Annotated in this window: 40 protein-coding genes and 7 tRNA genes; 37 read left to right on the top strand and 10 right to left on the bottom strand. The window is 59.5% G+C overall.

The window, feature by feature from the left end; translation table 11 throughout:
• The first annotated feature begins 115 nt into the window (after positions 1 to 115).
• From PA598K_RS02955 to PA598K_RS02815, 29 genes are all read left to right on the top strand, one after another.
• Positions 116 to 192: transfer RNA gene (locus PA598K_RS02955), tRNA-Met, on the top strand.
• Positions 193 to 201: 9 nt separating this feature from the next.
• Positions 202 to 277 (top strand) — tRNA-Val (locus PA598K_RS02950).
• 19 nt (positions 278 to 296) lie between these two features.
• A tRNA-Asp gene (locus tag PA598K_RS02945) sits at positions 297 to 373 on the top strand.
• A 15-nt stretch (positions 374 to 388) separates the two neighbouring features.
• Positions 389 to 464 (top strand) — tRNA-Phe (locus PA598K_RS02940).
• A gap of 9 nt (positions 465 to 473) precedes the next feature.
• Positions 474 to 558: transfer RNA gene (locus PA598K_RS02935), tRNA-Tyr, on the top strand.
• Positions 559 to 572: 14 nt separating this feature from the next.
• Positions 573 to 645, top strand: a tRNA-Lys gene (locus PA598K_RS02930).
• An 88-nt stretch (positions 646 to 733) separates the two neighbouring features.
• A complete protein-coding gene (locus tag PA598K_RS02925) occupies positions 734 to 3,886 on the top strand; it encodes a hybrid sensor histidine kinase/response regulator (RefSeq protein WP_260405237.1) in 3,153 nt (1,050 codons plus the stop codon).
• Between the two features lie 73 nt (positions 3,887 to 3,959).
• Entirely contained in the window at positions 3,960 to 5,084 is a 1,125-nt protein-coding gene (locus PA598K_RS02920; protein ID WP_128655415.1) for a PucR family transcriptional regulator, read from the top strand.
• Between the two features lie 93 nt (positions 5,085 to 5,177).
• Complete coding sequence (locus PA598K_RS02915; RefSeq protein ID WP_128655414.1) at positions 5,178 to 6,299, top strand: ABC transporter ATP-binding protein; 1,122 nt, start codon at positions 5,178 to 5,180, stop codon at positions 6,297 to 6,299.
• A 226-nt stretch (positions 6,300 to 6,525) separates the two neighbouring features.
• Complete coding sequence (hprK, locus tag PA598K_RS02910; RefSeq protein ID WP_128655413.1) at positions 6,526 to 7,464, top strand: HPr(Ser) kinase/phosphatase; 939 nt, start codon at positions 6,526 to 6,528, stop codon at positions 7,462 to 7,464.
• Positions 7,465 to 7,480: 16 nt separating this feature from the next.
• Complete coding sequence (gene lgt / locus PA598K_RS02905) at positions 7,481 to 8,608, top strand: prolipoprotein diacylglyceryl transferase (protein WP_128655412.1); 1,128 nt, start codon at positions 7,481 to 7,483, stop codon at positions 8,606 to 8,608.
• A 26-nt stretch (positions 8,609 to 8,634) separates the two neighbouring features.
• On the top strand, positions 8,635 to 9,303 hold the full coding sequence (gene ppaX, locus PA598K_RS02900) for a pyrophosphatase PpaX (RefSeq protein ID WP_128655411.1): 669 nt from the start codon (positions 8,635 to 8,637) through the stop codon (positions 9,301 to 9,303).
• Complete coding sequence (locus PA598K_RS02895; RefSeq protein WP_185601478.1) at positions 9,290 to 9,826, top strand: acyltransferase; 537 nt, start codon at positions 9,290 to 9,292, stop codon at positions 9,824 to 9,826. The genes ppaX and PA598K_RS02895 overlap by 14 nt, the downstream gene beginning before the upstream one ends.
• A gap of 426 nt (positions 9,827 to 10,252) precedes the next feature.
• The gene (locus tag PA598K_RS02890) at positions 10,253 to 11,443 is read left to right on the top strand and encodes an ATP phosphoribosyltransferase regulatory subunit (protein ID WP_128655409.1); all 1,191 of its coding nucleotides are present in this window, start codon (positions 10,253 to 10,255) and stop codon (positions 11,441 to 11,443) included.
• Positions 11,440 to 12,093, top strand: coding sequence for an ATP phosphoribosyltransferase (gene hisG, locus PA598K_RS02885; protein WP_128655408.1), 654 nt, complete (start codon positions 11,440 to 11,442; stop codon positions 12,091 to 12,093). Before PA598K_RS02890 ends, hisG begins: the two co-directional genes overlap by 4 nt.
• A gap of 32 nt (positions 12,094 to 12,125) precedes the next feature.
• Positions 12,126 to 13,412 carry a histidinol dehydrogenase gene (hisD, locus tag PA598K_RS02880; protein ID WP_128655407.1) on the top strand — a complete coding sequence of 429 codons (1,287 nt, stop codon included), beginning with the start codon at positions 12,126 to 12,128 and terminating at the stop codon, positions 13,410 to 13,412.
• Between the two features lie 168 nt (positions 13,413 to 13,580).
• Positions 13,581 to 14,180: an imidazoleglycerol-phosphate dehydratase HisB gene (hisB, locus tag PA598K_RS02875; RefSeq protein WP_128655406.1), complete on the top strand. Its 600-nt coding sequence runs from the start codon at positions 13,581 to 13,583 to the stop codon at positions 14,178 to 14,180.
• 1 nt (position 14,181) lies between these two features.
• The gene (gene hisH / locus PA598K_RS02870; RefSeq protein ID WP_128655405.1) at positions 14,182 to 14,805 is read left to right on the top strand and encodes an imidazole glycerol phosphate synthase subunit HisH; all 624 of its coding nucleotides are present in this window, start codon (positions 14,182 to 14,184) and stop codon (positions 14,803 to 14,805) included.
• A gap of 67 nt (positions 14,806 to 14,872) precedes the next feature.
• The gene (hisF, locus tag PA598K_RS02865; RefSeq protein WP_128655404.1) at positions 14,873 to 15,631 is read left to right on the top strand and encodes an imidazole glycerol phosphate synthase subunit HisF; all 759 of its coding nucleotides are present in this window, start codon (positions 14,873 to 14,875) and stop codon (positions 15,629 to 15,631) included.
• Positions 15,628 to 16,305 (top strand): bifunctional phosphoribosyl-AMP cyclohydrolase/phosphoribosyl-ATP diphosphatase HisIE, encoded by a 678-nt coding sequence (gene hisIE / locus PA598K_RS02860; RefSeq protein WP_128655403.1) that lies wholly within the window; start codon positions 15,628 to 15,630, stop codon positions 16,303 to 16,305. Before hisF ends, hisIE begins: the two co-directional genes overlap by 4 nt.
• A gap of 28 nt (positions 16,306 to 16,333) precedes the next feature.
• On the top strand, positions 16,334 to 17,140 hold the full coding sequence (hisJ, locus tag PA598K_RS02855) for a histidinol-phosphatase HisJ (protein ID WP_128655402.1): 807 nt from the start codon (positions 16,334 to 16,336) through the stop codon (positions 17,138 to 17,140).
• A 128-nt stretch (positions 17,141 to 17,268) separates the two neighbouring features.
• On the top strand, positions 17,269 to 18,219 hold the full coding sequence (locus tag PA598K_RS02850; RefSeq protein ID WP_128655401.1) for a ribose-phosphate diphosphokinase: 951 nt from the start codon (positions 17,269 to 17,271) through the stop codon (positions 18,217 to 18,219).
• 242 nt (positions 18,220 to 18,461) lie between these two features.
• On the top strand, positions 18,462 to 20,210 hold the full coding sequence (locus PA598K_RS02845) for a tetratricopeptide repeat protein (RefSeq protein WP_128655400.1): 1,749 nt from the start codon (positions 18,462 to 18,464) through the stop codon (positions 20,208 to 20,210).
• 88 nt (positions 20,211 to 20,298) lie between these two features.
• Complete coding sequence (gene trxB / locus PA598K_RS02840; RefSeq protein WP_128655399.1) at positions 20,299 to 21,246, top strand: thioredoxin-disulfide reductase; 948 nt, start codon at positions 20,299 to 20,301, stop codon at positions 21,244 to 21,246.
• Positions 21,247 to 21,435: 189 nt separating this feature from the next.
• Positions 21,436 to 22,377, top strand: a complete 942-nt coding sequence (locus tag PA598K_RS02835) for an ROK family glucokinase (protein ID WP_128655398.1) — start codon at positions 21,436 to 21,438, stop codon at positions 22,375 to 22,377.
• A 71-nt stretch (positions 22,378 to 22,448) separates the two neighbouring features.
• Positions 22,449 to 23,333, top strand: coding sequence for an RNase adapter RapZ (gene rapZ / locus PA598K_RS02830; protein ID WP_128655397.1), 885 nt, complete (start codon positions 22,449 to 22,451; stop codon positions 23,331 to 23,333).
• A gap of 20 nt (positions 23,334 to 23,353) precedes the next feature.
• Positions 23,354 to 24,340 carry a gluconeogenesis factor YvcK family protein gene (locus PA598K_RS02825; RefSeq protein ID WP_128655419.1) on the top strand — a complete coding sequence of 329 codons (987 nt, stop codon included), beginning with the start codon at positions 23,354 to 23,356 and terminating at the stop codon, positions 24,338 to 24,340.
• A gap of 5 nt (positions 24,341 to 24,345) precedes the next feature.
• Complete coding sequence (whiA, locus tag PA598K_RS02820) at positions 24,346 to 25,275, top strand: DNA-binding protein WhiA (RefSeq protein WP_128655396.1); 930 nt, start codon at positions 24,346 to 24,348, stop codon at positions 25,273 to 25,275.
• 134 nt (positions 25,276 to 25,409) lie between these two features.
• Entirely contained in the window at positions 25,410 to 25,679 is a 270-nt protein-coding gene (locus tag PA598K_RS02815) for an HPr family phosphocarrier protein (protein ID WP_020621082.1), read from the top strand.
• Positions 25,680 to 26,006: 327 nt separating this feature from the next.
• Here the strand turns inward: PA598K_RS02815 and sda are convergent, their stop codons facing one another.
• From sda to PA598K_RS02800, 3 genes are all read right to left on the bottom strand, one after another.
• A complete protein-coding gene (sda, locus tag PA598K_RS37690; protein WP_260405236.1) occupies positions 26,007 to 26,312 on the bottom strand; it encodes a sporulation histidine kinase inhibitor Sda in 306 nt (101 codons plus the stop codon).
• A 239-nt stretch (positions 26,313 to 26,551) separates the two neighbouring features.
• Positions 26,552 to 27,133, bottom strand: coding sequence for an ATP-dependent Clp endopeptidase proteolytic subunit ClpP (gene clpP, locus PA598K_RS02805; RefSeq protein WP_185601475.1), 582 nt, complete (start codon positions 27,131 to 27,133; stop codon positions 26,552 to 26,554).
• Positions 27,134 to 27,280: 147 nt separating this feature from the next.
• Positions 27,281 to 27,355 (bottom strand) — tRNA-Arg (locus tag PA598K_RS02800).
• A 332-nt stretch (positions 27,356 to 27,687) separates the two neighbouring features.
• On the opposite strand from PA598K_RS02800, the gene PA598K_RS02795 reads away from it, so the two are divergent.
• The 6 genes from PA598K_RS02795 to eno all read left to right on the top strand — a co-directional run bounded on the left by PA598K_RS02795 (position 27,688) and on the right by eno (position 35,360).
• The gene (locus PA598K_RS02795) at positions 27,688 to 28,725 is read left to right on the top strand and encodes a sugar-binding transcriptional regulator (protein WP_128655394.1); all 1,038 of its coding nucleotides are present in this window, start codon (positions 27,688 to 27,690) and stop codon (positions 28,723 to 28,725) included.
• A 123-nt stretch (positions 28,726 to 28,848) separates the two neighbouring features.
• Positions 28,849 to 29,853 (top strand): type I glyceraldehyde-3-phosphate dehydrogenase, encoded by a 1,005-nt coding sequence (gene gap, locus PA598K_RS02790; RefSeq protein ID WP_128655393.1) that lies wholly within the window; start codon positions 28,849 to 28,851, stop codon positions 29,851 to 29,853.
• A gap of 502 nt (positions 29,854 to 30,355) precedes the next feature.
• The gene (locus PA598K_RS02785; RefSeq protein ID WP_128655392.1) at positions 30,356 to 31,537 is read left to right on the top strand and encodes a phosphoglycerate kinase; all 1,182 of its coding nucleotides are present in this window, start codon (positions 30,356 to 30,358) and stop codon (positions 31,535 to 31,537) included.
• Positions 31,538 to 31,694: 157 nt separating this feature from the next.
• A complete protein-coding gene (gene tpiA, locus PA598K_RS02780; RefSeq protein ID WP_128655391.1) occupies positions 31,695 to 32,447 on the top strand; it encodes a triose-phosphate isomerase in 753 nt (250 codons plus the stop codon).
• A gap of 1 nt (position 32,448) precedes the next feature.
• Positions 32,449 to 33,990: a 2,3-bisphosphoglycerate-independent phosphoglycerate mutase gene (gene gpmI / locus PA598K_RS02775; protein ID WP_128655390.1), complete on the top strand. Its 1,542-nt coding sequence runs from the start codon at positions 32,449 to 32,451 to the stop codon at positions 33,988 to 33,990.
• Between the two features lie 74 nt (positions 33,991 to 34,064).
• Entirely contained in the window at positions 34,065 to 35,360 is a 1,296-nt protein-coding gene (eno, locus tag PA598K_RS02770) for a phosphopyruvate hydratase (RefSeq protein WP_128655389.1), read from the top strand.
• 210 nt (positions 35,361 to 35,570) lie between these two features.
• Here the strand turns inward: eno and PA598K_RS02765 are convergent, their stop codons facing one another.
• The 7 genes from PA598K_RS02765 to PA598K_RS37215 all read right to left on the bottom strand — a co-directional run bounded on the left by PA598K_RS02765 (position 35,571) and on the right by PA598K_RS37215 (position 48,090).
• Positions 35,571 to 35,849, bottom strand: a complete 279-nt coding sequence (locus PA598K_RS02765; protein ID WP_128655388.1) for an alpha/beta-type small acid-soluble spore protein — start codon at positions 35,847 to 35,849, stop codon at positions 35,571 to 35,573.
• Between the two features lie 92 nt (positions 35,850 to 35,941).
• Positions 35,942 to 39,970, bottom strand: coding sequence for an S-layer homology domain-containing protein (locus PA598K_RS02760; protein WP_128655387.1), 4,029 nt, complete (start codon positions 39,968 to 39,970; stop codon positions 35,942 to 35,944).
• Positions 39,971 to 40,097: 127 nt separating this feature from the next.
• Positions 40,098 to 41,726 carry an extracellular solute-binding protein gene (locus tag PA598K_RS02755; protein ID WP_128655386.1) on the bottom strand — a complete coding sequence of 543 codons (1,629 nt, stop codon included), beginning with the start codon at positions 41,724 to 41,726 and terminating at the stop codon, positions 40,098 to 40,100.
• 112 nt (positions 41,727 to 41,838) lie between these two features.
• On the bottom strand, positions 41,839 to 42,711 hold the full coding sequence (locus tag PA598K_RS02750; protein WP_128655385.1) for a carbohydrate ABC transporter permease: 873 nt from the start codon (positions 42,709 to 42,711) through the stop codon (positions 41,839 to 41,841).
• A 13-nt stretch (positions 42,712 to 42,724) separates the two neighbouring features.
• Entirely contained in the window at positions 42,725 to 43,672 is a 948-nt protein-coding gene (locus PA598K_RS02745) for an ABC transporter permease (protein WP_128655384.1), read from the bottom strand.
• 301 nt (positions 43,673 to 43,973) lie between these two features.
• Complete coding sequence (locus PA598K_RS02740) at positions 43,974 to 45,608, bottom strand: extracellular solute-binding protein (protein ID WP_128655383.1); 1,635 nt, start codon at positions 45,606 to 45,608, stop codon at positions 43,974 to 43,976.
• A gap of 25 nt (positions 45,609 to 45,633) precedes the next feature.
• Positions 45,634 to 48,090, bottom strand: coding sequence for an AraC family transcriptional regulator (locus PA598K_RS37215; protein WP_260405235.1), 2,457 nt, complete (start codon positions 48,088 to 48,090; stop codon positions 45,634 to 45,636).
• Positions 48,091 to 48,496: 406 nt separating this feature from the next.
• Between PA598K_RS37215 and secG the strand changes: the two genes are divergently transcribed.
• Complete coding sequence (secG, locus tag PA598K_RS02730) at positions 48,497 to 48,733, top strand: preprotein translocase subunit SecG (RefSeq protein WP_128655382.1); 237 nt, start codon at positions 48,497 to 48,499, stop codon at positions 48,731 to 48,733.
• Positions 48,734 to 48,931: 198 nt separating this feature from the next.
• The coding region (gene rnr / locus PA598K_RS02725; RefSeq protein ID WP_260405234.1) for a ribonuclease R at positions 48,932 to 51,519 on the top strand (2,588 nt) is incomplete at its 3' end.

The raw sequence follows: 51,519 nt of genomic DNA, 5'->3' as shown, positions 1-51,519 counted from the left end.
TATCCTAACAACCTCAGCTACGATTGACCTTTTGCTTGACTTTCGCATCCAGTTTTCAGTGTGCAAGCGCTGAATCGCTATCTGGGACAAGCCCAGATCAGCATTATGTATCTGTGGCGGCATAGCTCAGCTGGCTAGAGCGTACGGTTCATACCCGTGAGGTCGGGGGTTCGATCCCCTCTGCCGCTACCAATTACATAAGGACGCTTAGCTCAGCTGGGAGAGCATCTGCCTTACAAGCAGAGGGTCGGCGGTTCGATCCCGTCAGCGTCCACCATGTTTTTTTTTGCCTATGTGGAGCTGTGGTGTAGAGGCCTAACATGCCTGCCTGTCACGCAGGAGACCGCGGGTTCGAATCCCGTCAGCTCCGCCATTTTTTGATTCGCAAGGCTCGGTAGCTCAGTCGGTAGAGCAGAGGACTGAAAATCCTCGTGTCGGCGGTTCGATTCCGTCCCGAGCCACCATTTTCATATGGAGGATTAGCGAAGTGGCTAAACGCGGCAGACTGTAAATCTGCTCTCTATGAGTTCGGTGGTTCGAATCCATCATCCTCCACCAGTTTTTTATTCCGAGAGCCATTAGCTCAGTTGGTAGAGCACCTGACTTTTAATCAGGGTGTCGAAGGTTCGAGTCCTTCATGGCTCACTGTTTTGTTTACGACGCTGTTTCTTCGGTTCACGCCGCGGGGAACGGTTTTTTTGTGTTGACTGCTCATGAAAGAGGGATATGCTGCTTGTTGTCGAATGTACAAGTCATGAAATCGACCAAACGTCTGTTTACACGCAACGTGATTCTGTTGCTGCTGTTGTTTATCGCGCTGCTATGCGGTCTGCGTTGGTTTTGGTACGAAGCTAACAAGCTGCCGGAGCAGCCCTTTGCGGAGCAAGGCGTACTGGATCTGCGATCGTGGCCATTTGCGGAAAAGCCCTCGATTCAGTTGGATGGGGAGTGGGCATTCTATCCTGAGCAGTTGTTGACGCATGACCAGCTCGCTTCGGCAGACGCGCCGCAGCCGGTCTACTTGCGCGTGCCCGGCGATTGGCGCGATGGTTTTGCTGATTCGGATCAAGTCGATGCTTACGGCTATGGCACGTATCGTCTATTCGTCCGTCTGAACCCGGAGTTTCAGGAGTCTTACGGACTATGGGTTCAGAGTATCCAGGCCTCCTCGCAGTTGGAGATCAATGGGCGATCTGAGACGATGTTCGGCAAGGTCGCCGAGACCAAGTCTGGCTATCGTCCCGAGAACATCACGTATACGGCGAGTTTCACGCCCGATGACGATACGCTTGAGCTGGTCGTGCGTGTAGCGAATTACGACCAGCCGAGCAGGGGAGGCATTATTCGTCCGATTCGGTTTGGCAGCCAGGCGACGATTGACAATGAACGGATGTATTCCATAGCCTTTCAATTAATTGCCTTTGTTGTGATGATGCTACATGCGCTCTATGCGGGGATCTTGTTTTTGTTCAATCGACGGAATATCGTGCTGTTAATCTTTTTCGGTCTATTATGTATGGTAGGGCTGTCCATTATCGCCGACCATGACTTGATTTTGCAGCTGTGGCTACCGATCAATTACACCTGGATGCTTAAAATTCGCCTGTTGGCCTATCTGGGTGTCAGCCTGTTTATGCTGCTGCTAGCCTTCAGCTTTGCGACCATTAGCAAGCCCGGCTTGCTTTTTCGACTCTACGCCGGGATTTTAACCGTTTTTGTTGCGTTTATCCTCGTTAGCGATGTGTCGTCTGTCTATTATGTCTATGCGAATTTTCAACCGATGCTGTTGCTCTACGTGCTGCCGCTTGCAGGGGTGGTCAGCATTATCATCAAGCTGGTGGCGCGCCGGGTCAACGATGCCATCTACCTGTTGCTGGCTGCGCTGTGTATCCTCTCCAGCGTAGGATGGGGCGTATTCGTCAACCAGGACCAGGTGCGAGGTATCTATTATCCTGTTGATATCGTTGGCGCGCTAATATGCTTTTCGGCCTACTGGTTCAAGCGATACTTCCGCAACTCGGAGGAAAAGCGACGGCTGAACATGCAGCTACGGCTCGCCGACCGGCAAAAGGACGAATTCCTGGCGAATACGTCCCATGAGCTGAGAACGCCGTTGCATGGCATCATGAACATCGCTCAGGCGGTCGTAGACAAAGAAGGAGCGGTCATGCGCGAACAGAGTCGCAAGGACATGGACCTGCTCATCACCCTCAGTCGTCGAATGACGCATATGCTGGGCGATCTGCTCGATGCGGTGCGGCTGCAGGAACGGCGAATCGTGTTGCGTCGCGAGCCGGTGCGGATCCAATCTACCGCAGCAGGTGTATTGGATATGTTGTCCTTTATGACCGACGACAAGCCTGTTGAGCTGCGGATGGAGGTAGCGGCCGACTTTCCCCCGGTCTATGCCGATGAGAATCGTCTGGTACAAATCCTGTTCAACCTGCTTCACAATGCGGTCAAGTACACCGATCGAGGCATGATCGCTGTGACGGCAGAGCGCGAAGGGGATCAGGCGCTGATCTGTGTATCGGATACCGGGCGCGGCATGGATGCCGAACTGCAGGAGCGCGTCTTCGAGCGGTATGTGCAGGGACGGCCAGGCGAGACGAGCGGAGGCATCGGACTGGGGTTGCACATTGCCAGCCAGTTGGCGCATCTGCATGAGGGCGAGCTGGAGATTGAGTCGACGCCAGGCATTGGCTCTGTCATTACCTTGCGGCTGCCGCTCGCTGCTAGCGGAGACACGGACGAGTCGCAGCAGGAGTCGGCAGTGCCGGAGCCGCAGCCTGTCCTGTCGACGCCTTATGAGCGGGATCAGGCCGCGATGTCCAACTGGTCTCCGCTGGAACGCAGAGATGGCAGCCCGAGACAGCTGCGCATCCTAGCTGTCGATGACGATCCGGTCAACTTGAAGGTTCTCGTAGGGCTGCTGGCGCATGAGCACTGTCATGTCCATACGGTGAAGAGCGGCGAGGCGGCGCTGGCGCTGGCCGTCTCGGAGCCTTGGGACTTGATGATCGTCGATGTGATGATGCCGGGGATGTCCGGCTACGAGCTGACTCGGCGCGTACGCGAGCGGTTCCAGTTGTTCGAGCTGCCGATCCTGCTGCTGACCGCTCGCAGCGGTCCGGAGGATGTATCGGCAGGATTTATGGCTGGCGCCAACGACTATGTAACCAAGCCGGTCGAAGCGATGGAGCTGCGCTTCCGCGCAGGCTCGCTGACCGCGCTCAAGCAGTCCGTGCACGATACGCTGCGACTGGAGGCAGCCTATTTGCAGGCCCAGATTCAGCCGCACTTCCTCTTCAACACATTGAATTCGATTGCGGCGCTGAGCGATTTTGACGTTGAGAAGATGCAAGCGCTCATTGAGGCTTTTGCTTCGTATCTGCGGATCAGCTTCAACTTCCTGAACGTCAAAGCGGTCGTGCCGTTCCGCCATGAGATGGAGCTGGTGCAGGCGTATCTGTATATCGAGCGGGAACGGTTCGGCGAGCGGCTGTCGGTGGCGCTCGATGTCGAAGCGGCGGTTGGTCTCACGCTGCCGCCATTGACGCTGCAGCCGTTGGTCGAGAACGCGGTGCGGCACGGCTTGATGAGTCGCACGCGAGGCGGCACCGTGACGGTGCGCGCGATACGCATAGCGTCAGGCGTGTTGCTGGAGATCGCCGACGATGGCGTCGGGATGCCGGAGCACAAGGCAGCGCAGCTAGTAGGTGGCGATGAGCCGCCGCAAGGGGGGATCGGCTTGTACAATACCGATCGCCGGATAAAACAGCGGTACGGTCAAGGACTGTCGGTCCGCAGCAAGCCAGGCGAAGGCACAGTAGTCTCCTTCTTAATTCCTTTGCCTGTTGAAGGGGAAGAGGAGGGCGCGGTTTAATCCGCTCTTTTGTTTGTGATACAATGGCCTAAAAGGGCATTCCAAAGCGATGCGGATAGGAGCACAGCCAAGCATGAGCACTGCGCAGTGGAAAGAGCAACTGGAGCAGATCCTGAACAGCCCGTTGCGTGTTTTGAGAGTCGATCTGCAGGAGTGGAACAACGCAAGTCTGGAAGGCGGCGCGCTAACGCCACTGGAGCCCTCGCCGGGGGCGAGTGTTGAGGTGGCTGGCGGCCGGATCTGGTATGCGGTCCGGATGGAGAGGGCGCATGTGGAGGTCATCGAGCTTGAGCTCGAGCACATCAGTGTGACGGAGCGGCGGTTGCTGTCCTGGACGATTGAGCATATGAAGCCGGTCAAGCCCACGGCGCCGCAGGCGGCCCAAGAGGCGGAGCGTCAGGCAGAGGAGCTCGGGGCCTGGCTGGCTACGCAGCTTGAGAGCGGCGATCTGCATGAACAGGTGCCTGAGTCGCTGACTTTTGGCGGTCGCCTCTATGCGGATATGATTCCGTTCCTGCTCGTCAGCGAGCATGAGCGGCTGCGCAATACGTATGCCGAGCTGGAGAAGCTGCTGAACTCGTTTTTCATCGAAGAGGTGATGTTGATCCCGCTAAAGGAGCAGGAATGGCTCATCCTCGGACCGATGTCGCTGCTCAGCGACGCCGAGACGGAGGACCGCAACGACGGCGAAGAGGAATCGACGTTGGAGCTGCTGGCCTCGATGTGCTCGGGCTTGCACGGCATGCTGGCGAGCGAGTGGGTCGGCGAGTGCCATCTGGCGGTGGGACAGCCGATTGGTCCGGCCAAGACGATCGTCGAGACGACGTCGTTGCTGCGAGAGACTGTATTCCTCGGCCGCAAGTTCCATGTCGGGGAGAATGTCCACCTGCCCTGGATGCTGCATCTGGAACGGCTGCTCAACAGCATCCCGGATTCCCGCAGGGCCGAGTACATGGAGCAGTTGCTCAACCGGTCGGACGTCCTGCTCGAGCCGGAGATATTGATGACGCTCGAGACCTTCTTCCGCCTCGATTGCAACGTTAGCGAGACCGCCAAAAAGCTGTACATTCATCGCAACACGCTGTTGTACAGACTAGACAAGCTGAAGCAGGAGACAGGGCTCGATGTCCGGTTGTTCCGCGACGCAGTATTAGTGAAGATCATATTGCTATTGTATAAAGTGACGAAAAGAAAGTAGTTTTTTTGTAAAGTATGTGCATAGTCATCTGCGGACGACTAAGCTAAGATAGATAGTGACAAGTAAACCACCAAATGTTTAGGGGGAAACAAAATGGCAGGCGTACGCTTAGAGCACATCTTCAAAAAATATCCCGGTTCCGAAACGGCTTCGGTTACAGACTTCAACTTGGACATCAAGGACAAGGAGTTCTTGGTACTCGTAGGACCTTCCGGTTGCGGGAAATCGACAACACTGCGGATGATTGCCGGTCTTGAAGAAATCTCTGAAGGTAAGCTGTTCATTGGCGAGCGTCTCGTAAACGACGTAGCCCCGAAAGATCGCGACATCGCGATGGTATTCCAATCGTACGCTTTGTACCCGCATATGAACGTGTATCAAAACATGGCATTTGGTCTGAAACTTCGCAAATTCAAAAAAGCAGACATTGACAAGCGCGTTCGCGATGCTGCCAAAATTCTCGATATTGAGCATTTGCTCGACCGTAAGCCGAAGGCGCTCTCCGGCGGTCAGCGTCAACGTGTTGCCTTGGGCCGCGCGATCGTACGCGAACCGCAAGTATTCCTCATGGATGAGCCGCTCTCCAACTTGGACGCCAAGCTCCGCGGTCAGATGCGCGCTGAGATCAGCAAGCTGACCAAACGTCTGGAAACAACAACGATCTACGTAACGCATGACCAGATCGAAGCGATGACGATGGGCGACCGTATCGTCGTTATGAAGGACGGCTTCATCCAGCAGACGGCTTCGCCGGAAGAGCTGTACAACCGTCCGGTCAACATGTTCGTAGCAGGCTTCATCGGCGCGCCTTCGATGAACTTCATCAAGGGTACACTGTCTGAGCAAGGCGGCTCGATCCGTTTCAAAACAAACGGCGTCGACGTAGCTCTGACTGAAGGCAGAGCACAGATCGTTCGTGAAAAAGGCCTGGTTGGCAAAGAAGCGATCATGGGCATCCGTCCTGAGGACTTCCACGATGAGCCGGTCTTCATCGAAGCTTCCCCGAACAGCGTAGTGAACGCCCACGTGGAAGTATCCGAGAACCTCGGTCACGAGAAGTACCTGTACCTGAACGGTCTTGGAACAGAGACAGTTATCGCCCGTGTAGACGGCCGCTCGACTGTCACTGACGGCATCAACGTCAAGCTGGCGATCGATATGAACAAGGTTCATATGTTCGATATCACAACTGAGCTGAACGTATTCGAAAGCTAAATTCCCCCCTTATCTTATAACCAAGCAGTCGTCCGGATATCCGGGCGGCTGCTTTTTTGATGCGACGAAGGAGCGCGCGCCAAGCGTTCCCTGTTGCAAAATTGGCGGCCGCGTGGTGCGGCTTTTGTTGCTTTCGGCGCCTAATTCCTATACGATGGATACATTGAAGTTATCGCGTACATGACAAGCGAAACCCGGCAAAAGCCGGATGTAAGGAGGCCATGGAATGCCCAAGAGAGTGAAGGTGTCAGAGCTCGTCCAGCAATTCCAGCTGGAGCTGCTCGCTGGCGAAGACGGACTGAAGAGAGGCATAACGGTTGACGATCTGTACCGTCCCGGACTAGAGATGGCGGGGTACTTTCACTATCATCCCAATGAACGCGTGCAAATCCTGGGGCGGACGGAGCTGGCCTTTCTGGAGACGCTGGACACCGAGGAACGGGTAGATCGACTGGAGCGGCTATGCGATCCCGAGACGCCCTGCATCATCGTCACACGCGGCCTGAGTGCGCCTCAGGAGCTGCTCGAGCGGGCGGAGGAGAAGTCGATCCCGGTGCTGCGCAGCGGCGTCGCTACGACGAGCCTGATCAGCAGGATTACCAACTTCCTGGAGAAAAAACTGGCGCCAACCGCGACGATCCACGGCGTCCTGGTCGATATCTACGGCATCGGCATGCTGATCACGGGGAGCAGCGGCATCGGCAAAAGCGAGACGGCGCTTGAGCTCGTCAAGCGCGGCCATCGGCTCGTCGCCGACGATGCGGTCGAGATCCGGCAGATGTCCGATGGACAGCTGCACGGTGCGGCGCCGGAGCTAATCCGCCATCTGCTCGAGATCCGGGGGCTTGGCATTATCAATGTGATGACGCTGTTCGGCGCAGGCGCAGTGCTAAGCAGCAAGCGAATCAGCGTCGTCATCAAGCTGGAGAATTGGCAGCAAGAGAAACAATACGACCGTCTCGGACTCGACGAGGAGACGACGCGCATCATCGACACCGAGGTGCCGCTGATCACAGTGCCGGTCCGTCCGGGCCGGAACCTCGCGGTCATTATAGAGGTCGCAGCGATGAACTACCGACTGAAGCGCATGGGTTACAATGCAGCGTTGCAGTTCACCAACAAGCTCACCGAGACAATCGCAGACGATATTGACGATTATGAGTAAAGGAGCTTAAGGAAGCATGAACTGGATAAGTCACGGTCTTTTGAGTCTGAATCCGATTGCCTTCGAGCTGGGACCGCTTACGGTCAATTGGTACGGTATCATTTTGGGCTGCGCCGCGCTGGTCGGGCTGCTGCTAGCCGTCAGGGAGGGCAAGCGCTTTGGGATCGCGCCCGACTTCTTTATGGACCTGCTGCTGCTTGGCGTGCCATCGGCCATCATCGGCGCGCGCATCTATTATGTGGCGTTCAAGTGGGATGAATACCAGAACAACCTGATCGATGTGTTCAAGATCTGGAATGGCGGTATCGCCATCTACGGAGCGCTGATCGGCGCCTTGATTTGCGGGTTTTTCTACTTCCGCTACAAGGGATATAACTTCTGGCGGATCGCCGACATCTGCGCGCCTTCGCTGATCGCGGGCCAGATGATCGGGCGCTGGGGCAACTTTATGAACCAGGAAGCGCATGGCGAGCCTGTCGGCCAATCGTTCCTGCGCGAGACGCTGCATCTGCCTTCATGGATCGTCGATCAGATGTATATCGACGGGCTGTTCCGTCATCCGACCTTCCTCTATGAGTCGGTATGGAGCTTCGTCGGCTTGCTGCTGTTGTTCGTCTTGCGTCGTCAGCGGTTCCTGCGTGCCGGCGAGCTGCTCCTGTCTTACTTCATCTGGTATTCGATCGGCCGCTTCTTCATCGAAGGTCTGCGCACCGACAGCCTGGCCTTCCAGGGACCGGATTGGCTCGTGTCGATAATCGCGGGCTTGTGGTCGCCGATGACCGGCGTCTTCACTGCGGGCGCGCTCGATCCGGGATACGGCAATGTCCGCATCTCGCAGCTGCTCGCGCTCCTCATCATCCTGATCTGCGTGGCGTTGATCGTGATCCGGCGGGCGACGGGAGCCGCATCGGCGCGTTACCTCGATCCGATCGCCTCTACCAAGGCAGACGGCTCCGAGACGACGCATGAAGCGGACGAAGTCGTAACCGAGGCTCGTGAGTCCGAGCCGCTCGTCACGATGGAGAAGAATGAAGTGATGACGGTCATCGAGGATATCGGCGAATCGCCGAATGGCGATCGTCAAGGCGACCCGACGAATAGCAATCAAGCGAACGGCAACGATAAAAAGCAGGACAAGGAGTAGAATTTTAAGGAAGCAAGGAGAACGGCATGGCAAACTATCAAACCGTATTATTCGATCTGGACGGAACGATCCTGGACACGAACGAGCTGATCATCCAATCGTTCCTGCATGCATTGCAGGATATCGTGCCGCCGGACTTCACACGCGAGCACATCATCCCCAGCATGGGACTGCCGCTGGCCGTACAATTGCAGCAGTTCTCGGGGGCCGAGGATGTGGAGGAGCTGATCCGGGCGTACCGGACGGTCAATCTGCAGCTGCATGACGATCTGGTCCAGGCGTTCCCTTATGTCAATGACGTGCTGGAGCGGCTGCATGCCGCAGGACTCAAGCTCGGCGTCGTGACGACCAAGATGCAGATGACAACGGAACGCGGGCTGAAGCATGTCGGCATCCGCGACTATATGTCGGCGATCGTCACGCTCGACGATGTCGAGCGGCCGAAGCCGGACGCCGAGCCGGTCGAGCTAGCGCTGCAGCGACTCGGCGCATCGTCGGAGACGGCGCTGATGGTCGGCGACAGCATCGTCGATATTCAGTCGGCCGCAGCCGCAGGGGTGCGCTCCGTAGGCGTCGCCTGGTCGCTCAAGGGCGAGGCGATGCTGCGCGAGGCCGGGGCAGACTACATCATCCATGATATGCGAGAGCTGCTCACACTGGCCGGGTTGGAGCGGGAGCCGCTTGAGAAACGTTGAGCGGTACCCGGTAGAGGGCCCCAACGCGCTCTGGCAGGTATACCGGACGGTTAGCCCATGGAAGGCGGTGCGCAACTTTATCGCTATCCAGTTCGCTCGCTACTGTCCGATCCTGCCGGTGAAAAACTGGATTTACCGCCATGTCCTCGGGATGAAGGTCGGGCGCTACGCTTCGTTTGCGCTGATGGTGATGGTCGATGTCTTCTTCCCGGAGCGCATCCGGATCGGAGACAACTGCATCATCGGCTACAATACGACGATCCTTACGCATGAGTATCTGATCCGCGAGTACCGACTCGGCGATGTGCGGATCGGCGACCATGTGATGATCGGCGCCAATACGACGATCCTGCCAGGCGTGACGATCGGCGATCACGCGATCGTCTCCGCAGGCTCGCTGGTCCATAAGGATGTGCCGGCCTATGCCTTCGTCGGCGGCAACCCGATGCAGGTGATCGGGGAGAACGAGACGGCGCTGGCGGAGCGTGCGGAGGAGCAACGAGTGGGAAGGGCTGATGACTAGCACAGCTCTCGAGTCATTGTTACGAGCCAAAGCGGAGACAAAGGGAAGGCGGTTTGCGGGTTGTCCTGCGAGCGGCCTTTTTTCTAGCGCTATCGCGCCGGAGAGGAGCTGTCGTCAGCGCTTCAACGAAAGTATCTTGCGTCAACGTGCCGATACACGTCGCTGTAGGCGTCCTGGCGCAAGTTTCTTGGTGATACATGCTTAGTTAGGTTGGCTATTGTGCGGCTTATCATCTTGCATCGGACAGTGTAGCCTGGGCTCGTGCATCCCTTCGATAGCCTGCTGCACCGATTGCTCAACAGGCCGGATGCAGGAGGGGATATGGTTGACGGAGCAAGGTATTTCATGATAATATTACGTCTAAACTCTTTATTTTGGTAGCATGGTAGCACGTTAACCAACTAAAGCGAATTGAAGGTGAATTTTTTGTCGAAACCAAAAGTATTCGAAAAACCGATCGGCGCCAAGGATTATCTGCCGCATGCGGTCGCCAAGCTGCGCCAGGTCGAACGCCAGGTGCTGGATTGTATGGCGAGCTGGGGCTATGAGCAGATCATCACGCCGACGATGGAATATTACGATACGGTCGGGGTCGCCAGCTCGACGTCCGATCAAAAGCTGTTCAAGCTGCTCAACAACCGTGGCACGACGCTTGTGCTGCGCTCCGATATGACGGCCCCGATCGCTCGCGTCGTCTCTTCGCTGCTCAAGGAGGTTGCGTTCCCGCTCAGACTGTCCTATCACTCCAATGTGTTCCGCTCGATCGAGGAAGAGGCGGGGCGCGAGGCGGAGTTTTTCCAGACGGGCGTCGAGCTGGTCGGCGACGCGTCGCCGGAGGCCGATGCCGAGATGGTGGCGCTGGCGATCGCATCGCTGCAAGCAGCCGGCGTGCAGCGGTTCAAGATCGCGATCGGCCATGTAGGATTCCTGAACGGACTGTTCGAGGAGATGCTGAGCGGTCAGAGCGAGGCGCAGGAGCAGCTGAAGGCGTGTCTGCTCGGCCGCGACTATGTCGGCTACCGAGAGCGTCTGGCGCAGCTGGAGCTGCCTGAGGCGACGCGCTGCGAGCTGGAGGCGATCCTGCGGCTGCGGGGCGGCGAGGAGGTGTGCCGGCAAGCGCTGGAGCTAAGCGGCAATGCGACGGCGCAAGCCTCGATCCGTCATCTGTGTCAGATCTGGGAGGTGCTGGAGGCGTATGGCGTGCGCGATCAGGTGTTGATCGATCTGACGATGATCGGCGACTTTTCCTATTATACCGGAATGACGTTCGAGGGCTATGCCGCCGACCTGGGATTCCCGGTCGTCAGCGGCGGGCGCTACGACAATCTGCTGCAGCAGTTTGGCCGTCCGGCCCCTGCGACGGGCTTCGCGATCAAGACGACGCGTATCCTCGATCTGGTGGAGGGCGAGCGTGAGTCGGGACCGCGACGCGTCCTGATCGGCTATGACGACGACAGCCGCGCCGAGGCGCTGGCGGCAGCGGGCGCGCGCAGGGCAGCAGGCGAGATCGCAGTGACCAGCAAGGTGAGCGACTGGGACGCTTGGGATCGTGAGCAAGGCGCATTCGACGAGGTGCTGTCGCTGGACAGCCGTACGAGAGGAGGAGCGGGCCGATGAGAGAGCAGGAGACAGAGTTGCTGAAGGTGGCGATGCCCAAGGGCCGCATCTACAAGCAGGCCTCCAAGCTGTTCCGGGAAGCGGGATTGCCGATCCCGAGCGATTTTGACGATACGCGAAAGCTGATCATCGAGATCCCCGAGGTGAAGATGGCGTTCATCATGGCCAAGCCGGTCGATGTGCCGACGTATGTCGAGTACGGAGTGGCGGATATCGGCATCGTCGGCAAGGATGTGCTGATGGAGGAAAACAAGGATGTCTACGAGCTGCTCGACCTGGGCATCGCCAAGTGCCGGATGTCGGTGATCGGTCTGCCGGACTGGCAGCCGTCGATCCATCCCCGGGTCGCGACCAAGTATCCCAATGTCGCCTCGCAGTACTTCCGCGAGCAGGGACAGCAGGTCGAGGTGATCAAGCTGAACGGCTCGATCGAGCTGGCGCCGCTGATCGGCCTGGCCGATCGGATCGTCGATATGGTCGAGACCGGGCAGACGCTCAAGGAGAACGGACTGGTAGAGATGGAGTCGATCTTCGGCATCACGAGCCGCCTGATCGCCAACCGTGTCAGCTACCGGATGAAAAACGAGGCGATCCAAAGCTTATGCGACCGGCTGCAGCGAACGATCTCGGCGCAGCGGCAGCATGTCTGAAGATACGCAAGAGAGCGAAGGGGGAGATCGGCATGCGGATCATGCCAGCTAGCGAATTTAACCTGAGCCGCGAGGTCGAATACGGCTCGCCGGAGCAGAATGAAGCTGTCGCGCGCATCGTCGCCGACGTCCGCCACGAAGGAGATGCTGCGCTGCTGCGCTATACGGAGGAGCATGACCGGATGACGCTGGACGCAGCCACGCTGCGCGTGACGGCGGAGGAGATCGAGGCGGCCTACAGCAAGGTTGAGCCGGAGTTCCTGACTGCGATCCGCGCCGCCGCGGCGAATATCCGCGCCTTCCATGAGAAGCAAAAGCGCAACTCGTGGATGGATCTGCAGCCGGACGGCACGTTGCTCGGCCAGATCATCCGGCCGCTGCGCCGCGTCGGCGTCTACGTGCCTGGCGGCAAGGCGGCCTATCCATCCTCGGTGCTCATGAATGTCATCCCGGCCCAGGTGGCCGGGGTGCCCGAGATCGTCATGGTGACGCCGCCCGCGACCGGCGGCGTGCCGGGCATCAACCCGTATATCCTCGTCACGGCGGCAGAGGCGGGGGTGGAGGAGATGTACAGAGTCGGCGGCGCTCAGGCGGTAGCGGCGCTGGCCTACGGGACGGACAGCATCCCGCCGGTCGACAAGATCACCGGACCGGGCAACATCTATGTCGCGCTGGCGAAGCGGGCGGTGTTCGGCGTCGTCGATATCGACAGCATCGCCGGACCAAGCGAGATCGCCGTGCTGGCGGATGAGACGGCCGATCCGGGCTATGTGGCCGCTGATCTGCTGTCGCAGGCCGAGCATGACGAGATGGCCTCGGCTGTGCTGGTGACGCCGTCGCGGGCGCTGGGCGAAGCGGTGGCGGCGGAGGTAGAGCGCCAGCTGTCGACACTGCCGCGCGAGACGATCGCCCGCAAGTCGATCGACAGCTACGGAGCTGTGCTGCTCGTCGAGTCGCTCGCCGAGGGCGTGCGCGTCATCAATCAGATGGCGCCGGAGCATCTGGAGGTGATGACCGCCGATCCGATGCAGCTGCTGGGCAGCATCGAGAATGCCGGGGCGATCTTCCTCGGTCCGTACAGCTCGGAGCCGGTCGGCGATTACTTCGCCGGGCCCAATCACATCCTGCCGACCAATGGCACGGCGCGCTTCTCCTCGCCGGTCAATGTCGATGACTTCCTGAAGAAGTCGAGTCTCATTCACTACAGCAAGGAAGCGCTGCTGGAGAGTGGCGAGGCGATCATGACGCTGGCTCGTCACGAAGGGCTGGAGGGCCACGCCCGGGCGATCGAGCTGCGGCTGCGCCAGGAGCGGGGCTAGCTGCGCCAATAAGCGATTTCCACGAGTGGAGCTAGCCGCACTTATAAGCGATTGCCCCGCGAGTGGGGCTAGCCCGTGCGGGCGCCCCTTGGAGTGCAGAGAGGGCGCTGGGGCGTGCGCCTGCTCCTCCAGCGACAGTCTATATACTTATCGAAAGCAGGGATCAAGATGACGGAGCAACATAGCCGCGCGGCCGAGGTCGCGCGCAAAACGAATGAAACGGATATCAAGCTGTCCTTTAATGTCGACGGCACTGGCGTAACCGAGCTTGAGACCGGGGTGCCGTTCCTCAATCATATGCTGGATCTGTTCGCCAAGCACGGCCTGTTCGACCTGAAGGTCGATGCGAACGGCGATATCGATATCGACGACCATCACACAGTGGAGGATATCGGGATCTGCCTCGGCCAGACGTTGCGGGAGGCGCTCGGCGACAAGCGGGGCATCAAGCGCTACGCGAGCGTATTCGTACCGATGGACGAAGCGCTCGCTCAGGTCATCATCGATATGAGCAATCGCCCGCACTTCGAGTATCGGGCAGAGTATCCGTCCCAGCAGGTCGGCAGCTTCAGCACGGAGCTGGTGCATGAGTTCCTGTGGAAGCTGGCGCTGGAGTCGCGGATGACGTTGCATGTCATCGTCCACTACGGCCACAATACGCATCACATGATCGAGGCGGTGTTCAAGGCGCTCGGCCGGGCGCTCGACGAAGCGACCTCGATCGATCCTCGTGTGCAAGGAGTGCCTTCGACGAAAGGGGTGCTCTAGCATGATCGCGATCATCGACTATGGCATGGGCAATCTGCACAGCGTCAGCAAAGCGGTCGAGCGCCTCGGCTACGAGGTGCGGGTGACCGCCGAGCCGCAGGAGATCCTGGAGGCCGACGGGGCGATCCTGCCAGGCGTCGGCGCATTCGGCGATGCGATGCAAAATCTGGGCAATACCGGGCTGGACGAGGTGACTCGGTTCTACGCAGATAGCGGCAAGCCGCTGCTGGGTATCTGCCTAGGTATGCAACTGCTCTTCAGCAAGGGCGAGGAGCACGGCGACAATGCGGGGCTCGACCTGCTGCCCGGCGAGGTGGTCCGGTTCAGAGGCGATTACAAGGTGCCGCATATGGGCTGGAACCGGCTGACGTTCCGCCAGGAGAGCCCGCTGTTCAACGGACTGACAGAGGGGCATGTGTACTTCGTCCACTCCTATCACGCGAGACCCGCCGATCCTGCTGATCTGCTGGCGACGACGGACTATTATCAGGATGTGACGGCGATCGTCGGGCGCGGCCAGGTATTCGGCATGCAGTTCCACCCGGAGAAGAGCGGCGAGCTGGGCATGCGGCTGCTGGACAACTTTCTGGCGCTGACCGGCAGCCCGCAAGTGGCGCAACGATAAGCACTGGCGGCTCGTGAAAGCCGAGGTCTGTGCAGCGTAAGAAAACGATCCTGGAGGTGGTAGAGTCATGTTAGCAAAACGTATTATTCCTTGTCTGGACGTCAAGGACGGTCGGGTGGTCAAGGGCGTCAACTTCGTCAATCTGCGCGATGCCGGCGATCCTGTCGAGCTGGCGGCAACGTATGATGTAGAAGGCGCCGACGAGTTGGTCTTCCTCGACATCTCGGCCTCGCACGAAGGCCGGGCGACGATGGTCGATGTCGTGCAGCGTACAGCGGGCGAGATTACGATCCCATTTACGGTGGGCGGCGGCATCGGCCATGTCGACGATATGAAGCGGCTGTTGCGCGCCGGCGCCGACAAGATCGGCATCAACACGGCGGCGATCCGCAGCCCGCAGCTCGTCTCCGAGGGAGCGCGCAAGTTCGGCTCGCAATGTATCGTGGTGGCGATCGACGCGAAGTATAACAGCGAATGGGGCGAGTGGGAGGTCTACACGCACGGCGGCCGCAACGCGACGGGTATCCGGGCGTTGGCCTGGGCCAAGGAAGTGGAGAAGCTCGGTGCGGGCGAGATCCTGCTGACGAGCATGGACGCCGACGGCACCAAGGACGGCTTTGATATCGGGCTGACCAAGGCCGTCTCATCGACGTTGTCGATCCCGGTCATCGCCTCGGGCGGAGCAGGTCGGATCGAGCATTTCGCCGAGGTATTCGAGGAAGGCCAGGCCGACGCCGGGCTGGCGGCGACGATTTTCCATTATAAGGAACTGACGATCAGACAGGTCAAGGATGATCTGCTGCAGAAGGGAGTAGAGGTCCGATGACGACAGATCGGGAGACATTGCTGGCGCAAATCAGCTGGAACGCGGACGGCTTGGTGCCGGCGATCGTGCAGGATGCGGTGAGCAAGGAAGTATTGATGATGGCGTATATGAATCGCGAGTCGCTGGGGCGGTCGATCGATAGCGGCGAGACGTGGTTCTGGAGCCGCTCGCGGGCGGAGCTGTGGCATAAGGGGGCGACCTCCGGGCATACGCAGAAGATTCGCTCGATGCATTACGATTGCGATGGCGATACGCTGCTGGTGCGCGTCGAGCAGAACGGCGCAGCGTGCCATACGGGGCGCTATAGCTGCTTTTTCAACGACATCGAGGTGCCGGGGGCGACTGCAGACCCGCGCGAGGCGTCGGATCGCTTCGCGATGCTCAACCAGCTGGAGGCGACGATCGCTCAACGCTATGCCGAGCGTCCGGCGGGCGCGTATACGACCTACCTGTTCGAGAAGGGGATCGACAAGATCCTGAAAAAGGTCGGCGAAGAGGCGACTGAGGTCGTGATCGCTTCGAAAAATCAGGACAACGACGAGCTGCGCAGCGAGATGAGCGACCTGTTCTTCCACCTGATGGTGCTCATGCGGGAGCGCGGCCTGTCGCTCGACGACGTCATGCGCGAGCTCGGTCAGCGGCACGGCAAGCCGACAACCAACAAGATGCGCTAGCGCAGCGCCGATCCGGGAGGCGAGAGCAATGAACATTGACTACCATACGCATCATGCCCGCTGCGGCCATGCGGTAGGCACGTTGGAGGAATATGTGAAGCGGGGGATCGAGATCGGGCTGGATCAGCTCGGGCTCTCCGATCATATGCCGCTGCTGCACGTCGATCCGGCGACGTACTACCCGGAGATGGCGATGCCGATGGCAGAGCTTGCAGGCTACGTCGAGGAGTGCTTCGAGCTGCAGGCGAAGTACCGCGGCCAGATCGATATCCGTGTCGGTCTGGAGGGCGATTACATCGAAGGCTGGGAGGAGCAGATCGAGACGATCGTGACGAGCTATCCCTGGGACTATGTGATCGGCTCCGTTCACTTCCTCGGCGAGTGGGACATTACCGACTTCCGGCAGACGGCGGGCTGGGAGGGACGCGATCGACTGCAGGTGTACGAGCAGTACTACGATGCGGTGCAGAAGGCGGCGGCGACGGGCTTGTACGACTACATCGGCCATATCGATGTCATCAAGCGGTTCGGCTACAAGCCGGACGAGGATGTGACGGCGCTCGAGCGGGCAGCGCTGGATTGTGTGAAGCGCCATGATCTGGCGATCGAGCTCAACGTGTCGGGGCTGCGCACCCCTTGTGCAGAGATGTTCCCATCGAGACACATGCTCGCATATGCTCGCGAGATCGGGCTGCCGCTGACGCTCGGTTCGGACGCGCATCAGCCGGAGCGACTCGGCCAATATTTGGATGAGGGGCGTCAATTGCTGCGGGAGCTTGGGTTTGCGGAGCTGGCGACCTTCCGCGAGCGGCGGCGCGAGATGATCCGCTTTTGAAAATTGGCCGCTAGCATGTATAATAGATGGTGAATAATGCGCGATCAACTCGCGACTAAAGTTACGGCATGTCATGAAGCGGTGCAGGCAAGAAGAATACAAACGGTTCAAACGCTCAGGAGGGTATCATGTTTAGCGATAAGTTGCGAATTTTCTCTGGTTCCTCGAACCAGCAGCTGGCCGAAAGGATCTGTACAGAGCTCGGACAGACGCTCGGCAAGATCAAAATCTCCCGTTTTAAAAGCGGCGAGGTCTATGTCCACTATGAAGAAACGATTCGCAATTGCGATGTTTTCATCGTGCAGTCGTTCTCCCATCCGATCAACGAGAACTTCGTCGAGCTGCTGGTCATGATCGATGCGGCCAAGCGCGCCTCGGCCCGTACGGTTAACATCATCGTGCCTTACTACGGCTATGCCCGTCAGGAGCGCAAAGCGGCGCCGCGCGAGCCGATCTCGGCGAAGATGGTGGCGGATGTGCTGACGACGGTCGGAGCGGACCGCGTCATCACGATCGATCTGCATGCGCCGGCGATCCAGGGCTTCTTCAACATCCCGGTCGATCATCTGACCGCGCTGGATATCCTGAGCGACTATCTGAAGAAGAAAAACATCAAAAATCCGGTCGTCGTCTCGCCGGATGCCGGACGGGCGTCCACGGCGGAGAAGCTGGCCAACTACCTGGACTCTCCGTTTGCCATCATGATCAAGAAGCGTCCGGCGCACAACGAGTCGGTCATCACGCATGTCATCGGCGATGTCGAGGGCCAGACGCCAATCATCATCGAGGACTTGATCGATACCGGCACGACGATCGTCAACGTTGTCGAAGGGCTCAAGGAGCGCGGCGCCGAGGATATCTATGTGTGCGCGACGCACCCGCTGTTCTCGGGACCTGCGTTGCAGCGTTTGGACCATCCCAATATTAAAGAAGTGATCGTCACGGATTCGATCCAATTGCCAGCATCCCGATCCGATCGCTTCACAGTTCTGACCGTCGCGCCGATGCTGGCTGAGGCTACGCGCATCATCATGCAAGGCGGCTCGATCAGCACGCTGTTCAAAAACGCAGGCATCTAGAGGCTGGGCCTATCGGCAGCGCGCACCGCTGAGCCGGTAGGCCTCCTCTTGCAAAGACACTCCGGCAGCAAGCATCGTTCGTGCTTGCTGTTTGGCGTGAACGGGGGTAGGCGGGCTGCCGGGAAGGACGCACGTCCAACCTCCGGACGTATTCTGACTCGCCTGTGCGTCCTGTAGTGTATTGCGGCGGGAAGCTATGGTATAATCGTACCAAATTCGAAGTGCCGGGAGGTGTCTTGCAGGTGAAGGGGAAGAAACGACTGGCTGCGGGCGGTCGCGCCAAGGTGATCGCAATTCAATTGGACGCGACGTTTTTTTTCGAACGAGCGGTACGCTCTCTGGATCGATATCATTACGACAAGGCACTGAAGTACTTCCGGCGGGCGGTCGAGTACGAGCCGGATAATCCGGTCAATCATTGCAATATGGCGGGCATCCTGTCGGAGATGGGGCAATACGAGGAGTCCAATCGTATCCTCGGCCGCATCCTCGAGGAGCTGGAGCCGACGATGACGGAGTGTCACTTCTATATGGCGAACAACTATGCCAACCTGGAGCGCTACGAGTCGGCGGAGGATGCGCTCGTCAAGTATCTCGAGGAAGACGAGGAAGGGCAGTTCCTCGAGGAAGCCGAGGAGATGATGGAGCTGCTCCATTACGAGCTGGAGCGGCCGCCGCGCCAGGCGACGATCAAGTCTCGGGAGAGCCTCCAGGAGCATGATCAGGCGCGCAAGCTGCTCGAGGAGGGCAAGTTCGTCGAAGCGGTGCGGATGCTGGAGCAGATGGTCAAGAAGCGCCCCGACTTCCTCGCTGCCCGCAACAATTTGGCGCTCGCTTATTATTACATGGGCTTGTTCGACAAGGGCATGACAGCGACCCAGGAGGTGCTTCAGGCAGAGCCGGGCAACCTGCATGCACTGTGCAATCTGGCGATCTTCCGTCAGCATGCGGGGGACGAGGAGGCGCTGGACGCGCTCGTCGAGCAGCTCCGCAAGACGTATCCCTTCCACCAGGAGCATGTGTTTAAGCTGGCGACGACGATGGGCATATTAGGGGAACATGAGTCGGCGTATCGACACTTCCGGCGCTTGCTCAAGGATGTCGAGCTGCAGCAGGATCCCTGTCTGTATCATTACAACGCCGTCGCTGCCGTCAGCCTGACTCGCTACGACGAGGCCGAGCGACTGTGGCGGCAGGCGGCCAAGCTGGACCCGGGATCGCGCATCCCGCGCTATTATATGGATCAGCTCGCGCAGATCCGCAGCGGCGAGGAGCCGCCGCCGTCAAGCTATCATTACCATCTGCCGTTCGAGGAACAGTTCCGGCAGTGGGAGACATCGCCGGGCGGCACGCTGCCCGATCATCTGAAGCGCGACCCGCTCGTGCGCTCGTCGTTTTTTTGGGCGCTGCGTCATGGCGACCGGCATACCAAGCTGCAGGTCATCCAGGCGCTTGGGCTGATCGCCGACAGCGAGGTCAAGGACGCGCTGCAAGCCTTCCTGCTGGAGCCAGATGAGGAGGACGACCTGAAGCGGATCGCCATCTTCGTGCTCCGGTCGATCGGTGTGCACGAGGCGCTGGAGGCGGTGCTGGATGGCCAGCGTACGACCGTTGAGGCGAACCGCATGCCCTCGCGGCTGCCGGTCTGGATGCCGCAGTGGCAGGAGGTGCTCGAGGCGGCGCTGACCCGCATGAACAAGCAATACGACATGATCCAGCGCTACGATCTGCTGACGCTGTGGGTCGAGTTCCTCTCGCGGCTCTACCCCGAGGTCCCCAAGATCCATCGGGCAGAGGCATGGGCGGCGGCGCTCGAGTATCTGACAGCCAAGATGCATCGCCGGACCATCTCGTACCACGAGGTGGCGCAGCGCTACGGCACATCGATCTCCACGGTGAGCAAGCACGCCAGATGGATCGATGAGATCTGCGAGATCAAGAAAAAAATGCAATCCGTCTTCCCGGCCTTTGACGAGATCAAAGAGCCTTAAATCGATCTGCCAGCGAGCGCGCCGCATGTCGGAGGACATGCGGCCCCTTCGCAGGACGCAATACGACAACGTCAGGAGGTCATCAGACATGTACAAATCCATCATCATCGGCACAGGCCCCGCAGGCCTGACGGCGGCGATCTACTTGGCGCGCGCCAACCTCAATCCGCTCATCATCGAAGGACCCGAGCCCGGCGGCCAGCTGACGACCACGACGGAGGTCGAGAACTTCCCAGGCTTCCCTGACGGCATCATGGGCCCCGAGTTGATGGCCAATATGCGCAAGCAGGCGGAGCGCTTCGGCGCCGAGTTCAAAACCGGCTGGGTCAATAAGGTCGACACCTCGAAGCGTCCGTTCACTCTCCAGGTGGAGGGGCATGGCGAGCTGCAGGCGGAAACGCTGATCATCTCGACGGGCGCATCGGCTAAATATCTCGGCATCCCCGGCGAGCGCGATAATGTTGGTCGCGGCGTCAGCACCTGCGCGACCTGCGACGGATTTTTCTTCCGCGGCAAAAAAATCGTCGTCGTCGGCGGCGGCGACTCGGCGATGGAGGAAGCGAACTTCCTGACGCGCTTCGCCTCTGAGGTCGTGCTCGTCCATCGACGCGATGAGATGCGGGCGTCCAAGATCATGCAAGACCGGGCCCGCGAGAATCCGAAGATCACCTGGCAGCTCAACCGGACGCCGCTGGAAGTCGATGCGGGGCCGCTCGGCGTGACTGCCCTGAAGGTCCGCAACAACGAGACGGGCGAGGAGGAAGCGATCGAGACGAACGGCTTGTTCGTAGCGATCGGCCATACGCCGAACACCAAGTTCCTCGAAGGGCAGCTGGAGACGGACGAGACCGGTTATCTCGTCGTCAAGCCAGGCACGACAGAGACGAACGTACCGGGCATCTTCGCATGCGGCGACGTGCAGGATCACAAGTATCGTCAAGCGATCACGGCAGCCGGCAGCGGCTGTATGGCGGCGCTCGATTGCGAGAAATTCCTCGAGGGCAGCATGGTCCACGACTGGAGCCAATCGCTCTAACCCTCAGCCTACCGAAGGGGCGGATTCGCCGTTGCACGAGCGGCTCCGCCCCTTTTGTCGTAGCGGGAGAGTCGGAGCGGGCGCGGTTTCTTGACCGAAGGGCTTCGCTGGCTTATAGTGGGTACAGAAGCCTAATCGGGCTGTTCATGTACGATTACGAATATGAATTGATAGAGGTGGCCTAATCTCATGTCAGAGAAGATTTATGTGGGCGTCGATGTCGGCGGCACCACGATCAAGACCGGTATCTGCAACGAAGAAGGAACGCTCCTGAAAACGTATGAAGGACCGACGGGCGAAGGCTCGGAAGCGATCCTGAACAATATGGCGGCTTATGCGCGGGCGATCGTCGATCAATCCTCGTACAGCTGGGATGATGTGCAAGGGATCGGCGTCGGCATCGCCGGCTTCCTCGATATTCCGAACGGTATCGTCACCTTCTCGGCCAATCTGGATCTGCGCAATGTGCACGTGAAGGCGATCATGCAAGAGAAGACTGGCAAGCCGGTCGAGCTCAACAATGATGCCAATGTCGCGGCGCTCGGAGAAGCATGGTCGGGAGCGGGCAAGGGCGTGTCCAATCTCGTCTGCTACACGCTCGGCACCGGCGTCGGCGGCGGCATCATCGTCGGCGGGCGCGTCGTCGAAGGCTTCAATGGAATGGCCGGGGAGCTGGGCCACATCAACATCGTGCCGGATGTCGAGGCGATCCAATGCGGCTGCGGCAAGCTGGGCTGCCTGGAGACGGTCTCCTCAGCGACCGGGATCATCCGGATGGCTAAGGATGCGGTTGCGCGCGGAGACCGCACATCGCTGAGCAGCGTCGAGAACATCATGGCCAAGGATGTCGTCGATGCGGCGAAGGCAGGCGACGAGGTAGCGATCCGTATCGTCAACCGTGCTGCCTACTACCTGGGCAAATCGATGGCGACGGTTGCGGTCGTGCTCAATCCGCAACGATTTATCGTCGGCGGCGGCGTCTCCAAAGCCGGGGACTACCTGTTCGATCAGATCCGCGAGGTCTATGCCGAGCAGGCGCAGCCGCGGGCTCGTGAAGGCGTAGAGATCGTCCCGGCTGTACTGGGCAACAATGCCGGCGTCGTCGGCGCTGCAGGCTTAATCGCAAGGTAATGCGGCGTGCTGCGGCCCTGGCTGAGGTCGATTAGGAGGGCCGCAGGCGCATCGGCAGGAGGAATGAACCAATGACAAGCGAATCCATGGCCAAACTGCTCATCATCACGGGGATGTCTGGCGCGGGCAAGACGATCGCGGTCCAGAGCTTGGAGGACCTCGGTTTTTTCTGCGTCGACAATCTGCCTCCGGTGCTGATCCCGAAGTTCGCCGAACTGATCGAGTCCTCCAAGGGCAAGATCGGCAAGGTAGCGCTCGTCATCGACCTGCGCGGCCGTGAGTTTTTTACGGCATTGTCCGAATCGCTGAATTATATTAAAGACCATTATACGATCGGTTATGAGATCCTGTTCCTGGATGCGACGGACAGTGTGCTGGTCCAGCGTTACAAGGAGAGCCGTCGTCGCCATCCGTTGGCGGAGGGCGGCTTGCCGCTCGAGGGCATCCGTATGGAACGCCGTCTCCTGGAGGATCTGAAGGGCTGGGCGACGCAGGTTATCGATACGAGCAGCCTGAAGCCGGCCCAGTTGAAGGACCGCATCATCTCGCGGTTTACGAACCATGAGCAGCCGAGCATCTCGATCAATGTCACCTCGTTCGGATTCAAGTATGGCGTGCCCATCGATGCGGATCTGATCTTTGATGTGCGCTTCCTGCCCAATCCGCATTATGTCGATCACTTGCGTCCCAATACGGGGCAGCATGCCGAAGTGTATGACTATGTGATGAAATGGCCGGAGACACAGACATTTCTCGTCAAGCTGCTGGATATGCTGAATTATCTGATTCCGCTCTACAACAAGGAAGGCAAGAGCCAGGTCGTCATCGGCATCGGCTGCACGGGCGGCAAGCACCGCTCGGTAGCGATCGCCGAATACCTGGGGCGGATGCTCGGCAGCAGCGAGACCGAGGTGGTGCGGGTCAGCCATCGCGATGCCGAACGAGACCGACATTAAGAGCTAGCGAGGTGAAGCGTTTGGCTCCCCAACCGAAGGCAAAAGCCAATCCGCGCATCGTCGTCATCGGCGGTGGCACCGGTCTGTCCGTCATGCTGCGGGGACTAAAAGAAAAACCGCTCGATATCACAGCCATTGTTACAGTGGGCGATGACGGCGGCAGCTCGGGCATCCTGCGCCAGGAGCTGCAGATCCCGCCGCCGGGTGATATCCGCAATGTGCTCAGCGCGCTCGCCGACGTCGAGCCGCTGCTCGAGGAGATGCTGAACTATCGGTTCCAGAATGGGGCCGGATTGGCTGGACATTCCTTGGGCAACCTGATGCTAGCGGCATTGACGGACATCTCGGGCGACTTCGTCTCGGGCATCCGCGAGCTTAGCCGTGTGCTGGCGGTGCGCGGGCGAGTGCTGCCGGCAGCGGATCAGGCGATCGTCCTGCGGGCGCTCATGAGCGACGGCACGTATGTGACAGGCGAGTCGGCGATTACGAAGGCGAACAAGCGGATCGAGCGCATCTATCTGGAGCCGCCCGATGTCGAGCCGCTCGAGGACGCCGTACAGGCGCTGCGCGAGGCCGATGCGATCCTGGTCGGACCCGGCAGTCTGTACACAAGCATCCTGCCCAATCTGCTCGTGCCGCGGCTAGCGCAGACGATCGAGGAATCCAATGCGATCAAGCTGTTCGTCTGCAACGTCATGACCCAGCCCGGGGAGACGGACGGATACAGCGTCAACGATCATCTGGCAGCTGTGCGCGACCATGTCGGTCACCATCTGTTCGACTATGTGATCGTCAACAATAGCGACATCCCGCAGGACATCCAGCATCGCTACGCCGAACAGGGCGCCAAGCCAGTGAAGCTGGATCTCGACGATGTGCGGCGCGAGGGATACAAGGTGATTGCCGATCGGCTCGTCTACTCTCATACCTATCTGCGCCATGACGCGGCCAGGCTCAGTCATCATATCCATCAGCTTGTCGAAGGCTGGACGTTACGAAAGAGGTGAGAAGCTTGTCCTTTGCGGCTCAAACCAAAAAAGAACTGACCATGGTGGAGGCGGACGACTGCTGCGAGAAAGCCGAGCTGTCTGCGCTCATCCGGATGAACGGATCGGTCAATGTGGCCAATCGCAAGGTTATCCTCGATGTGTCCACGGAGAACGCCGCAATCGCAAGACGGATCTATACGCTGATCAAGAAGCTGTTTGCCGTGCATACCGAGCTGCTGGTGCGCAAGAAGATGCGGTTGAAGAAGAACAACGTCTATATCGTCCGCGTGCCGCTGCGGGCCCAGGAGATCCTCCAGGAGCTGAGCATCGTCTCGGAGGGGTTCGTCTTCAACCAGGGCATCGACAAGGAAATGATCCGCAAATCCTGCTGCAAGCGGGCCTATCTGCGGGGCGCCTTTCTGGCTGGAGGCTCCGTCAACAATCCGGAGGGCTCGTCTTATCATCTGGAGATCGCCTGCATGTACGAGGAGCACTGCCAGGCGATGGTCCGGCTGGCCAACCGCTTCCGCCTTAATGCCCGCTGTATCGAGCGCAAGAAGGGCTTCATCTTCTATATTAAGGAAGGCGAGAAGATCATCGAGCTGCTCAACATGATCGGCGCGCATCAGGCGCTGTTCAAGTTCGAGGATGTGCGGATCATGCGCGATATGCGCAACTCGGTCAATCGGATCGTTAACTGCGAGACGGCAAACCTGAATAAAACGATCGGAGCCGCTGTCCGGCAGATCGACAATATCCGGCTCATCGAGCGGGAGATGGGGCTTGAGAGCTTGCCTGAGAAGCTGCAGGAGGTGGCTCGCATTAGGCTCCAGCATCCAGATGTCAACCTCAAGGAGGTCGGCGATTTGCTAGGAGGCAAGGTGAGCAAATCCGGGGTGAACCACCGTCTGCGCAAGCTCGACGAGCTCGCTGAAAAAATAAGAAACGGCTAAACTTTTCAACCTAGTGCGAACAGTGTTATAATGCTATAATAGTGAGAAAAGGCTTGAAACTAGGTATTTTGCAATATCCAACAATGCCAATTACTTAATTAGGTTTGCAATATGTTATAGGGGGTATGGTTTTAATGACAAGGCATCCGGTGGTCGTTCGATTGAAGACAGGTCTCCATGCTAGACCGGCAGCGCTTTTCGTGCAAGAAGCGAATAAGTTCTCTTCGGAAGTATTTGTGGAGAAAGACGACAAAAAAGTGAATGCCAAATCCATTATGGGGATTATGAGCTTAGCGATCAGCTCGGGTACCGAAGTTCACATTAGTGCGGAAGGTTCGGACGCAGAACAAGCTGTAACCGCTTTAGTCACACTAGTGAGCAAGGAAGAGCTGGAGAACCAATAGGCAGCCCTCAGAGCTGCCGTGCAGGCATCGCGTGAAGGGCTCCCTTGAGGAGCTTTTTTGCAGTTCGACTCGGATAGCGGAGCGTGGGCGAGTATCTGAATAGCATAGGCGTACATGAGGCATACCAAAGCTCGGGTGAACGAGCAGGGTATGCCTCTTCGGGCAGGACGGCGGGCTGCGGATCGAAGGATCGATGGGAGTGCGCCGAGCGTTGTGTCGACAGTGACAGGCGGGTGAACAGGCGTAAGCGTAAGCGACAAAAAAAGCTGCTCCTCCGGCGTTGACGCCATAAGGAACAGCTTCTCTGTATTACGTATGCGTGTGCCGTTAGCGCTGCTGTTGCAACTCTTGGCGCAATATTCCCCGCTGGTCCAGTGCGTGCTCGATCAGACGGATGAAATCGTCGGACAGGCGCATCGCCTTGGCTTCGCGGTACACTTCCAGCAGATGCTTGTCATTGAGCGGCTTCAGGAGCAGGGTCTTGTCCTTAAAGCCGGCAGTGGTTGCATCCACCTGTCGCTCGGGAATAAAACGAACCGACGAATCCACCGATGCCGTGGCGGCATGCGGAGCATACGGTTCGCTGGACTTTATAAAGTTGCGCATCGTAAGAAAAGGATTCGAGATTCTCATGAATATGCACTCCATTTAATGGTTTCAAAAACAAGCCTAGAGTTGTATGATTATGGGAGGTTTGCTTGTAAATCATCTTACCATGAAATGGATAGTGCGTCTTCCGTAATTCAAAGGTTTGAATTTTTGTTGACAGATCTATACTAATGTGGTATTGGATTGGTCAGTTTTTGGGCAAAAGCGAGCCCCGCACTTGGGGTGCGGGGCTCGCGACATTCGCCAGGCATCCGGCGAAGGAATTAGATGCGTTCGATAACTTTGTCGACGAGGCCGTACTTCTGCGCTTCCTCGGCGCTCATGAAGTAGTCGCGGTCTGTGTCCTTCTCGATGCGCTCCAGCGGCTGGCCAGTACGATCGGCGAGGATGTGGTTCAGTTTGTCCCGCATCTTGAGGATGCGCTTGGCGCGGATCTCGATATCGCTGGCTTGCCCTTCGGCGCCGCCCAGCGGCTGATGGATCATCACTTCGCTGTTCGGCAGCGCGTAGCGCTTGCCCTTGGCGCCGGCTGTAAGCAGGAAGGCGCCCATCGATGCGGCCATCCCTACGCAGATCGTGGAGACATCGGGCTTGATGTATTGCATCGTATCGAAGATCGCCATGCCGGCCGTGATCGACCCGCCCGGGGAGTTGATGTACAGGCTGATATCCTTCTCGGGATCATCTGCAGCCAGGAATAGCATCTGAGCGATGATGGAGTTGGCGACGACATCGTTGACGCCGCTGCCGAGGAAGATGATGCGATCCTTCAGCAGACGGGAGTAGATATCATAGGCGCGCTCCCCGCGATTGCTCTGTTCAATAACCATAGGCACGAAATTCATATCCAATCGAGCTCCCTCCAAACATTAAGTGGTGATGATCTTGAATAGTCTTATCATAATCCATCGCGAATCAAAAGTCAAAGATAGTCAAACCAATCATAAAAAAAAGACCTTGCGGTCATCTTCGGTGAAAATAATGAAGGTAAATGGCGCGCCCGCGAGGAATCGAACCTCGATCTCAGGCTCCGGAGGCCTACGTCATATCCATTGGACCACGGGCGCATAGCATTACATTATCAGCTTCCTCATAACGAGGATAGCGAGACTTATTATATTGGATAACGCTTTAAAAAGCAAGGGCTTGGCTTGAAATAAGATTATTCAGACAAGTCGCAAGGATCAGGGCCCCCTGCGAGTCAACGTTGAACGCGCCATAAATCGGACAGGCAGGGCAAAAATAGGAATGGAATCTCATGTCAGGTCTTGCATGCGGGAGGAATATTCGTTACAATAACAGTGGGACTAAAAATGATACGCCGGGACGAAAAACGTCCATCCGGAGAGCGTTGTGGCAGATGCAGCCACGGCCGGGGCCACAGGAGTGAAGATGCAAGATGCGCAAAATCATCGAATTGCAGCAGCAGCTTCTGCCGGACATGTTGGATATCTTCCGTAAACGATACTCCATCCTCCAGCAGGTGAAGCAATCGGAGACGATCGGCCGGCGCGCGCTGGCCGGCTCGCTCCAGATGAGCGAACGGACGATGCGGGCCGAGATCGATGAGCTGAAGGCGCTTGGTCTGCTCGATGTGCAGGCTTCGGGCGTGCGCGTCAGCGAAGCCGGTCGGCAGTTGGTCGAAGAGATCGAGCCGATCGTCAGCGAGCTGTTCGGCCTCTCGGAGCTGGAGGAGCGCATCCGCGCTTACTTCGGCTTGCGGCAAGTGACGATCGTCCCAGGCGATGCAGATAGCTCGGAGCAGGCCAAGCGCGAGCTGGGCCGCGCGGGCAGCCAGGCGATGCTGAAGTACATGCAGCCAGGCGACGTGATCGCGGTCACCGGCGGCACGACGATGGCGCATGTGGCCAATCACCTGGTGTCGCCTACTCCGCTGCGCGGCATCCGCTTCGTGCCGGCCAGGGGCGGCCTCGGCGAGAGTCTGGACTATCAGGCCAACACGATCGTCTCGACGATGGCGAAGCGCACGGGCGCGCAGTACCGGCTGCTCCACGTGCCGGACCATCTGAGCGACGATGCCTACACCTCGCTCATGCAGGAGCCCAATATCCGTGAGATCGTCGAGGTCGTCCGCAGCTCCCGGGTCGTCGTGCATGGCATCGGCGACGCGATGGTGATGGCGCGGCGACGCAAGGTAGACGAGGCGGTTACGGCTGCGTTGCAGGAGGAAGGGGCGCTGGCCGAGGCGTTTGGCTTTTATTTTGACCGGCACGGCCAGGTGGTTCACCGTATGAAGACCGCAGGACTGCGGCTGGAGGACATCCAGTCGACGGAGGTCGTCATCGGCATCGCGGGCGGCCGCAGCAAGGGAGAGGCGATCGCCGCCGTGATGCATTTTGGCCATGACGATGTGCTGGTCACGGATGAAGCGGCGGCAGAGGAAATCGTCCGTTTGATGGAGAGCCGTCCGAAGTGATTTTTTTGATCGCAGGGATAACGGGTAAAGATGAGGATATCATGATGTTGTCGACTATATTTTGCAGTTGCGGCATCTTAAGATATAGCATGACCACTACAACAATTCTAGGAGGCAAAAACAATGGTTAAAGTAGGTATTAATGGATTTGGCCGCATCGGCCGCAACGTATTCCGCGCAGCGCTGAACAACCCCGACGTGCAAATCGTCGCTGTCAACGACCTGACGAATACAAGCACGCTGGCCCATCTGTTGAAATACGATACAACTCACGGCACGCTTGACGCTAAAGTAGAAGCCAAAGAAGGCGCGCTGATCGTAGACGGCGTAGAAATCAAAGTGTTCGCCGAGCGCGATCCTGGCAACCTGCCTTGGGGCGAGTATGGCGTGGACATCGTTGTTGAGTCCACTGGAATTTTCACAGCCAAAGAAAAGGCTGAGCTTCACCTGAAAGGCGGCGCGAAGAAAGTTATCATCTCCGCTCCAGCTACGAACGAAGACATCACCATCGTTATGGGCGTGAACGAAGACAAATACGACCCATCTGCACATACCATCATCTCCAACGCTTCTTGTACAACTAACTGCCTGGCGCCGTTCGCCAAAGTCCTCAACGACAAGTTCGGCATCGTCAAAGGCATGATGACTACGATCCACTCCTACACGAACGACCAATCCGTGCTTGACGTGCCTCACAAGGACCTGCGTCGCGCGCGCGCTGCCGCCGAGAACATCATCCCGTCCTCGACTGGCGCTGCCAAAGCGGTATCCCTGGTACTGCCTGAGCTGAAAGGCAAGCTGAACGGTATGGCTATGCGTGTACCTACGCCTAACGTATCCGTTACTGACCTGGTTGCTGAAGTGAAATCGAACGTTACCGTTGAAGAAGTGAACGCTGCGCTGAAAGAAGCTGCAGACGGCCCGCTGAAAGGCATCCTCAACTACTCCGACGAGCCGCTCGTATCGAGCGACTACAACGGCGACCCTGCTTCCTCGACGATCGACGCGCTGTCGACGATGGTTGTTGAAGGCAACATGGTGAAGGTTGTTTCCTGGTACGACAACGAGTGGGGCTACTCGAACCGCGTTGTTGATCTGGCTGCTTATATTGCAGCTAAAGGTATCTAATCCCCCCAACCCCCCTTTATCCTAAAGGGGGGCCCATGGGGCGTCGCCCCCTGGACCCCCGAAAGTAACCCAGAGGGGACTGCCGGGCTTCAGGATCGACGGTTACTTATGAGGAACAAGCCGTTTGACGTCCCTGCGGGACACGCTCCTGTACGGCGCAAAGCGGAAAAGCAAGGCCCGGTCCTCTCCGAGGACGGCCCCAAGAGCAAGGCTTCGCCCTCTTCGAGGGCTGGCCCCAAGAGCAAAGCTTCGGTCTCTTCGAGACCTGGCTCCTAGAGCAAAGCCTAGGCCCCCTTTCGGGGACCTGGCTCCTAAGTGCATGGTGGGTTCTCCGAGAGAACCTGTTCCGATAAGAGCAAAAGCATGGTGGGTTCTCCGAGAGAACCTTATTGAGTAAGAGGTTCCCCTCGGGGAAACCAGTCGTAGTCCCGGTTTGCCCGTCGCAAATTCGGGGCTACTGTTAGTTAGAGGCTTGGGCACATACCTTGAAGGAGGCGTCACGATGAACAAGAAGAGTGTGAAAGACGTAGAGGTGCAAGGAAAACGCGTTTTCGTCCGCGTGGATTTTAATGTGCCTGTGGAACATGGTAAAATTACAGACGACACGCGCATCCGCGAGACGCTGCCAACGATCAACTACTTGATCGAAAACGGCGCTTCGGTCATCCTCGCTAGCCACATGGGTCGCCCGAACGGCGAAGTGGTCGAGGAGCTGCGCCTGAATGTGGCCGCAGAACGCCTGTCCGAGCTGCTCGGCAAGCCGGTAGCCAAAGCCGACGAGACGGTCGGCGAAGCAGTGAAGGCGCAAGCCGAGAAGCTGCAAGCAGGCGATGTGCTGCTGCTCGAGAACCTGCGCTTCAACGCGGGCGAGGAGAAAAACGACGCCGAGTTCGCGAAGCAATTGGCTGAGCTGGCTGACCTGTACGTGAATGACGCGTTCGGCGCTGCTCACCGCGCACACGCTTCGACAGCAGGTATCGCTGCTTACCTGCCAGCGGTCTCCGGTCTGCTGATGGAGAAGGAGCTGTCGGTGCTGGGCAAGGCGCTGTCGAACCCGGATCGTCCGTTCACGGCCATCGTAGGCGGCTCCAAGGTAAAAGACAAGATCGATGTCATCAACAAAATGCTGGAGATCGCCGACAACGTGCTGATCGGCGGCGGCCTGTCCTATACGTTCTTCAAGGCGCAAGGCCATGAGATCGGCAAGTCGCTGGTCGACAACTCGAAGCTCGACCTGGCTAAAGAATTCATCGACAAGGCGAAGGAGCTGGGCAAAAACTTCCTCCTGCCAGTCGACATTATCGTCACCGACGACTTTAGCGCGGACGCCAATACTCGCGAAGTCGACGTCGACGGCATCCCGGCCGACTGGGAAGGCATCGACATCGGACCGAAGACGCGCGAGCAGTATGCCGAGGTGATCAAAAACTCGAAGCTGGTCGTCTGGAACGGACCGATGGGCGTATTCGAGATCGAGCCGTTCTCCCACGGCACACGCGCGGTAGCGCAAGCTTGCGCTGAGACCGAGGGCTACACGGTCATCGGCGGCGGCGACTCGGCGGCAGCGGCGGAGAAGTTCGGTCTGGCCGACCGCATGGACCATATCTCCACAGGCGGCGGCGCTTCGCTGGAGTTCATGGAAGGCAAAAAGCTGCCAGGCGTCGAGGCGCTGAACGACAAGTAGGAGACTAAAGTCAGAGTGGCTGAACGTCAAGGAAGTGGCTGCCGTATGTCGAGGCGCGAACAACAGGGAAGAGGCCAAGCGTCGAAGCCTTGTCGACGGCAAGCCGGAAGCGCCGCTTAAGGCGGCGACGAGACTTACGAGAGGACGTGAACAGACAGTGAGACAACCTATCATTGCAGGCAACTGGAAAATGTTCAAAACCATCTCCGAAGCGAAGGCATTCTTCGCGGACGTGAAAGGCAAAGCGGAGATCGACGGCGTCGAGAGCGTCATCTGCGCGCCATATATCGCGCTGCCAGCGCTGGTCGAGGCTGCGCAAGGCACAACCATCGCCATCGGCGCGCAAAATGTCCACTTCGAGGACAATGGCGCATATACCGGCGAAATCAGCGGCGTCATGCTGAAGGAGCTGGGCGTGAAGTATGTTATCCTGGGCCACTCTGAGCGTCGCGCGTACTTCGGCGAGACCGACGAGATCGTCAACAAGAAGGTCCATGCTGCATTCAAGCATGACCTGCTGCCGATCGTCTGCGTAGGCGAGAAGCTGGAAGAGCGTGAAGCGGATCAGACGAAGGAGGTCTGCAAGGTGCAGACGACGGAAGCCTTCAAGGGTCTGAGCGCAGAGCAAGCGGCACAGGTGGTCGTAGCTTATGAACCGATCTGGGCAATCGGAACGGGCAAATCGTCGACTTCTGCCGATGCCGAGGATGTCATCGCCTACATCCGCAGCGTCATCGCCGATCTGTACGATGCACCGACTGCAGATGCAGTCCGCATCCAATACGGCGGCAGCGTAAAGCCGGGCAACATCGCCGAGTACATGGGCCAAGCGAACATCGACGGCGCGCTCGTCGGCGGCGCCAGCCTGGAGCCGGCTTCGTATATCCAACTGATCGAGGGGGCCAAGTAAGATGGCTGTGACAGGACCGGTTGCACTGATTATCATGGACGGCTTCGGTCTGCGCGGCGAGACGCATGGCAATGCGGTAGCGCAAGCGAAGAAGCCTAATTATGACCGTTATCTGGCGACCTTCCCGCACGCGACGCTGACGGCTTGCGGCGAGGCCGTGGGACTGCCAGAGGGCCAGATGGGCAACTCCGAGGTCGGCCATCTGAATATCGGCGCGGGCCGCATCGTCTACCAGGATCTGACTCGTATCACCAAGTCGATCCGCGACGGCGAGTTTTTCGCCAACGAGACGCTGCTGGGCGCGGTCCGTCATGCCAAGCAGAACGGCAAGAAGCTGCATCTGTACGGACTGCTCTCCGATGGCGGCGTGCATAGCCATATCGCGCATCTGTTCGCCCTCCTGGAGCTGGCGAAGCAGGAGCAGCTGCACGATGTGTACATCCACTGCTTCCTCGACGGCCGAGACGTCGCGCCGGACAGCGCGCGCGGCTATCTGGAGGCGCTGCAGGCCAAGATCTCCGATCTGGGCGTGGGCCAGGTCGCGACGGTGCAAGGCCGCTACTACGCGATGGACCGCGACAAGCGCTGGGACCGCGTGGAGAAGTCGTACCGCGCGATGGTCTACGGCGAAGGCCCGGCCTACACCGATCCGGTGCGAGCAGTCGTCGAGTCGTATGAGAAGTCGGTGTTCGACGAGTTCGTCGAGCCATCGGTCATCGTAGGCGCAGACGGCCAGCCGGTCGGTCTGGTGGAGTCGGAGGACTCGGTCATCTTCTTCAACTTCCGTCCCGACCGGGCGATCCAGCTGTCCAACGTGTTCACCAACAGCGACTTCCGCGACTTCGATCGCGGCGAGCGCTTCCCGCAGAACCTGTACTTCGTCTGCCTGACGTTGTTCTCCGAGACGGTAGGGGGCTATGTCGCCTACGCGCCAAAGAACCTGGACAACACGCTGGGCGAGGTGCTGGTGCAGCAGGGCAAGCGGCAGCTGCGGATCGCCGAGACCGAGAAATACCCGCATGTGACCTTCTTCTTCAGCGGCGGCCGCGATGTCGAGCTGCCGGGCGAGACGCGTATCCTGATCAATTCGCCGAAGGTCGCGACCTATGATCTGAAGCCGGAGATGAGCGCGTACGAGGTGGCTGCCGCAGCGGTCAAGGAGATCGAGGCGGACAATCATGACGTCATCATCCTGAACTTCGCCAACCCGGACATGGTCGGCCACTCCGGCATGCTGGAACCGACGATCAAGGCGGTCGAGGTGACGGACGAGTGCATGGGGCAAGTCGTCGAAGCGATCCTCGCCAAGGGCGGCGTCGCGATCATCACAGCTGACCACGGCAATGCCGATCTGGTACTGGACGACATCAACCGTCCGTTCACGGCGCACACGACGAACCCGGTGCCGGTCATCGTCACCGACAGCTCGGCGCAGCTGCGCGAGGACGGCATCCTGGCCGATCTGGCGCCGACGATGCTCGATCTGATGGGACTGGCCAAGCCGACAGAGATGACAGGCACGACGCTGATCAAGCGCGGCTAAACCTTTTTGCGGAGCAGGGTCGATAGAAGGTATAATAGAGCAGACAACCAACCTAAAAGGAGTGTTCAAGTTACATGTCTATCATTACTGATGTATATGCACGCGAAGTACTGGACTCCCGCGGCAACCCGACTGTTGAAGTAGAAGTAGCGCTCGAGTCCGGCGGCAAAGGCCGTGCAATCGTACCATCCGGCGCATCCACAGGCGCATTCGAAGCGGTCGAGCTGCGTGACGGCGACAAGTCCCGTTACCTCGGCAAAGGCGTCCTGAAGGCTGTCGAGAACGTCAACACGATCATCGCTCCTGAAATCATCGGCCTCGACGCGCTGGATCAAGTAGCGATCGACCGCGCGATGATCGAGCTGGACGGCACGCCGAACAAAGGCAAGCTGGGCGCAAACGCGATCCTGGCCGTATCGATGGCTGTCGCTCGCGCAGCAGCCGACGCGCTGGACGTGACGCTGTACACGTACCTGGGCGGCTTCAACGCGAAGACGCTGCCTGTACCGATGATGAACATCGTCAATGGCGGCGAGCATGCCGACAACAACATCGACGTGCAAGAGTTCATGGTGCTGCCTGTAGGCGCAGAGAGCTTCAAGGAAGCGCTCCGTATCGGCGCTGAGATCTTCCATAACCTGAAGGCTGTCCTCCAGGAAAAAGGCCTCAACACCGCAGTAGGCGACGAAGGCGGCTTCGCGCCGAACCTGGGCTCCAACGAAGAGGCGATCACCACGATCATCTCCGCCATCGAGCGCGCAGGCTACAAGCCGGGCGAAGACATCTACCTGGGCATGGACGTGGCGTCTACCGAGTTCTTCAAGGATGGCAAGTACCACCTCGAAGGCGAAGGCCGTTCGTTCACGTCGGCTGAGTTCGTAGATTACCTGGCTGGCCTGGTCGACAAGTACCCGATCCTGACCATCGAAGACGGCTGCGCCGAGGACGACTGGGAAGGTTGGAAGCTGCTGACGGACAAGCTGGGCGGCAAAGTCCAACTCGTGGGCGACGACCTGTTCGTCACCAACACCGAGCGTCTGTCCAAAGGCATCGACCAGGGCGTAGGCAACTCGATCCTCGTCAAAGTGAACCAAATCGGCTCGCTGACCGAGACATTCGACGCCATCGAGATGGCGAAGCGCGCAGGCTACACGGCTGTTATCTCTCACCGTTCCGGCGAGAGCGAGGACAGCACGATTGCCGACATCGCGGTAGCGACCAACGCAGGTCAGATCAAAACAGGCGCGCCTTCCCGTACCGACCGCGTCGCGAAGTACAACCAATTGCTCCGCATCGAGGATCAACTGGGCTCGACGGCGATCTACGCTGGCGCTTCGGCGTTCTACAACCTGAAAAACTTCAAAAAATAAGAAGCGTCTGCGGCGGGTCTGACCCGGCGAAACGTGTCTTATAAATGATAAGGGAGATGGCCATCGGCCATCTCCCTTATTTACGCTATGGCGAATTGTGCATTGCTGTGTCGCTCGTCGTGAATTGATGCGCAGCGCTCCGCCGCAGATGACGGAAAGGCAGGTCCAAGATGCCCCTGAGCGGGTTTGCAAACACATCCTAGAGAGCCCCTACGTCCTGCGCGCCAGTCCTTCCTGGGCCAGCCTCACCATCTCGCGCACCATCGAGCCGCCGATCCGGCCGCCGATATGGCCGGCCTTCTCGGTAGTCAGGTCGCCGTTGTCGCCTTGCTTGAGAGGGATGCCCAGCTTGGCGGCAACCTCGTACTTGACCTCATCCGGCTGCGCCGGATTGACGACATAGCCTTCCTGCTTCATCACCTCGGCTTTGAAATGCTGCATCGCCTGCTCCGCGCCGGGGACGATATAGCGTCTGCGTCTTCTCGCCATCCTGCTTCACCTCCTTGCATCGTTTGTTTTGGCCTTAGTATGCCCGTAAAGGGGCCAATTACGCCGCGTGCCACGGTTGGCGAGCGAGGCGGCTAGGACTGGCTAGCAATCCGCTCCAGGAAGACGGCAGCCTCGGCCCGCGTCGTATGGCTCTTCGGCCGGATCTGTCCGTGGTCGCCAAGGACGAGCCGCTCCTGGACGAGCGCTCCGATGCTCTCCAGCGCATAAGGCGCGATGGCTCCATAATCGCGGAAGCTCTCCAGCTCCGCGCCCGGCGTGCGGATGTCGAGCTTGCCAAGCTGCGCCAGCGTCCGTGCGGCAAGGGTCATCATATCTTGACGCGTAATCCGCTCCTCCGGCCGGAACAGGTCGTCGCCTGTCCCCTGAGCGATCCCTAGCTGCCGGGCAATCGCCAGCTCTGTCGCATAGTAGGCGGCGGGACTGACATCCTCGAAGCCTGCGCCGACCGGCGCTTGCAGCTCGAGCGCCCGGACGAGCCCATACATGAACTCGGCTCGCGTGATCTGATCGCGCGGACGGAACAAGCGGTCCTCCTCCAGTCGGAACGCCCCGCGGTCGGTCAGCGTCAGGATCGCAGCCTCGGCCCATGGCACCGCTGCCGCATCCTCGATGACGAGGGGCTGCACGGCGACGGCATAGCGGCCTGGAGCGGACGCGGTGAAGGTGAACTTACCGGTCTTCAGGTCGTAGCTCGCGTCAGGGACGACATGAGCCTGACCGTCGGTACCGACGCGCCAGACGACGAGCCTGTCGGCATATCTAGCCTGCGACGCGGGCAGGACATAGGGCAGCTCGACCGTCACCCCCGCGTCTGCATGCCAGGCAGCGGGCTGGCCGCCTGCGGTCAGCGTCAGCTCGATGACCGGACGTTCGCCGATAGCCCGGACCATCCTGTCGGGCAATCCGGCGCTATTGCTCTGGCCGATCGCGATGACGGCTTCGCTGTCGCTCGGTCCGTCCCAGTCCCGCAGCAGATGATCCGGGATCGTCAGACGGCCGAGATCGGTGGCGAGGGTGAAGCGTGATGCGCCTGATCCCTCGGCGAGCGACTTGACCGGCATCCGCAAGCCATACGCTTGCGCGCCCTCGACTGCAGCGATGGCGGCTTCGCCGCCGTCCGCGAACAACCGCGCCAGCGCCTCGGCAGTGATCCGGGCCACCGCGCTGCGGCTCTCAAGCTGCGGCGTCAGCGGGTCGTTGTCGGCATCGCTTGGGTCGGCGGGCGGCGCGATATAACCGGGACCGCTCGTATTGCCGCCGCCGCTGCGCGGATGCGTGAGCGACAGGCGGACAGGCCCGGCGATCAGCTGCCCTTCTTTGGTCTGGAGACGGAAGACGATGAGCTCGGCGGAGGCTCCCTCCGGGAATTGCTCATAGTCGACATCGAGCATCACCCGGCGTCCGTCCTCGGACCAGTGTGTCTGCCAGTCGTCGGCGATGTCGAGCCCGAAGCCGAACTCGCGACTGTCCATCTCCGCCTGCAGCGTCAGCTCGATGCGTGTCTTGTCGCCGATGCGCGACACCTTGGGCGCAGCGATCTCCGCCTTGAAGCCGCTATTCGTCGCGGTTGGCGCGAGAGGACGCTGCACGGGCAGACCTTGCAGCAGCAGGTCCTTCTCCGTCTTCGTATCAGGCACCTCCGGCCACACTGCAGCCGGACCGTTGTTATACCGCTCCACCTGCCAGCTGATCGGCCGGGTGAACCGGGCGGCGCCTTCCTTGCCTGCATTGGCTGCGGAGGCCGTAATATTGCCGAGCGAGACTTCGAAGGTGAAGCCTGGCAAGGTGACGAACTGCAGGTTGCGAATGTGGAAGGTCTTGTCGGCGTCCCAGCCTTCATTGGCGATCCGCGCGAACAGCGGATCGTGGAACTGGATGCCGTATTCGAGCAGCGTCGTCTCCTCCGGCTTGACCCGCTCGGGCGTGAAGCTCATCGTCGTCGGCTTGCCGTCGATCAGGACGACCGGCGGATTGGCGGCATCGTTGGACAGTCGACTGGAGAAGCCGATCAGACGATTCTCCTCGCCCTCGTCTCCCTTGGATGGCGCATGCCGCAACGAATCGGCCAGACTGACTGCCGCGAAATAGACGCTGCGATTGGCCTTGTCCGTGCCGACGGTCCGCAGCTCATACCGCCCATAGACGGCCTGCTCTGCCGCCAGACGGAAGGTGAATTGGTCGCCTTCATGCCCGGCAGCCTTGATCGCGGTGCCGTCCGGCAGCACCAGCTGAGCGTCAGGGGCGTTGGAGTGAGCTGTGATCGTCACCGGATAGCCGACCAGGAAGTTCTCTTGCGCCGTCCACAATGAATACTTGTCCGGCCTCGACCATGGCAGATAGGCGCTGTTGATCTCGAAGGGGCTGGAGGTGATCGCGCTCAGCGAGTCATAGGCTCTGGCGGGATAGGACATGCTGCCGAGCGAGCCGTTGCCCTCCGGGAACAGATCCTGCACATGCAGCTGGCGATCCGTCTCGTCCTGCTTGAACTCGCGATCCATGATCGCGATGACGAACGGGATGTCGCGATTGTACAGCACATGGTCGCTCTGGCGTGCGCGCACCGCGATATTGCCTTGCTCGATCGGGTCGCGGCCAACATAGGCGTACACCTCGGCGGCGGCTTGCACGGCGGCTACGCCGCCTTCATTGCCGAGCCAGTGCGTATCGATGCCGGTCACCGCGAAGAACGGTCTGGGCGCGACCAGCGCGATAATATCGCTGGAGTCGAAGGGCAACTGCCGATCCTTGTTGACGAAGTGAGCGGCCGTCTCGGGGAACCAACTGTTGCCCTTGCCGTACGAGACGGTCGGGATCTCGGTCTTGCCGTAGACGCGATCGGCCTTCGGATACGTATTGAAGTTGAAGATCTTGCCCTCGACCTTGTAGCGATAGCTCTGGATGCCGGAGCCGCCCGGCTCGCTGGACAGACAGATGCTGATCCGCTCGTCGAAGGCGGCGGCGAACATCGCCGCCTTGCCATACCGGGAGTGGCCCGTCACGAGGGTCTGCGCCGGGTTGATGCCGAGCTGCTCGCCCCACGTCGTATCCGCGCCCTCGACAGGCTGCTCCAGCGCGCTGATGATCTGGCTGACGCCCCAGCCCCACGCCATAAGCGCGCCGGAGGCGTATTCGTATTGATCCTTGTCGTACGGGTATAGGCGGGTGTAGACGCCGTCGCGGTTGATGCCGTCGGCCGCCGAGCTGTCGTCCGGGTAGATATCGGTCGGCGTGAAGCGAATATGGGCATAGCCCTGCTCCAGTACGGCGGCCGTCTGCGAGACGGCGCCGCCGATATCGATGATCGCCGGCACCTGGGCGTCCGGATCGCCCCAGGCGCGAGCGACCTGCTCGGTGGATGGCCGACTGATCGTAATCTTGAAGCGCTCGGAGACGCCGCGCTCGGGATTGGCGACGGTGACGGTATGGTAGGTGACCGGGATGATCGGCTCCGGCGGACCGCTCAGTGTGCCGGTATACGTACGCAGTACGGCATAATTGGCGCTCCCAAACGAGGTGTAAGGGACATAATAGCCTGCGTTCCATGCCTCAATAGCAGCGGCCTGCGCCGACTCGGGATCGGCTGCCGGGCCATAGGTGCCGATCGTCTCCCCGAGCGTTGGCGCACCGAACGCGCTGCTCGCCGGGACGACCTGACGCACCTCGACGCTCTCCGTCTGCAGCTTGTCCACGAGCTGGTCGAAGGCGTCGCGGAGGTTGATATTAGTAGCAGTGGAGCTAGGGGGCCAGTTAATGCCGACGGTGATGGCGTTGGGCTCCATGACGACCTCTGACAGGCCGCTGACATCGCTGGCAGCGGTAGGATAGCGATAGCCGAGCCAATACCGCTGCACGAGGTCCTGGAGCTCGCTGCGGCGATCCATCCACTCCTCGGGAGAGGAGACATAGCCATCGCCGGAAGGGTCGTTGGCCGTATCAAAAAACTTGAACGGGTCTGGAATCGTCTGAATGACGGGCAATTGATCGACCCCCGGGTAGCCTGGCCAAATCTCCGAGGGGGCGGCGTTGGCAGCTGCCGGCCATACGCCGAGCAGCAAGGCTGCGGACAAAGTGCCGGACAGCCAACGTTTCGTCTGTTTCATTGTGTACACTCCTCTGATCGGAATAGGACCTGATATGCTCCAGCCCCCTGAGCGGTCAGGGAGCCGGAGCCGAGGCTGCTAAAGCGCGTCTTTACAATCTGCTACCTGGGGAGTGTGCAGACACGCCCTAGGATTTGTAGAATTCGTCGTAGGCCGCGCCGCGACCCTCTTCGACGGCAGTGCCGCCCATGTCCATATATTCCTTCACTTGCTTGTCATGGACCGCATCGAAGTCGGCCGGCTTGGCGGTGACGATCTTCGTCAGCATCTCCTTCTCCTTGTCCTTGAGGATCGTCGAATACTTGATCTCGGCATCGACCGGGATATCGACGCGCGGCTCGGTATAGCCGTCGTTCGTGCCATACTCAATGCTGCGCACTGTGAAGTCCTTGAAGTTCGGATCAAAGGCGTTGGCGGCGATATTTTTGTCTGGATCGTCTGGCGTGACGTACTTGCCGTTCAGGATGATGCAATAGTCATAGTAGTTGTACAGCAGCTGCTGCGCCTCCGGCGTATCGAGCACGAAGGGCAGACCGTCCTCGCCGATCTCGTAGGAGACGCCGGCCTTGCCGTTTTGCAGGGCGAGGATGTTTTCCGGCTGGGCCATCCAGTTCAGGTATTTGACGGCGGCTTCGGCGTTTTTGCTCGCTTTGGGTACCATCAGATATGCGCCTGTAGGCGAGTAGATCGGCTTCGGATGCTTGCCGTCTGGCGTCGTGAACGGGTCGATCGGCTCCAGCACCGCGTCGGGGTTGTTTTCCTTCAGATTGGCGTAGTAGCCGTTGTAGACCGGTTCGTTCGTATTCGGGGTGGCGGCGCCGGCGATGCCGTTGACGACCTGCTGGGCGAATACCTGGCTGAACTCCGAGCCAAGGCCGAAGTCGGGATCGATCAGCTTCTCATTGTACATCTGGTTCAGCAAGCGCAGTCCTTCCTTGTTGCCTGGCTGCTTCCACTTCGGTACGGCATACAGATCGCGCTCGGAGATGTTGTTCCAGTCCCAGAACGATTGGAGGAGCGGCTGCATATGGAAGACGTCGATATATGAGTACGGGATGACCTTGCCGCCTGTCTTGCCAGGGTCCTGCTCCTTGAAGGCGCGCAGCGCGTCGACGAACTGCTCGGTCGTCTCCGGCAGCGGCAGGCCGAGCTGATCGAGCCAGTCCTTGCGGATAAAGGTCGTCGTCTGCGCCGTGATGACGCGCAGCGCCGGGATGGTATACTGCTTGCCGTCGAACATGCCGTAGGGCAGCGAAGGACCAAGGACCTTCTTGAGCTGATCGCCATGCTCGTCGATGATCGGGCCCAGGTCGGTCAAGCCTCCGCTTTTGACATAGTTCTGCACGGTCGCCTTATCATAGGTGAAGACAATGTCCGGCGCCGAGTTGGAGGCCATCAGGACGTTGAGCTTCTGTACCTCCTCGGAGCGGGGCAGGGTGACGAACTCGACGGTGATGTTGTTCGGGTCGCCGAAGTTCTCCTGCACGTATTGGGTCATGAAATTGTCGGTGATTGGCGGCGCGCCGTCCGGCGTATTGTTGCGATCGAACAGCTCGACCTTCAGCGTGATCGGATCGCTCTTGGGCTCTGGCGGCGGCTCGGTGGCGGTGTTTTGCGGCTTGTCGTTGTTGCCGCCAGTTGCAGGCGGTGTCGGCTCTTTGCCGCCGTTGTTGCCGCTGCAGCCCGCGAGCGCAAGGATGATGGCCATGACAAGCGCGAGGATCGCGGTCATGGACGCTCGGATTGATTTTTGCATGATTGTAATGCCTCCCTTTTGATATGGTGCTGAATGGTGGGCAGCTCCCTGACGGGTGCGAATCGCGCCAGTCCAATAGGCGTAGGGGCGTAGGAGAGCGACGTCAATGGGCTTACCCCTTGACGGCCCCTACAAGCATGCCTGAGATAAAGTAGCGCTGGAGCCACGGGTAGACGAGTAGGATCGGCACGGTGGCGAACATGATGCTGGCCGCCTGGAGGCTCTGCGGGATCGGCGTGGCCGAGTTGAAGCCCTCCTGCGCCGTCGCGTCGTTGACCTGACTGTTGATGACCATCTCGTAGAGCCGGAGCTGGATCGGATACAGCTTTTGATCATTGATGTAAAACAGCGCGTCCTGGAACATATTCCACCGGTCGACGGCCGAATACAGTCCGATCGTCGCCAGCACAGGCAAGGACAGCGGCAGCACGATGCGCAGCAGGAACCGGAAATGCCCGCAACCGTCCATCCAGGCGGAATCCTCCAGCTCGCTCGGAATCTGCGAGAAGGACGTCTTCAGAATGATGAGCAAAAAGGCATTGATGGCAATCGGCAGGACGAGCGACCAGAAGGAGTTCAGCAGACTAAGCTCCTTGACGAGCAAGTAGTTGGGGATGATGCCGGGACTGAAAAACATCGTCACCACAATCAGTCCGAACATCAGATGCTTGCCCCGAAAATGCCTCCGGCTCAGCGGATAAGCGGCCATAATCGTCATGACCATGGCGATCGCGGTATAGAGCGCGACCAGCATAATCGTAAACAGCAGGGAGCGAATCATATGCGCGTCGCCGAGCACCGACTGATACGCGCCCCACGTCCAGTCCACGGGCCAGAGCGTCACCTCGCCCGACATGAGCGCCCGGTTGCCGCTGAGCGACAAGGCGAGCATGTGCACCATCGGCAAGACGCAGAACAGACTGAAGATGCCGATCAGCGCCATAATGACCCCGTCTGCGAGGCGTTCGGCGATTGTTCGCTTCATGGCTTGACCTCCATTAGAAAATCCCTTGATTATTAATCTTGCGCGAGAGCAGCTCGGCGGTCAGCAGCAGGATCAGTCCGACCACGGACTGGAACAGCCCGACGGCAGTCGCTACGGCAAAGCGGGCCGACTCGATGCCTACGGTATACACATAGGTGCTGATCACCTGGGCGACATCCATGACGTAGCTGTTCTGCATCGCATACGGCTGCTCGAAGCTGATCTCCGCCATATGGCCGATCTGCAGGATGAAGAGGACGATAATCGTCGGCTTGATGCCCGGCAGCGTAATATGCCAGATCTTGCGCAGCCGCGCGGCTCCGTCGACCTCGGCCGCCTCGTACAGCTCCTTGTTGATGCCCGTCAACGCAGCGAGATACAGGATCGTCCCCCACCCGGCATAATGCCAGACACCAGCCCCGACATAAGTGGCGATCCAGTAGAGCGGCTTCTCCAGGAAGGGGATCGGCGAGCCGCCCAGTGACGTGATCAGTTCATTGACGCTGCCGGTGTTGGTCGACAGCAGCTCGATCGCCATCCCGCCGACGATGACCCAGGAGATGAAGTGCGGCAGATACATGAGCGTCTGACTAAGCCGCTTGTACCAATGGATGCGCAATTCATTGAGCAGGATCGCTAGCAGGATCGGCATCGGGAAGGTCAGCAGGGCCAGCGCGTTGAGCAGCAGCGTGTTGCGCAGGGCGCGGTAAAACTGAGGCAGGGAGAAAATCTCCCGGAACACCTCCAGGCCTACCCACTCGCTCTGCCATACGCCGGTGAAGATGTTGTAGTCCTTAAAGGCGACGACGACCCCGGCCATCGGTATGTACTTGAACGTAAGGAAAAAAATCATCGGCCCGATCATGAGCAGGTACAGCGGCCATTGCCGACGGAACGACGCATGCCCCGGGCGACGAAGCTGACGTGTGGTCCGGACAGCAGGCTGAAGCTCGCTTTGCATGTTGTCATCCCTCCTTTCTTGGCCGAGTTGAGATCCTGTCCGCCGAGGCCAGCGCGGCGGCAACCCCTACTATACCGACCGCCGCATCGATGCGGTATTCTCTTCGTTTCAGAGGCTCGCATTTTTCGCAAAACCGGCCATTCACCTTTTTTCAGCGACTCATCTTATTCACGCGAGCGGCGCCGAGGCCGCGCGGAGCATAGCAAAAGACGCCTTCGCAAGAGGGCGTCCGGCTTGCTAAGTTATGCGGATGCAGCTTAACGAGCTTAAGCGTTTAACGGGACAGCCTTAACGAACGGGCTTAACGGGGCTTGCCATGTTCTCTCCGGTACGCCTCGCGTTTGTCCTCGATTACCTGAGCGCCGCCGAGCCGCATATAGTCCTCGAATTCCCGATCGACGACATCGTCGAATGCTTCGGGGTCGGCGGTAATGATTTTGACGAACATTTCATTCACCTTGGCCTCAAGGATGCCGGCGTACTTGATCTCCGAAGGGATCATCGCATCGATCCGCAGCGGTGCGACCGTATCGTGCATGGCGTATTCGATGCTCTTGACGGTGAAGCTCTCGTAGCGCGGATCGGAAGCATTGGCCTTGCGGTTGAGCGCTTCGTCCGTCGGATGGACGAACTTGCCGTTGAGGAGGATGCAATAGTCAAAGTAGTTGTACAGCATCCGGTTGCTCTCCTCGTTGTCCAGCGCGACAGGCAAGCCGTCCACCATCTCGTAGGTGACGCCCAGGATGCCGTTCTGCAGCGTCAGATAATGCTCGGGCTCCGCCATCCAGTTCAGATACCGGATCGCCGCCTCGGCGTTGGCGCTCGACCTGGGCACCATGATGTACATGCCGTTCTGCGGCAACACCGGCTTGGGCCGCTTGCCCTGCGGGGTCGTGAACGGGTCGATCGGCGTCAGGCGGGCCTTGGGGTCATTGCTCTGAAGCTCGGCGAGATAGCCCATGTAGACGGGCTCGTTTGTATTCGGCGTGGCTGCGCCGATCCTGCCGTTGACGAGGTTTTTCTGGAACTGGTGCGTATCCTTGTCCATCTGCAGAGCAAAGTCGGGATCGATCAGCCCCTCGTGATAGAGCTTGTTCAGGAACCGATAGGCCTCCCGACTGCCGGGCAGCAGCCAGGCCGGGCTGGCGAAGCGATCCTCTTCGCTGATCCGGGCCCAATCGAGGAAGGAATACAGCAGCGGCTGGGTATGGAAGGGATCGACGTAGCCATAAGGCACGTTGTGCTCGCCGAAGCGGCCCAGACCCATCGTCTTGAACGCCTGGAGCGCCTCGTAGAACTGCTCGGTCGTCGCCGGCAGCGGCAGTCCGGCCTGCTCCAGCCAGTCCTCGCGTATGAAGGTCGTGCTCTGAGCCGTCAGCACCCGCTTGGCGGGAATCGCATATTGCTTGCCCTCGAACCTGCCATAGCGGAGCACATCCTCTCCGAGCAGCCGCTTCAGCTCCGGCCCATGCTGCTCCAGCAGCGGTCCGAGGTCGACAAGCAGGTTTTTGGTGATGAAGTTGTGGACGAGTTGGTCATTGTACGTAAAGATAATATCCGGCGCCTGGCCGGCCATCATCAGGACGTTCAGCTTCTCCTCTTCCTCGGAGCGGGGGACGGTGACGAACTTGATGTCGAGTCCGTTCGGGTCGCCGAATTGCTCCTGGATGTAGCGTGTCATGAAGTTGTCGGTAATCGGCGATGCGCCCTGAGGGGCGTTGTTGCGATCGAACAGCTCGATGGTCAGCGTCGTGCGGCCGCTGCTGCCGGCGACCTCTTGAGCGTCCCCTACGTGAGATTTCAGTCCGGCACAGCCAGACAGCAGGATCACGAGCGCGACGATGGCGATGAGGCCGACGAGGCTGATGGACCTGGCGGAACTGGCGAGACTGGCCGGGTCGGCGGGCGGGCGACGGAAGATGCTTATGCGTTTCATAGCGATCAGACTCCTTTTGCAGCTGCTAGGAGCTGCCTTGATGGATCTGGAGCGTGCGGTATTCGCCGGGCGGCACGCCCTGGTGTTTTTTGAAGGTGCGGTAAAAGGAGATGACGTTCAGATAGCCGACCTGCTCGGCCACGGCCTGCACCGACTGATCGGTCTCGACGAGCAACTGCTTGGCTTTGTCCATCCGCACCTTCAGAACATAGTCGATAAACTTCTCGCCCAGCTCCTCCTTGAACAACAGGCTAAGCGTGTTGGGCTGCACATTGAGGTAAGCGCTCAGCAGCGACAGCGACAGCTCGGCGTCGGCGAAGTGGGCGTCGATGTAGCTCTTGGCCTGCAGAGCGATGCTGTGATGTCTGCGCGCCTGGCGGTCCTGATCGACGGCCGCCTCGAGGGCGTACATGGCGCTCATGAGCGCCTCCTCCAGCTCGCTCAGCGTATCCGCGGTCTCGTGCAGCTCTGCGAAGCGGGCTTGATACTCCTCCCTCCAGATGCGCTGTATGCTCGGCGAGAGGGCGTTGATCTCCCGGGCCATCTGCAGCACGAAGCTGCCGACGAGGGCGGCCATCTCCTGCCTGGCGAACCGTACGCTATGGAGCTGTCGGAACATCGCCGCCAGCTTCTCCCGCCAATCGCTCTCATGCATCCGGAAGGACTGGGCTGCGCTCTCGATCGCTTGCAGATACGCATAGCTGTCCAGACTCGCCGCAGCGGCGCTGCGGCGATTGTCGATCAGGGTGTTGAAGCCGAAGACCGACTTCAGCGAGACGTTGTCCACGGCGTTGCGGTACGAATCGGCGATCGTATCGATCCCGTCGGAGTCGGCGCCGATGCCGATCGTCACGGTGAGCTGCAGATGCGTCTCGATCCACTCGCGCAGCTCCTCGGCGAGCGTGGAGATAGTCGGGACCGTCGTAGCTGTCTGGGCAGTCTGAGGAGACGCGACGGCAGGAGCAGCCATGGCCGCGTGGATGGCCGCTGCGGGGGGAGCCAGGCCAGCCTGGCTAACCGGGGCCATCCGGGCTGTCGGGTGTGCAAGGCTTGCCTGGGTCCCCGGGGCCGCTGCCGGAGCCATCGGGTGTGCAGGGCTAGCCTGGGTGCCCGAGGCAGTCAGACCAGTCTGGAGATCCATCGGAGCCGTGACGGTGTCCGCTAGCCGGTGCACGACAAAGGCGACCCGGTCCGGCTCCATCCAGGCATGCCAGACGAAGAGCTGGTGCTGTTGGCAAAGGTCGCGAAAGGCGCTCTCGACGATAAACTTGAGCAGATGCCGATCCCCCGGCGGATAGCGGCGCAGGAAGTCGCTGTAATGATCGATCTCGACGGCCAGCACGGCGAGCCGGTCATAGCGGCAGGGCAGTCCGAGCTCGTGCAGCTCGCGCGCGAATTGCGCGTCGTCCATGACGATATGCCCTGCGAGCAGATCGTGGCAGAGCCGCTGCTGCTTTAGCGCGCTATCCTCCTTGTGCAGATGCTCGTAGTCGACGGCCTTTTGCAGCAACTGGTCGAGAGCGGTCTCGATAAAGTCGAATTCATTGACCACCTGCTTGACGCCAAGCTCCTCGCTCTTGCGCGCGGAGAAGCGACCGGCCTTGGCGAGGATCGACTGGATCGGCTTGTAGTGGATATGCGTCACGAGCGTAAATCCGGCCAGCGCCAAAATGATAATTAGGATGGCGACGATCGACCAGGCGCTGAAGATAAAGGAGAGAATCGAATATTCGGCATCGTAGACACTGTCTGCGGCAAACTGCCAGCCGGTATAGTCGGACCGAACGACGATCGTCGACTCCGCATGGAGCGAGCTGTCTTCGGCTGGCTCTGTCGTCAATCGGTCGACCCATTGGACGGCGCTCGCGTTGGTGTCGTTGAAGCTGTTCATATAGTCGCTGATGGCGCTGGCATAGACGTTGATGACGATGGCCCCCAGCTTGCGCTCCCCGTCGTCGTAATGCTTGAGCAAGGTGACGACCTGCTGCCTGTTCTCGTCGAATGGCAGGTAGGCAAAGGAGCGCGGAGCGGTCCATCGGCCCAGCTCCTCCTGCGGGTAGAAGGCGTCGAGGAAGTCCTTGTCTCCGAAGGCGTCGAGCGGGTAGGCGCCGGACTCGGAGATGATGCGCTTGTCCGCCTCCTGGTACAGATAGATCGCGTTGGGGAACGGAAATGAGGATTTCATTTCGACCAGCTGCTTCTGGATCTCGTAATCGTCATAAGCTGTCTTGGCATGGCTTGTATAAAATAATTGGAGGCGCTCGTCAGTGAGCAGCTTGCTGACGATGTTGCGCTCGATCAGCATCAGGCTGGCATCGGTGTTGTACACCATCCGTTCGAGGATCGCTTCATTCGTTTCGATGTATTTTTTTTCAGAGGCGTGATTGAGCACCATGAAGAAGATGAAGATCAGGGAGGAGACGACGACGAAAAAAATCGGCGTATACGAAAGCATCATACGGTAATACCAGTTGATTTTCATCGGCGTGGCAGCCCCCTGTGTCAGATTGTATGCGCTTGCAATACGGTGCTGTATTCTATTTAACATGTTTGCTTCGATCTTGACCAGTGCCGAAGGACTAACTTTTTTTCGTGTCTTCACCTTTTTTCGACAGCAAATTTTGCGCAGCCTGTGGCTTGTAGTTTACAAGTGTCCGGCGTGATACATACTGAAGTTGGCACGTCTGCGGCGTGGTCCATGGCTTGCAGTTTGCAAGTCTGCGGCGTGTGGGCAAGAGCTGGAGCACAAAGATTGTCAGCGTCGGCATCTTGTATTTGGGCGCTACTTATGATAACTTATATAAAGGTGTTTTTTTGTTTTGGCATTGTCTTAATCGGCTCCCACTCCTTGGGACCAGGCAAGCTTACTTTTAGCAGGAGGTGGAATTGTGGAAGCAGCATTTAAGATTGTGTTGGTTATTTTCGCGTTGGGTTTGATTGCGGTTGTACTCCTGCAAAAGGGTAAGAGTGCTGGTCTGGCGGGAGCGATCTCCGGCGGTGCGGAGCACCTGTTCGGCAAGCAAAAAGCGCGCGGTCTGGACTTGTTCCTGCAACGGCTGACCGTTGCTCTGGCATCCGGGTTTTTCATCCTGGCGCTGGTCGTCGCTTACTTTGTGCACAACTAAACCGATTGTGAACCGAAAGCAGGGTAACCCCCTGCTTTTTTTGATTTTTACGGAAGCATCCCTTTGTTGGAATTGTCCTGAATTGTGGGCAGGGCGATTGCGAGGGTCCGGATTCGTGTATACTACATATAATATGGCTATTTAACTGCCGGATTCTGGATGCTTCGGTGGCACCAGGGTCGGCTCTGAGGTGAGTGAATGATAACCGAGCAAGAGATATTGGATTTTATGCGAGAGACGGCTTATAAGCCGATGACGTACCAGGAGCTGGAGGAGCAGTTCCAGATCGCGGACGCGGCGGCCTTCAAGGCGTTTTTGAAGCTGCTCAACGAGTTGGAGACGAGCGGCAAAATCCTGCGGACGCGCAGCGACCGCTACGGCGTGCCGGAGCGGATGAATCTGGTGCGCGGGCGCTTGCAGGTGCATACGAAGGGATTCGCATTCCTGCTGCCCGACGACAAGTCGCAGCCAGACGTCTACGTCAATGCGAATGATCTGAAAAGCGCCATGAACGGAGATACGGTGCTGCTGCGCATCAATGGTCGCAGCGAGAACGGCGGCCGCGTCGAGGGCGAGGTCGTGCGGATCGTCCAACGGGCGGTGACGCAGGTGGTCGGCACGTTCGAGAACCACGAGGTGTACGCCTTCGTCATCCCCGACGACAAGCGAATCAACCGCGACATCTTCATCCCAAAGGGCGAGTTTAAGGGCGCGGTGAGCGGGCAGAAGGTCGTCGTCAAGATCATCAATTACCCGGAAGGCCGCTCGGCCGCCGAGGGCGAAATCCTAGAGGTGCTCGGACATAAGGACGATCCGGGCATCGATATCCTCTCGATCATCCGCAAGCATCAGCTGCCGGAGTCGTTCCCCGATGAGGTCATGCAGGAGGCGGAGGCTGCGCCGGATACGATCACCGAGGACGAGATCGCCGAGCAGGGACGGCGCGATCTGCGCCACAAGACGATCGTGACGATCGACGGCGAGGATGCCAAGGACCTCGATGACGCGGTCAACGTCGAGCGCGCCGAGAACGGCAACTATATTCTGGGCGTGCATATCGCCGACGTCAGCTATTATGTGAAGGACAAGTCGGCGCTCGATCAGGAGGCATTCCGCCGCGGGTGCAGCGTCTATCTGGTGGATCGGGTCATCCCGATGCTGCCGCATCGGCTGTCCAACGGCATCTGCTCGCTTAACCCGCAGGTCGACCGGCTGACGATGTCGTGCGAGATGGAGTTTGACGCCAAGACGCTGAAGCGGGTGCGCCACGACATCTTCACCAGCGTGATCCGCACGACGGAACGGATGACGTACACCAACGTCCGCAAGCTGTTGACCGAGGACGACGCGGAGCTGCAGGAGCGCTACAGCGGCCTGATCGATATGTTCAAGCAGATGGAAGAGCTGGCGATGAAGCTGCGCAAGAAGCGGATGAAGCGCGGCGCGATCGACTTCGACTTCACGGAGTCCAAGGTGATCGTCGACGAGAGCGGCAAGCCTGTCGATATCATCAAGCGCGAGCGCTCGGTCGCGGAGCAGATTATCGAGGAGTTCATGCTGGTGGCCAACGAGACGGTGGCGGAGCATTTCCACTGGCTGAAGGTGCCGTTCCTGTACCGTATCCACGAGGACCCCGACGCCGAGAAGCTGCTGGCGTTCGTCCAGTTCGCGGCGAACTTCGGGTACAATGTCAAGGGCAAGGGCAATGCCATCCATCCGCGAGCGCTGCAGACGCTGCTCGAGGATGTGCGCGGAGCCAAGGAAGAGACGGTCATCTCGAAGGTGATGCTGCGCTCGATGAAGCAGGCCAAGTACGATGCGCAGAGCCTCGGCCACTTCGGTCTGGCGGCGGAGTACTACTCGCACTTCACCTCGCCGATCCGGCGGTATCCCGACCTCGTCATCCACCGGGTGATCCGGGAGGTGTTGGACCACGGGGGCTCGCTGCCGCCAGCTCGCCAGGAGGCGCTGGAGGCGTGGATGCCGGAGGCGGCTCAGCATTCCTCGGAGCGCGAGCGCGTCGCGGTCGACGCTGAGCGGGATACGGAGAAGCTGAAGAAATGCGAGTACATGCTCGACAAGGTCGGCGAGGAGTTCGACGGCATCATCAGCAGCGTCACCAGCTTCGGCATCTTCGTCGAGCTGGACAACTCGGTCGAGGGCTTGATCCGGCTCAGCGACATGCACGACGACTACTACCATTTCCACGAGCAGCATATGATGCTGATCGGCGAGCGCACCTCGCGGCAATTCCGGATCGGCGACGAGCTGAAGATTCGGGTGTCGCGGGTTAATATGGAGGAGCATACGATCGACTTCGAGCTGCTCGACATGAAGCCGCGCGAGGGCGGCGGCAAGGGCTACTACGGTTCCTCGCCGCGCGGTCGCGGCGCCGGTCCGCGCCAAGGCGAGGTATGGAGCGGCCGGGGCGGCGGCAAGGATAAGCGCAGCGCCGATGCCGGCGACAAGCGCGGCAAGAAGGGCGGAGGCGGCACAGGCTTTGGCTTCGGCGGCAAGCGCCGCAAGGGCGAGGGCGGGTCCGGCGCTGCTGGAGGTCCGGGCGGCCAAGGCAGGAAGCGCGGCGGCGATGCGGCGGGCGGAGCTGGGCGCGGCACGTGGGGCAAGGAAGCGAGCGACGCGGAGGGTCGCGGGGCAAGCGAGCAGGCGCCGGGTGCAGGCGGCGGCTCTGGGGGCCGTGACCGGTCGCGCGGCCGGTTCGGCAGCGAGGGACGCGGCACGTGGGACGTCGCTGGCGAGCAGCCGACGAGCGCCAAGGAGCCGTGGTC

Source organism: Paenibacillus sp. 598K, from assembly GCF_003851045.1.
Lineage (GTDB): Bacteria > Bacillota > Bacilli > Paenibacillales > Paenibacillaceae > Paenibacillus_D.
This window is presented reverse-complemented; position numbering and strand designations above follow the sequence as displayed.

Coding starts and splice junctions, on each gene's coding strand:
- PA598K_RS02920 (WP_128655415.1), top strand. CDS start 3,960: ATGAGCACTGCGCAGTGGAAAGAGCAACTGGAGCAGATCCTGAACAGC.
- PA598K_RS02915 (WP_128655414.1), top strand. CDS start 5,178: ATGGCAGGCGTACGCTTAGAGCACATCTTCAAAAAATATCCCGGTTCC.
- hprK (WP_128655413.1), top strand. CDS start 6,526: ATGCCCAAGAGAGTGAAGGTGTCAGAGCTCGTCCAGCAATTCCAGCTG.
- lgt (WP_128655412.1), top strand. CDS start 7,481: ATGAACTGGATAAGTCACGGTCTTTTGAGTCTGAATCCGATTGCCTTC.
- ppaX (WP_128655411.1), top strand. CDS start 8,635: ATGGCAAACTATCAAACCGTATTATTCGATCTGGACGGAACGATCCTG.
- hisG (WP_128655408.1), top strand. CDS start 11,440: ATGAGAGAGCAGGAGACAGAGTTGCTGAAGGTGGCGATGCCCAAGGGC.
- hisD (WP_128655407.1), top strand. CDS start 12,126: ATGCGGATCATGCCAGCTAGCGAATTTAACCTGAGCCGCGAGGTCGAA.
- hisB (WP_128655406.1), top strand. CDS start 13,581: ATGACGGAGCAACATAGCCGCGCGGCCGAGGTCGCGCGCAAAACGAAT.
- hisH (WP_128655405.1), top strand. CDS start 14,182: ATGATCGCGATCATCGACTATGGCATGGGCAATCTGCACAGCGTCAGC.
- hisF (WP_128655404.1), top strand. CDS start 14,873: ATGTTAGCAAAACGTATTATTCCTTGTCTGGACGTCAAGGACGGTCGG.
- hisIE (WP_128655403.1), top strand. CDS start 15,628: ATGACGACAGATCGGGAGACATTGCTGGCGCAAATCAGCTGGAACGCG.
- hisJ (WP_128655402.1), top strand. CDS start 16,334: ATGAACATTGACTACCATACGCATCATGCCCGCTGCGGCCATGCGGTA.
- PA598K_RS02850 (WP_128655401.1), top strand. CDS start 17,269: ATGTTTAGCGATAAGTTGCGAATTTTCTCTGGTTCCTCGAACCAGCAG.
- trxB (WP_128655399.1), top strand. CDS start 20,299: ATGTACAAATCCATCATCATCGGCACAGGCCCCGCAGGCCTGACGGCG.
- PA598K_RS02835 (WP_128655398.1), top strand. CDS start 21,436: ATGTCAGAGAAGATTTATGTGGGCGTCGATGTCGGCGGCACCACGATC.
- rapZ (WP_128655397.1), top strand. CDS start 22,449: ATGACAAGCGAATCCATGGCCAAACTGCTCATCATCACGGGGATGTCT.
- PA598K_RS02815 (WP_020621082.1), top strand. CDS start 25,410: ATGACAAGGCATCCGGTGGTCGTTCGATTGAAGACAGGTCTCCATGCT.
- sda (WP_260405236.1), bottom strand. CDS start 26,312: ATGAGAATCTCGAATCCTTTTCTTACGATGCGCAACTTTATAAAGTCC.
- clpP (WP_185601475.1), bottom strand. CDS start 27,133: ATGAATTTCGTGCCTATGGTTATTGAACAGAGCAATCGCGGGGAGCGC.
- PA598K_RS02795 (WP_128655394.1), top strand. CDS start 27,688: ATGCGCAAAATCATCGAATTGCAGCAGCAGCTTCTGCCGGACATGTTG.
- gap (WP_128655393.1), top strand. CDS start 28,849: ATGGTTAAAGTAGGTATTAATGGATTTGGCCGCATCGGCCGCAACGTA.
- PA598K_RS02785 (WP_128655392.1), top strand. CDS start 30,356: ATGAACAAGAAGAGTGTGAAAGACGTAGAGGTGCAAGGAAAACGCGTT.
- gpmI (WP_128655390.1), top strand. CDS start 32,449: ATGGCTGTGACAGGACCGGTTGCACTGATTATCATGGACGGCTTCGGT.
- eno (WP_128655389.1), top strand. CDS start 34,065: ATGTCTATCATTACTGATGTATATGCACGCGAAGTACTGGACTCCCGC.
- PA598K_RS02765 (WP_128655388.1), bottom strand. CDS start 35,849: ATGGCGAGAAGACGCAGACGCTATATCGTCCCCGGCGCGGAGCAGGCG.
- PA598K_RS02760 (WP_128655387.1), bottom strand. CDS start 39,970: ATGAAACAGACGAAACGTTGGCTGTCCGGCACTTTGTCCGCAGCCTTG.
- PA598K_RS02755 (WP_128655386.1), bottom strand. CDS start 41,726: ATGCAAAAATCAATCCGAGCGTCCATGACCGCGATCCTCGCGCTTGTC.
- PA598K_RS02750 (WP_128655385.1), bottom strand. CDS start 42,711: ATGAAGCGAACAATCGCCGAACGCCTCGCAGACGGGGTCATTATGGCG.
- PA598K_RS02745 (WP_128655384.1), bottom strand. CDS start 43,672: ATGCAAAGCGAGCTTCAGCCTGCTGTCCGGACCACACGTCAGCTTCGT.
- PA598K_RS02740 (WP_128655383.1), bottom strand. CDS start 45,608: ATGAAACGCATAAGCATCTTCCGTCGCCCGCCCGCCGACCCGGCCAGT.
- PA598K_RS37215 (WP_260405235.1), bottom strand. CDS start 48,090: ATGAAAATCAACTGGTATTACCGTATGATGCTTTCGTATACGCCGATT.